At 55.6% G+C, this 57,671-nt stretch carries 46 protein-coding genes and 1 pseudogene (2 of these 47 running past the window's edge); 39 read left to right on the forward strand and 8 right to left on the reverse strand.

Going from position 1 to position 57,671, the window contains the following annotated elements:
- From DW089_RS05115 to DW089_RS05170, 12 genes are all read left to right on the forward strand, one after another.
- Positions 1–4,308: the 3' portion of a translocation/assembly module TamB domain-containing protein gene (locus DW089_RS05115; protein ID WP_105326960.1), read on the forward strand. The gene continues 24 nt to the left of window position 1, outside the view; 4,308 of the gene's 4,332 nt are visible here — the last part of the coding sequence; its start codon lies beyond the left edge, outside the window; it ends in the stop codon at positions 4,306–4,308.
- A gap of 173 nt (positions 4,309–4,481) precedes the next feature.
- Positions 4,482–6,716 (forward strand): outer membrane protein assembly factor, encoded by a 2,235-nt coding sequence (locus DW089_RS05120; protein WP_105326961.1) that lies wholly within the window; start codon positions 4,482–4,484, stop codon positions 6,714–6,716.
- A 35-nt stretch (positions 6,717–6,751) separates the two neighbouring features.
- Complete coding sequence (locus DW089_RS05125) at positions 6,752–7,225, forward strand: OmpH family outer membrane protein (RefSeq protein ID WP_105326962.1); 474 nt, start codon at positions 6,752–6,754, stop codon at positions 7,223–7,225.
- A 29-nt stretch (positions 7,226–7,254) separates the two neighbouring features.
- Positions 7,255–8,187, forward strand: a complete 933-nt coding sequence (locus tag DW089_RS05130) for an outer membrane chaperone Skp (protein WP_118286883.1) — start codon at positions 7,255–7,257, stop codon at positions 8,185–8,187.
- 48 nt (positions 8,188–8,235) lie between these two features.
- Positions 8,236–8,607: an OmpH family outer membrane protein gene (locus DW089_RS05135; RefSeq protein WP_233547559.1), complete on the forward strand. Its 372-nt coding sequence runs from the start codon at positions 8,236–8,238 to the stop codon at positions 8,605–8,607.
- Between the two features lie 68 nt (positions 8,608–8,675).
- A complete protein-coding gene (gene lpxD / locus DW089_RS05140; RefSeq protein ID WP_105326965.1) occupies positions 8,676–9,701 on the forward strand; it encodes a UDP-3-O-(3-hydroxymyristoyl)glucosamine N-acyltransferase in 1,026 nt (341 codons plus the stop codon).
- Between the two features lie 27 nt (positions 9,702–9,728).
- Positions 9,729–10,334 (forward strand): YjbH domain-containing protein, encoded by a 606-nt coding sequence (locus tag DW089_RS05145; protein ID WP_105326966.1) that lies wholly within the window; start codon positions 9,729–9,731, stop codon positions 10,332–10,334.
- A gap of 27 nt (positions 10,335–10,361) precedes the next feature.
- Positions 10,362–11,261, forward strand: coding sequence for a lysophospholipid acyltransferase family protein (locus DW089_RS05150; RefSeq protein ID WP_118286884.1), 900 nt, complete (start codon positions 10,362–10,364; stop codon positions 11,259–11,261).
- A gap of 9 nt (positions 11,262–11,270) precedes the next feature.
- Complete coding sequence (gene lpxC, locus DW089_RS11590; RefSeq protein WP_231086071.1) at positions 11,271–12,620, forward strand: UDP-3-O-acyl-N-acetylglucosamine deacetylase; 1,350 nt, start codon at positions 11,271–11,273, stop codon at positions 12,618–12,620.
- 15 nt (positions 12,621–12,635) lie between these two features.
- Positions 12,636–13,445, forward strand: coding sequence for an acyl-ACP--UDP-N-acetylglucosamine O-acyltransferase (gene lpxA, locus DW089_RS05160; protein ID WP_105326968.1), 810 nt, complete (start codon positions 12,636–12,638; stop codon positions 13,443–13,445).
- Between the two features lie 6 nt (positions 13,446–13,451).
- Positions 13,452–14,258 carry an LpxI family protein gene (locus DW089_RS05165; protein WP_105326969.1) on the forward strand — a complete coding sequence of 269 codons (807 nt, stop codon included), beginning with the start codon at positions 13,452–13,454 and terminating at the stop codon, positions 14,256–14,258.
- A gap of 137 nt (positions 14,259–14,395) precedes the next feature.
- Positions 14,396–15,316 carry a carbon-nitrogen hydrolase family protein gene (locus tag DW089_RS05170; RefSeq protein ID WP_118286885.1) on the forward strand — a complete coding sequence of 307 codons (921 nt, stop codon included), beginning with the start codon at positions 14,396–14,398 and terminating at the stop codon, positions 15,314–15,316.
- A gap of 94 nt (positions 15,317–15,410) precedes the next feature.
- Here the strand turns inward: DW089_RS05170 and aspT are convergent, their stop codons facing one another.
- Both aspT and DW089_RS05180 read right to left on the reverse strand, forming a co-directional pair.
- Positions 15,411–17,141: an aspartate-alanine antiporter gene (gene aspT / locus DW089_RS05175; protein WP_105326971.1), complete on the reverse strand. Its 1,731-nt coding sequence runs from the start codon at positions 17,139–17,141 to the stop codon at positions 15,411–15,413.
- Positions 17,142–17,168: 27 nt separating this feature from the next.
- Complete coding sequence (locus DW089_RS05180) at positions 17,169–18,755, reverse strand: bifunctional aspartate transaminase/aspartate 4-decarboxylase (RefSeq protein ID WP_118286886.1); 1,587 nt, start codon at positions 18,753–18,755, stop codon at positions 17,169–17,171.
- A 559-nt stretch (positions 18,756–19,314) separates the two neighbouring features.
- On the opposite strand from DW089_RS05180, the gene lpxB reads away from it, so the two are divergent.
- From lpxB to DW089_RS05280, 20 genes and pseudogenes are all read left to right on the forward strand, one after another.
- The gene (gene lpxB, locus DW089_RS05185; protein ID WP_231086067.1) at positions 19,315–20,451 is read left to right on the forward strand and encodes a lipid-A-disaccharide synthase; all 1,137 of its coding nucleotides are present in this window, start codon (positions 19,315–19,317) and stop codon (positions 20,449–20,451) included.
- Positions 20,448–22,232: an ABC transporter ATP-binding protein gene (locus DW089_RS05190; RefSeq protein ID WP_105326974.1), complete on the forward strand. Its 1,785-nt coding sequence runs from the start codon at positions 20,448–20,450 to the stop codon at positions 22,230–22,232. Before lpxB ends, DW089_RS05190 begins: the two co-directional genes overlap by 4 nt.
- 18 nt (positions 22,233–22,250) lie before the next feature.
- Entirely contained in the window at positions 22,251–24,785 is a 2,535-nt protein-coding gene (lpxK, locus tag DW089_RS05195; RefSeq protein WP_118286888.1) for a tetraacyldisaccharide 4'-kinase, read from the forward strand.
- Positions 24,782–25,567, forward strand: a complete 786-nt coding sequence (gene kdsB / locus DW089_RS05200) for a 3-deoxy-manno-octulosonate cytidylyltransferase (RefSeq protein ID WP_118286889.1) — start codon at positions 24,782–24,784, stop codon at positions 25,565–25,567. Before lpxK ends, kdsB begins: the two co-directional genes overlap by 4 nt.
- A 7-nt stretch (positions 25,568–25,574) precedes the next feature.
- On the forward strand, positions 25,575–26,396 hold the full coding sequence (kdsA, locus tag DW089_RS05205) for a 3-deoxy-8-phosphooctulonate synthase (RefSeq protein WP_118286890.1): 822 nt from the start codon (positions 25,575–25,577) through the stop codon (positions 26,394–26,396).
- Between the two features lie 5 nt (positions 26,397–26,401).
- A complete protein-coding gene (locus DW089_RS05210) occupies positions 26,402–27,367 on the forward strand; it encodes an SIS domain-containing protein (protein WP_105326978.1) in 966 nt (321 codons plus the stop codon).
- Positions 27,368–27,910 (forward strand): HAD family hydrolase, encoded by a 543-nt coding sequence (locus DW089_RS05215; protein WP_118286891.1) that lies wholly within the window; start codon positions 27,368–27,370, stop codon positions 27,908–27,910.
- Positions 27,910–28,779 (forward strand): lysophospholipid acyltransferase family protein, encoded by an 870-nt coding sequence (locus tag DW089_RS05220; protein ID WP_118286892.1) that lies wholly within the window; start codon positions 27,910–27,912, stop codon positions 28,777–28,779. Before DW089_RS05215 ends, DW089_RS05220 begins: the two co-directional genes overlap by 1 nt.
- Positions 28,780–28,793: 14 nt before the next feature.
- Positions 28,794–29,342 carry an LPS export ABC transporter periplasmic protein LptC gene (gene lptC / locus DW089_RS05225; RefSeq protein ID WP_105326981.1) on the forward strand — a complete coding sequence of 183 codons (549 nt, stop codon included), beginning with the start codon at positions 28,794–28,796 and terminating at the stop codon, positions 29,340–29,342.
- Complete coding sequence (locus DW089_RS05230; RefSeq protein WP_199614582.1) at positions 29,342–30,193, forward strand: LptA/OstA family protein; 852 nt, start codon at positions 29,342–29,344, stop codon at positions 30,191–30,193. Before lptC ends, DW089_RS05230 begins: the two co-directional genes overlap by 1 nt.
- Before the next feature lie 12 nt (positions 30,194–30,205).
- Positions 30,206–30,925 (forward strand): LPS export ABC transporter ATP-binding protein, encoded by a 720-nt coding sequence (gene lptB / locus DW089_RS05235; RefSeq protein ID WP_105326982.1) that lies wholly within the window; start codon positions 30,206–30,208, stop codon positions 30,923–30,925.
- 10 nt (positions 30,926–30,935) lie between these two features.
- Positions 30,936–32,027 (forward strand): LptF/LptG family permease, encoded by a 1,092-nt coding sequence (locus DW089_RS05240; protein ID WP_118286893.1) that lies wholly within the window; start codon positions 30,936–30,938, stop codon positions 32,025–32,027.
- Between the two features lie 369 nt (positions 32,028–32,396).
- The gene (locus tag DW089_RS05245; protein ID WP_118286894.1) at positions 32,397–33,590 is read left to right on the forward strand and encodes a DUF3084 domain-containing protein; all 1,194 of its coding nucleotides are present in this window, start codon (positions 32,397–32,399) and stop codon (positions 33,588–33,590) included.
- Positions 33,590–34,012, forward strand: coding sequence for a pre-16S rRNA-processing nuclease YqgF (locus tag DW089_RS05250; RefSeq protein WP_118286895.1), 423 nt, complete (start codon positions 33,590–33,592; stop codon positions 34,010–34,012). The genes DW089_RS05245 and DW089_RS05250 overlap by 1 nt, the downstream gene beginning before the upstream one ends.
- Before the next feature lie 283 nt (positions 34,013–34,295).
- Entirely contained in the window at positions 34,296–35,552 is a 1,257-nt protein-coding gene (locus tag DW089_RS05255) for an S-layer homology domain-containing protein (protein WP_118286896.1), read from the forward strand.
- 309 nt (positions 35,553–35,861) lie between these two features.
- Positions 35,862–37,137 (forward strand): annotated as a pseudogene (locus tag DW089_RS05260) (S-layer homology domain-containing protein).
- A 326-nt stretch (positions 37,138–37,463) separates the two neighbouring features.
- Positions 37,464–38,735, forward strand: a complete 1,272-nt coding sequence (locus tag DW089_RS05265; RefSeq protein WP_118286897.1) for an S-layer homology domain-containing protein — start codon at positions 37,464–37,466, stop codon at positions 38,733–38,735.
- Between the two features lie 240 nt (positions 38,736–38,975).
- Complete coding sequence (locus DW089_RS05270; protein WP_118286898.1) at positions 38,976–40,526, forward strand: M20/M25/M40 family metallo-hydrolase; 1,551 nt, start codon at positions 38,976–38,978, stop codon at positions 40,524–40,526.
- 261 nt (positions 40,527–40,787) lie between these two features.
- Positions 40,788–41,840, forward strand: a complete 1,053-nt coding sequence (locus tag DW089_RS05275) for a hypothetical protein (protein ID WP_118286899.1) — start codon at positions 40,788–40,790, stop codon at positions 41,838–41,840.
- Positions 41,841–42,162: 322 nt separating this feature from the next.
- Positions 42,163–43,410, forward strand: a complete 1,248-nt coding sequence (locus DW089_RS05280; protein WP_105326990.1) for an S-layer homology domain-containing protein — start codon at positions 42,163–42,165, stop codon at positions 43,408–43,410.
- Between the two features lie 308 nt (positions 43,411–43,718).
- Here the strand turns inward: DW089_RS05280 and DW089_RS05285 are convergent, their stop codons facing one another.
- Complete coding sequence (locus DW089_RS05285) at positions 43,719–44,792, reverse strand: low specificity L-threonine aldolase (RefSeq protein ID WP_118286900.1); 1,074 nt, start codon at positions 44,790–44,792, stop codon at positions 43,719–43,721.
- A 192-nt stretch (positions 44,793–44,984) separates the two neighbouring features.
- Here DW089_RS05285 and DW089_RS05290 point away from each other — a divergent pair, with 192 nt between their 5' ends.
- The 4 genes from DW089_RS05290 to DW089_RS05305 all read left to right on the forward strand — a co-directional run bounded on the left by DW089_RS05290 (position 44,985) and on the right by DW089_RS05305 (position 47,893).
- On the forward strand, positions 44,985–45,872 hold the full coding sequence (locus DW089_RS05290; protein WP_105326992.1) for a LysR family transcriptional regulator: 888 nt from the start codon (positions 44,985–44,987) through the stop codon (positions 45,870–45,872).
- Positions 45,873–46,108: 236 nt separating this feature from the next.
- A complete protein-coding gene (locus DW089_RS05295; protein WP_105326993.1) occupies positions 46,109–46,426 on the forward strand; it encodes a helix-turn-helix transcriptional regulator in 318 nt (105 codons plus the stop codon).
- Positions 46,423–47,469, forward strand: a complete 1,047-nt coding sequence (gene arsB / locus DW089_RS05300; RefSeq protein ID WP_118286901.1) for an ACR3 family arsenite efflux transporter — start codon at positions 46,423–46,425, stop codon at positions 47,467–47,469. Before DW089_RS05295 ends, arsB begins: the two co-directional genes overlap by 4 nt.
- Entirely contained in the window at positions 47,462–47,893 is a 432-nt protein-coding gene (locus DW089_RS05305; RefSeq protein ID WP_118286902.1) for an arsenate reductase ArsC, read from the forward strand. Before arsB ends, DW089_RS05305 begins: the two co-directional genes overlap by 8 nt.
- A gap of 81 nt (positions 47,894–47,974) precedes the next feature.
- Here DW089_RS05305 and DW089_RS05310 read toward each other — a convergent pair whose 3' ends face one another.
- Complete coding sequence (locus DW089_RS05310; RefSeq protein ID WP_105327440.1) at positions 47,975–48,841, reverse strand: aldo/keto reductase; 867 nt, start codon at positions 48,839–48,841, stop codon at positions 47,975–47,977.
- Positions 48,842–49,165: 324 nt separating this feature from the next.
- Here DW089_RS05310 and DW089_RS05315 point away from each other — a divergent pair, with 324 nt between their 5' ends.
- Positions 49,166–51,637, forward strand: coding sequence for an excinuclease ABC subunit UvrA (locus DW089_RS05315; protein ID WP_118286903.1), 2,472 nt, complete (start codon positions 49,166–49,168; stop codon positions 51,635–51,637).
- Positions 51,638–51,693: 56 nt separating this feature from the next.
- Here the strand turns inward: DW089_RS05315 and DW089_RS05320 are convergent, their stop codons facing one another.
- Entirely contained in the window at positions 51,694–52,338 is a 645-nt protein-coding gene (locus DW089_RS05320; RefSeq protein WP_105326997.1) for a CoA pyrophosphatase, read from the reverse strand.
- 309 nt (positions 52,339–52,647) lie between these two features.
- On the opposite strand from DW089_RS05320, the gene DW089_RS05325 reads away from it, so the two are divergent.
- The gene (locus DW089_RS05325) at positions 52,648–53,583 is read left to right on the forward strand and encodes a cation diffusion facilitator family transporter (protein WP_105326998.1); all 936 of its coding nucleotides are present in this window, start codon (positions 52,648–52,650) and stop codon (positions 53,581–53,583) included.
- A gap of 62 nt (positions 53,584–53,645) precedes the next feature.
- On the opposite strand, the gene DW089_RS05330 is transcribed toward DW089_RS05325, so the two are convergent.
- Both DW089_RS05330 and DW089_RS05335 read right to left on the reverse strand, forming a co-directional pair.
- Entirely contained in the window at positions 53,646–54,920 is a 1,275-nt protein-coding gene (locus DW089_RS05330) for a type II and III secretion system protein (RefSeq protein WP_118286904.1), read from the reverse strand.
- Entirely contained in the window at positions 54,917–55,456 is a 540-nt protein-coding gene (locus DW089_RS05335; protein WP_118286905.1) for a hypothetical protein, read from the reverse strand. The genes DW089_RS05330 and DW089_RS05335 overlap by 4 nt, the downstream gene beginning before the upstream one ends.
- A gap of 131 nt (positions 55,457–55,587) precedes the next feature.
- Here DW089_RS05335 and DW089_RS05340 point away from each other — a divergent pair, with 131 nt between their 5' ends.
- Positions 55,588–56,850: a GspE/PulE family protein gene (locus DW089_RS05340; protein WP_118286906.1), complete on the forward strand. Its 1,263-nt coding sequence runs from the start codon at positions 55,588–55,590 to the stop codon at positions 56,848–56,850.
- Here DW089_RS05340 and DW089_RS05345 read toward each other — a convergent pair.
- Positions 56,827–57,671, reverse strand: the 3' portion of a protein-coding gene (locus tag DW089_RS05345) for a LysR family transcriptional regulator (RefSeq protein ID WP_118286907.1). 43 nt of this gene lie beyond the right edge of the window; 845 of the gene's 888 nt are visible here — the last part of the coding sequence; its start codon lies off the right edge, out of view; the stop codon is at positions 56,827–56,829. The genes DW089_RS05340 and DW089_RS05345 overlap by 24 nt on opposite strands.

The raw sequence follows: 57,671 nt of genomic DNA on the forward strand, positions 1-57,671 counted from the left end.
CTGCTCGTCTGTGCTGTGATCCTGCTTGGCGTATATCTGTTTCTGTGGAAACTGATCCTTCCCGCAGGACTGAACCGGGCAATCCCGTTTGTGGAGCAGACTGCTGCCGAATATATCAACGGACAATTGCAAATGAGCACGGTGGAAGTCAGTCCGGACCTGGCCTTTACCGTTAAAGATGTGGAACTGCGTACCACCCAGGGGGACCTGGTGGCCCAGATTCCGGCTCTGAAGCTGGAGCTGAATCCCTTTAAGCTGCTGGGAGGCAGCGGGGCCGTGGGAACCATTACCCATATTACCCTGGAACGGCCCCGGCTGCTCCTGGTCCAAAACGACCAGGAAGAATGGAACGTGGCAGGCTTATTAAAGCCCAGCCAGTCTTCCAGTACGGACTTTAAGGGCAAGGTAGCCATCCGGGATGGGGAACTTTCCGTGCAGATGCCCTATGGACAGTGGACCATGGGCGTGGAGGGCGAAGTGGACCCGGCCCGGAATCCGGTGTTTGGTATTCAGATGGCCCTTACCAAGGAGGACCAGACCATCCAGGTCACCGGCACCATCGATACGGACCGGCACGGCCAGATTACCATGGAAACAGGTCTGCTGCGGCTGGATGATTTCCGCAGCCTGGCGGCTCACCTGCTGCCCCTTACCGGGCTGAAAGGCCAGGTAACGGATACGTCCATTACCTGGACGGGCACTGAGGACGGCAATCATTTGTCCGGGAAGAGTACCCTGGGACAGGTGCAGGCTACCTATACCTATAACGATATCCCCCTGGACCTGACGGCCAGCGGCGATGTAGCTTTTGAAGACCTGAAGCTGACAGCCTCCGACCTGGATGCCACGGTAAACGGCCAGAAAGCCCATCTCCAGGGTTCTGTGGACCTGTCGGATATGGATAATCCCAAGGCCCAGCGCCTGACCGTGCAGGTAAGGCAATTGGATCTGTCCGCCCTGCCGGTGGAAGTGCCGGCCCAGGGCCTTGTAAATGCGGAGATTACCCTGAACGGGGACAAGGATAACCTGCTGGGAGACGGGGTGCTTACCAGTGACGCCCTGACCGTACAGGGCTATACCCTGACCCAGCTCCGGTTGCCCCTGTCCATTCAGGGCCAGAGAATAGAAGTAAACGGTGCGTCCGCAGAAGTGGGCGGCGGCAGGGCGGTGATTCATGCGTCCTACGACTGGAAGGAGCAGAGCGGCATTGGTTCCTTTGAAGCCCAGCAGATTGACCTCAGCAGTTTTGTGCCCCGGGCTGGAAGCCTGGGCCTGAACGGTACCCTGTACGCCCAGGGCAGCTACAACGACGGCACCCTGAAGCTGGAGACCGTAAGCAGTGACCTGGCCCTCCAGTGGAACGAGCTTTCCCTGAACCAGCTGGCGGTGGATGCCCTGATTACCGGCAGCGATGTTGCGGTAACCCGGCTGTCCGGCTATACGGCTGAAGGGGGCGCCCTGGCAGGTACCGGTTCCTATATAGGCGAGGCTCTGAAAGCGGATTTGTACCTTACGGATATTCCTATTACCCCGCTGCTGCGGCTGGCGGGCCAGGAAGGCAGCGGCAAGCTGTCCACCCACCTGACGGCTTCCGGCACTGCGGCCAACCCCTCGGTATTTGGCGCCTTCTCTTTGAAGGACGCAGAACTTATGGGCCTGAAAATCCAGGAAGTCCATGGGGCCCTGAACTGGGCGGACCAGAAATTGTCCTTCCATAAGGTGGAAGCTCTCATGGACCAGGGTACCCATGTGCTGGACGGTTCCCTGGACCTGAAACCGGAAGATCCGGTAGTGGATGCCACCTTGACTACCACCGGCATTCGGCTGGAACCCCTGGCGGCCCTGGCCAAAGCGCCCATTGCCATTACCGGCAACCTGACCAATACCATTACCGTCCAGGGACCCTTGTCCAACCCCAAATTCCACGGCCATGTCCATGCCTACGACGGGTCTGTGAACAAGTTCCTGGTGGATGAAGTGGACGGGGACTATACCTACGACGGCGTGGTCCTGAACTTGCAGAACTTTAAGCTCCAGGCGCTGTCCTGTACTGCTGCCTTTGCAGGGACCGTGACTCGGGACGGGGTGCTGAATCTGGGCCTGGATGCCCGGAACCTCAATCTCCTGCGGCTGCCCTGGTTTAAGGACGAGGTGAGCCTGTCAGGCCTGGTGAACTTCAGCGGCAGCATTACCGGCCGCTACACCAATCCCCAGTTCCAGGGGGTTCTCACCTCTAACTCGGTTTTCATCAATAACGTGGAATTTACCGGCCTTGCCCTGTCCTTCCAAAGCCAGGGCGGCCATGTGAATTCCCTGCAAGGTACCTTCCAGCAAAAGACCGGCGGGGACTATTCCCTGAAGGCCTATTTCGATTTTGACCAGCGGCTGATCCAGTGGACGGCAGATGTGGAGCGGGGCAATGTGCGGAGCCTGCTGCAAATGGGCGGCCTGAATCTGGACATTGACGGCTACCTGTCCGGCCGGATTGAACTGAATCCCAAAGGCCGGGGTACCGGCATGACCATCAAGGGCAAGGTGGAAGACGGCAAGGTCCGGGGCGTACCCTTTAGCGCTGCGGACTTTGATATCTACACCCTCCACGGCAACTGGCAGATTCGCAAGCTTCAGGCCACAGAAGCCCAGGGCGGCATTCTGGCGGCCCAGGGCAATGTGGACCTGCGCAAGAAGACCGTTGACCTGGAACTGGCCACCAACGCCGCCAGCGCCAAATTGTTAACGGTGGCCTTTGCCAATAATCCCCCGGACGTTACCGGCAAAATGAACATCGCCGCCCAGGTAAAGGGCCCGCTGGATAACCCCAAGGGCAACTTCTCCCTGGAACTGGACGGAGGCAGCGTCAACGGCGTGGCCTTTGACAGCCTGTACGGCATGGTTACCCTCCGGGACCAGATGTTCAGCCTGGAACAGTTCCTGATTCAGCGGGATGTGTACAAGGTCAGTGCCTACGGTACCTTCCCCATGGACCTTTTGCGGGCCCCGAAGGACCGGAAGAACCCCCATGCCCAGATGAATCTGGATGTCCATTTGGATAACGGCAACCTGGCCATCCTGCCCACCCTGACCAAATACGTGGATTGGGCGGAAGGCCCTACCAGCGGCAACGTGGCCATTACCGGCACCTTGGAAAACTATGCGGTAAATGGCTCCATCGATATGGATAATGGCACGGTGAAGCTGAAACGCATCAACAGCACCCTGGACAATATGAAATTCCATGCCCAGTTTGCCGGCAACACCATTACCCTGAAGGAATTTTCTACCACCGTGGGCAAGAACGGCAGCATTACCGCGTCCGGCTCCTACCAGCTCCACGATACCTCCGGCAAGCCCTATCAGCTGACGGCTGTGGTCAAGGACGTAGAGCCCGACTCCTCCCTGATTCGGGGGAAAATCAACGGGAACCTGACCGTGGAGCAAAAGAACGCCATGCCCTTTGTGACCGCGGACTTCAAGCTGGAGGAAATCTACCTGGGCATCAGCTCCATTCCGGACCTGTCCGGCGGCGGCTCCAACCTGGGCCTGGATGTGACCGTGGATCTGGGGGACGACCTGCACCTGTACAACGCTTCCTTCTTTGATATCCATGCCAGAGGCAAGATCCACGCCACCGGCACCACGGAAAATCCCTATATGAATGGCAGCAGCATCACGGTGAACAAGGGCAGCACCCTGAAATACCTGGGAACGCCCTTTAGAATCGGCTTTGGGCAGTTGACCTGGCCCATGCCCGGCACCTTTATCCCGGTATTGGATCTCACTGCCTTTACCCGGCTTGGCCAGTACAACATCTTGGCCAAGGCCAGCGGCCCCCTGAGCCTGGATGACCTGCAAATTCATCTGTCCAGTGACCCGCCCCAGAACGAGGATACCCTGAAGCGTTTCCTGACCCTGAAGACGGATAACGCGGACCTGACCAACGCAGATGTCCAGAGCCTGGTAGATGCGGGCTTGCAGCTCACCTATCTGGCCGACGTGGAAGACGCCATTAAGGACGCTTTGGGCCTGGATGAACTGCGGATTTACAGCGGCAACCTTCAGACCGGCATCGGCTTCAGCCTGGATGCCCAGCGGGCCAATGAAACCAACCTCCAGGACCGCCGGGAGTACAACGTGCTGGTAAGCAAGTACTTCGGTAACAAACTGAAGGTGGGCTACACCACCCGGTTTGACGGGGAAGAATACAATACCTTTGCGGAATACTACATTGCCAAGAAGGTAAACCTGAGCTTCTCGGTGAACCAGGATCAGGAACATTGGTATGGCGTACAGTACCATACCCGGTTCTAAAGCCCGGTGTCACACTCAAAAAAAGAAAAATTTACAAAATAGTCCCGGAGAAAACAGCGAGTTCTGTTCTCCGGGACTGGAAATATCTACCGATAAAATGTATAATTAACTGGATATGTAACCTGGGCGTATGGTAGCTATAGATTGCCAAGCACCTATTTAGGGGGTAAGTTATGAAGAATCATGTTAACTGGCGGCAGTTGTCCATTGCAGTTCTGGCTTCACTGGCACTGACCACACCAGCATATGCTGCACAGGAGTCCCATGGCTCCGTCATCGATCTGACCGGCCATAAGACCGTAACCAAAACTGACCAGGAAGTGGGAAAAATTGAAATCGGCACGGCCGAGGAAACTCAGTCCCAACAGCCGGACGCTGGGCAGCAGGCACAGAATTCGCAATCCCAAACGGGCACAACCGATACCCAAAAGGCTGCGGACGAAGATGCACCCCGTTACCGGGAAGTACGCCGCAATGGCGTAACCTACATTGAAAAAGTAGGCAAGGAAAAACTGGAAAAGGAACGGCAGCAGCAGGAAGCGGACCAGGAGCAGGAACAGGCCCGGGCCACCCAGCAAAAGGAAATTGAGGAAGCCCAGAACAAGCAGCTTCCCGGCCGCAGCATCCTGCAGCAGTCCGTATTGTCCGACTACGACATCAACAGCCAGGAAAGCCGCTATGATGCCCTGGCCAAAGCCTCCGACCCGTACGTGGGCCAAACGGTGACCAAGGTAACCTTTACTGGCAACACCCACGAGGACGCTTCCAAGCTCACCGATGTGCTGAAAATGCCCGCCGGCACCAAGTTTACCAAGGAAGCCCTCCAGGACGATGTCCGGGCCATTTACGAAACCGGCTGGTTCTATGATGTGAAGCCGGTGTTCACCAAAGTGCCGGAAGGGGTACAGATTGCGTACCAGGTCCAGGAAAATCCTGTGCTTCAGGACCTGGAAATTGAAGGCAATACAAAAATCTCCACGGGAGATATCAAAAAGGCTCTGAACCTGCCCATCGGCCAGGTATTAAACTCCCGGGACGTAAGTATTGGCGCCCGGAAGGTGGAAAGCCTCTACAGCGAACAGGGCTACATTCTGGCCAAGGTCAGCGATGTGCGGATGCTGGATAACGGCACTCTGATTGTGCAGGTCAGCGAAGGCGTTATTGAAGACTACCGGGTGAAGGGCAACACCAAGACCAAGGATTACGTCATCATCCGGGAAATGCGCATGAAGAAGGGTGAACCCTTCAATGCCAAACTGGCGCGCCGGAGCATGCAGAAGATCTACAACCTGGGCTACTTTGAAGACGTGAACATCCGCCTGAACCCGGGCCAGATGCCCAACACCGTATCCGTGGAAATCTCTGTGGTGGAGACCAGCACCGGTACCTTCGGCATCGGCGCCGGCTACAGTGATGCCGACGGCTTCCTGGGCATGGTCAGCATCGGCGACAAGAACTTCCTGGGCATCGGCGACAGCGTCAACGCCCGTTGGGAATTCGGCGGCGACTCCGAAACCAAGTCCAACTTCGAAGTTTCCTACGTGAAACCCTGGATCGACGACAAGGAAACCACCGCTGGCCTGACGTTCTACAACATGACCAACGAATACATCGATTACAACCGGGACGGCAACGAAATCGCCCGTTACTACAAGAAACGCATTGGCGAAGAATTGTTCTTCAGCCGGGTAACCGATAACGAATTCATCACCAACATGATCACCCTGAAAAACCGGGACGACAAGTACAAGGGCCCGGTGGATGGGTATGACAACCACCAGTACTTCGAAGGCATCGATGATGGCGTAAGCCAGGGCGAATCCGTAGCTGAAGCCAGAAGAAAACGGAACTTCGGCAGCACCCGGAGCATTACCCTGTCCCGGATTCTGGATACCCGTGACAACATCTACGATCCCAGAGAAGGCAAGCGTACGTCCTACTCTGTGGAAGTGGCCAACTTCGGCGGAGACTTCAACTTTGAGAAGTACCAGGCCGACTACCGCTACTACTACCGGATGGGCAAGGATTACGTCTGGGCCCTGAACCTGGGCGCCGGCTACGCCAACGGGGATATGCCCCTGTCCCAGCGCTTTGCGGTGGGCGGCAGCGATATCCTGCGCGGCTACAAGGATGACCAGTTCAAGGGCAACAGCATGCTGAAGGGCTCCCTGGAATTCCGGTATCCCATCATCAAGAAGGTACAGGGCGTGTTCTTCACGGATACGGCGTATGCCTGGAGCAAGGATTACGATGAAACTGATTTCGACCTGAGCGATATGAAGCACTCCATTGGTTTGGGCCTGCGGATCAACTCCCCGTTAGGACCCATCAAACTGGACTACGGCTATCGTTTGGATGGAGATAATAGAGGCGGCCGCTTCCACTTCAGCTTTGGCGGTACGTTCTAACAAATTTGCAGCAATAAGGAAGCAGGGATAGGAAAATGATGGAATTGGCCAATAAGAAAACCGTGAAATTGATTTCACTGGTAATTGCAGCCATTATGGTTGTCGGTGTATTTGTCCTGGCCGTACAGGGTCACCTGGGCGGGGACACGGGCACCTTGAACTCCGCCATTGGCAAGATCAACTACAACCAGGTGATGTCCGCCGTACCCGGCATTGATGATGCCCAGCGGCAGATGCAGCAGGCAATGCAGGACAGCCAAAAGGAGTTTCAGGAAAAGAGTAAGGATATGAGTGATGCCGACAAGCAGAAACTCCAGCAGGAAACCCAGGAAAAGCTCCAAGCCAAGGAGAAGGAACTGGTAGAACCTCTGAAAAAGAAAGCGGATGATGCCATCCTGGCTGTAGGCAAGACCAAAGGCCTGACCGTCATCGTCAACGAAGGCGCAGTGGTGTACGGCGGCGTAGATGTTACCGCCGATGTACAGGCTGAGCTGAAAAAGGGTAAATAATCCCACCCCGAAGATAGGAGGAATGTCTCATGCGCCGGCTGATCGGTCTATTGCTGACAGGGCTTCTGCTTTTGGGCGGCTGTGGCTTTTCCCAGGCAAAACTGCCCTGGGAGCAGGAAAAACCCCGCTTTGCGGTGGTGGACTGGGATAAACTGGTCCAGCAGCATCCCAAGTACAAAGAATGGAAGCATCAGCAGGAAACGCTGGAGACAGCCAAATGGCTGCGGCAGCGGCAGATGGAAAATGGCCGCCAGCAGCTGGAACTCCTGGGGAAAATGAAGAACATCAAGAATCTGGGAGCCGACCAGTTCAAGCGGGCCCAGATTTCTGCCAAAATGGCGGAAAAGCAGTCCCAGGAAAACGACCTGCTCCGAAAAAAGCGGGAAGCCCTGGAGACGGAGGCAGAAGCCCAGGTAAAGCAGGACCGGGAGGCTGTGGAAGAAAAATACCGCATTCCCCTGTTCAACCTGCGACTGAAGCTGGGCAGCATCAAGATGACCGAGGAAGCCCAGAAGGCGGTCCTCCAGGAACAGGATGAACTGCTGGCCAAACGCCAGAAGGATCTGGACGAAGTGAATGCCAAGAAGGAAGCCTGGCTGCAGCAGAAGCTGGGGGCGGACATTGCCGCTTCCCAGGCCCGGCTTCAGGCTTACGCCAAAGAGCTGGCGGACCAGGTAATCCAGGAACAAACCGGTTTCAAACTGGGACCCAAGGGCCTTGCGGCCTCTCCTGGGAAAGAGCAGCTGGACAAGCTGCTGGCCTCCATGGACAAACAGATCCAAAAGCAGAAAAGCGATGAACAGGCACTCAAGGACGATATCGACAGCGACATCCTCAGCGCCATCAAGAAAATCAACCTGACCCGGAAATACACGCTGATTTTCCGGAACCCTCGGGCCAATATCAGCGCCGATGATATTACCGACCAGGTCAGCAGTGAAGTACAAAAAATAGTTCAGTAAGAGGGATGGAAAAATATGAAAAAAATCTTTGTTCTGTGTATGCTCGTTATGGCACTCTTTTCTTTCGGCTGCGGCCGGAACGCCCAATTTGGCGTGGTGGATATGAACAAGGTCCAGCAGGAAAGCCAGGTATTCAAGGATGCAACGGCTGATCTCCAGTCCAAAGGCAAAGCCATGGAAGATGAGCTGAACCAGGAAACCGCCGGCAAGAGCCAGGAAGAAGTCCAGAAGATTGTTCAAGACAAGAGCGCCAAGATGCAGGCTCTTCAGGCAGATGCCCAGAACAAGGTTAAGAGCAGCTTTGACGCCGCTGCTGCAACGGTTGCCAAAGAAAAGAACCTGAGCGCCATTCTGGTTAAGGAAGCCGTGCCTCAGGGCGGGGTGGACGTTACCGACGACATCATCAAAGCCATGAAATAATGCTTTTGTAAGGGCGGACCTGGGTTCGCCCTTTTTCCCGTACCATCACAAAACGAAAGGAAATTGATATGGAAAAAACTTTACAGGAATTGGCTGACGCACTGGAGGGGAAAATTCTGCAGGGAGACCCGCAGCTGGTGATTCAGGGAGTCAATGGGCTGGAAGAAGCCCAGGCCAACCAGATTTCTTTCGCTGTTCCGCCGTATTTGGAAGTAGCAGGCAAATCCCATGCAGGGGCCATTATGATCCCCGCAGGAGCCCAATTTGAAGGTTCTCAGGCCATTATCGCCGTGGAGAATCCCCGGGCCTGCTTTGCCCGGCTGCTGGCCCTGTTCCGGCCCCCTGAAGAAGTGAAGGGCGGCATCAGCCAATACGCCTTCATCCATCCTTCTGCCCGGGTGGGCAAGAATGTGGCCGTACTGCCCTTTGCCTACGTGGCTGAGGATGCGGAAATCGGCGACAACACGGTCATCTACCCCCATGTATACGTAGGGCGGCACGTGAAAATCGGCAGTGACTGCACCCTGTATTCCAACGTTACCGTCCGGGAAAACTGCGTGCTGGGGAATCGGGTAATCCTTCAGGCAGGTGCTGTTATCGGCGGGGACGGCTTCGGCTACATTACCGCTGACGGCAAGCACACCAAGGTCCTCCAAACCGGCAACGTAGTGGTAGGAGACGACGTGGAAATCGGCTGCAACACCTGTATTGACCGGGCTACCGTGGACAGCACGGTCATTGGCAAGGGAACCAAAATCGACAACCTGGTCCATGTGGGCCACAACGATATTATCGGTGAAAACTGTATCCTGGTAGCCCATGTGGGGATTTCCGGCAGCGTCACCGTAGGCAACAACACCACCTTCGGGGGGCAGGCCGCTACCGCCGGCCATTTGAAGATTGGCAGCAACTGCACCTTTGCCGGCCGCACCGGGATTATTTCCGATGTGCCTGACAACGTGATTTGGGCAGGCTTCCCGGCCCAGCCCCACGTGGAATGGCTGCGGGAACAGGCCCAGGTCCGGAAGCTGGGCGACCTGATGAAAAAGGTCCGCCGGCTGGAAAAGACCGTGAAGGAACTGGAAAAGAAATAACGGAAACTGTGATAGGAGGCAAGCATCATGAAAAAACAATTTTGGCTGACCCTTTGTCTGGGGCTGGCGCTTTTGCCCGCTAGTGCCCAGGCCAAAACCCTGACGGATGGTACTTCCGGGATCATCAACGCCCCCAGCGGGTATGTTCGGCTGCCCGGCCATGTATCCGCCGGTTTGGATTGGACCAAGGATGCCAAGACCGTCCGGGGCAACGTAGCCCTGCCTTTAGGCTTGGAAGTGGCTGGCAGCCACGTAAACCCCAAGCACGGGGATACATACAACACCGTCAGCGCCAAGTGGCAGGTTCTCCGGGAAACTCCGGTAACCCCCGCTATCGCCATTGGCGTCCAGGATATCAGCGACCAGAAGGACCGCCGGGGCTATATTGCTGCCAGCAAGGCCCTGCCTGCGGACTTTAAGATTCACGCCGGCATCGGCACGGACCAGTATAAACATGGTTTCGCAGCCCTGGAAAAAGACGTGCACCTTTTGGGCTACAACGTGACCCTGATGGGAGAATACGACGGCAGCCACTTCAACTACGGTGCCGCCGTGCCCGTAACCCGGTTCTTGCAGGCGGAAGTGGGCGTGCGCACCCATCACCTGTACGGGGGCGTCAACCTGACGTTCTAATTATCGTTTGAATGAGGAGGGACCTGGATGGCTGCCTATAAACTCATGCAGTTTATCAGCTGGCTGGTCTGTCACCAGCCCCACTGCCTGAACCGGGCGCTGGCCTGGCTTTTGGGGCACCTGGGCTGGTATGTGGTGCCCAAATGGCGCCGCTATATGGCAAAGGAAAATATCAAGGACTGCCTGGGGGTGGGGGACGCAGAGGCGGAAGCCATCGCCAAGGAAAGCGTTACCCGCTTTGGCCGGATGCTGATTGAGGTGCTGCGGTACCCGCTGCTGACCAAGGACAACTTCCGGAATATTGTCCATTTTGAAGGCCTGGAAAATCTGGAAAAGGCCTATGCGGAAAACAAGGGCATCTGCATGGCTACGGCCCACTATGGAAACTGGGAAATGCTGGGGGCTTCCATGGCCCTTTTGGGTTATCCCATCCTGTCCATTACCCGCAAGCAGAACAACGGGGCCATGGACCGGTTCATCAACGACTACCGGCGCATGGTGGGACAGCACGTGACCTATAACCATGGGGGCAACAGTATGCTGGCCATTGGCCGCTACCTGAAGGAGAAACACCTGGTGGGTATTTTGTACGACCAGGATTCGGCCCACACCGGGGAGCATCTGCTGTTTTTTGGGAAACCTTCCCGGGTTCCCGACGGCGCTGCCCACCTGTCCCGAATCTTTGGGGCGCCCATTGTGCCCCTGTTTATGCATAACAACCCGGACGGGACGCTGACAGCGCGGATATATCCGGCGCTGCATACTCCCAAGACCGCTGACCGGGATGCAGATGTTAGTGGTATAATGAAAGAATTGATGGTCATCGCCGAGCGGGAAATCAAACTGGACCCAGCCATGTGGTTCTGGGTTCATGACCGCTGGAAGGATGGCCGGAAGCGGTACGAAAAATATATGAAAGGCGTGTGATGGATGACCGTGGAAAAACAACATACCCTGAAGCAGGCGGTATCCTGCGACGGCATTGGGCTCCACTCTGGAAAAATGGTGGTGATGACCCTCTTGCCGGCACCGGCGGATACGGGCATTGTCTTTATTCGGACGGATATGGAAGGACGGCCCCAAGTCCATGCTGTGGCTTCTAATATTACGGCAACCACCCGGGCCACTACCCTCAGTGAGAATGGCGCCAGCGTAACCACCATTGAACACGTGATGGCTGCTTTTGCCATTTTGAAGGTGGACAACTGCTACGTGGAAATGTCTTCTGCCGAGCCCCCTGTAGGCGACGGCTCTGCCCAGTCCTTTATCGATCAGATTCAGTCCGTGGGCCTGGCGGAGCAGGCTGCAGAACGTCAGGTGTACCATGTGAACCGGTCCTTTTCCTACTACGATGGGGACCGTTCCATTGTGATCCTGCCCTACGAAGGTTACCGGGTTACCTTTACTTCCATCAATCCCCATCCCCTGCTGGGGACCCAGGTGTTTGACGTGGAAGACAAAGGGGACAACCTGCTTAAAGAAATTGCCTCAGCCCGTACAGTGGCTTTTGAGGACGAAATTGCCCAGCTGCAAAAAATGGGCCTGGGCCTGGGCGGCAACCTGGACAACGTGGTGGTATTCGGCAAGGACAAGATCCTGTCCGTACCCCGTTTTCCGGATGAACTGATCCGCCACAAGATTCTGGATGTCATCGGTGACCTGTATTTGCTGGGCCCCATTCATGCCCATATCATCTGCATGAAATCCGGTCATGCCTTGAATGACCATATTTCCCGGCAGATTGATGAATACAGACGCGTCCATGAGCATCACCATGAATACCACCACGAAGCCCCCGAGGCTTCCGGTATGAATACAAGCGAGAACGCGGTAAGGAGCAAGGACATGATTACATTAGATATTCAGGAAATCCAAAAAATTCTGCCTCATCGGTATCCCATGCTGCTGGTCGACCGGATCATTGAGCTGGAACCCATGAAGAGAGCCGTTGGCATCAAAAACATCACCATGAATGAACCCCAATTTATCGGGCACTTCCCTGGCAAACCCATTATGCCCGGGGTGCTGCTCATCGAAGCCATGGCCCAGGTAGGCGGCGTAACCCTGCTGTATCCTGAAGAAAACCGGGGCAAGATTGCCGTCTTTGGCAAAATTGATAAAGTGCGTTTCCGCCGTCCCATTAAACCCGGGGACCAGCTGGTAACCACGGCCATCATTACGAAAATCAAAGGAAATATGGGTATCGCCCACTGCGAAGGAACGGTGGACGGCGAGCCGGCGTGCGAAGGGGACTTCTTCTTTGCCCTGGCCGAGAATAAACAATAAAGGTGGAGTGAAAAAATGACAGCAGATTCTACAATGATACATGAGACCGCCATCATTGCACCGGGTGCTGAGATTGGCCCCAATGTCAAAATCGGCCCGTACTCTGTAATTGGGGAACATGTCAAGATTGGCGAAGGTACGGTGATTCATCCCCATGTGGTTGTTACCGGACGGACGATCGTTGGCAAGAATTGCGAATTCTTCCAGGGCGCCAGTGTCGGTGAAGTGCCCCAGGACCTGAAGTACAAGGGTGAAGACACCACCACCATCATTGGTGACCATGTAACCATCCGCGAATGCGCCACCGTCCATCGGGCTGTAGGCGAAGGCAACGAAACCCGCATCGGCAACAACGTACTGATGATGGCCTATACCCATGTGGCCCATAACTGCATTGTGGGCAACAACGTGATCATGAGCAACGTAGCAACTCTGGCCGGCCACGTAATCGTGGAAGACCGGGCAGTTATCGGCGGGCTCACTGCCGTGCACCAGTTCACCAAAATCGGCCGCAACGCCATGTGCGGCGGTATGAGCCGGATTTCCCAGGACGTGCCTCCCTTTGTGATTGTAGCCGGCAACCCCGCTTACGTAGCAGGGCTCAACAGCGTAGGTATTTCCCGGGCTGGGATTTCCCTGGAAGTCCGGAAAGAACTGAAAAAAGCCTATAAGATTCTCTACAAGAGAGGCCTGTCCCTGCCGGAAGCCATTGAAACCATGGAACAGGAACTGAACAGCTACGAAGAAGTGGAACATTTCATGCGCTTCCTGCGCACGGTAGAAAGAGGCATTTGCCGTTCTTCTTCCCGGGGTCTGCGGGAGTAAAAAGGCATGGATAAAATCTTAGGCGTACTGGCCGGTGTAGGCCACCTGCCGGTGGATGTGGTCCGGGGCGCCAAAAAGGAAGGGTACCGGACCGTGGTGATTGCCCTGGTGCCCGGCACCCATGAAGACCTGCCCAAAGAAGCAGATGCGTTCTACGCCATCAACATCGGCAAGGTAGGGAAAATCTTTAAGACCCTCCAGCAGGAAAAGGTGGCCCAGGTCACCATGATCGGCAAGGTCACCAAGGAAATCCTCTACTCCGGGGGCGTCCTGGTGCCCGACTGGCAGGCGGTGAAACTGCTGATGTCCCTGCCGGACCGCCACGACGATACCATCATGAATGCCCTGGTAAAGAAGCTGGAAGACCTGAACATCCACGTTATGGACCAGACCCTGTTTCTCCAGGACCTGATGCCCAAGGCCGGTGTGCTCAGTAAACGCAAACCCACCCAGGAAGAATGGGCGGACATGGAATACGGCTTTGACATGGCTAAGAAAATCGGCGGCCTGGACATTGGCCAAACCGTAGTGGTAAAGAACAAAGCCATTTTGGCCGTGGAAGCCATTGAAGGCACCGATGCCTGCATCCTCCGGGGCGGCAAGCTGGGCAAAAAGGCCATTGTGGCCAAAACCGCCAAGCCGGCCCAGGATAACCGGTTCGATATGCCGGGGGTGGGCGTGCGGACCATTGAATCCATGATTGAATCCGGCTGTGCCGGGATTGTCATGGAAGCAGGCCGGACCCTTTTGGTAGAACGGGAAAAAGCCCTGAAACTGGCAGACGACCACAACATTACCGTGGTAGCCAAATAAAGCATTGCATAAAACAGAAGGGTCATGGCTGCGGCCATGGCTCTTTTTTGCTTAATTTGGAACAGAAATTCGACTGTCTTTCTAGGATATTCTGTGGTACAATAGCCCTAATCTAATATACCATGGGAGGGTATGCTGTGAAGGAACTTGAAACCATCTGTAAAATTGCTTTGATTCAGGCCACCCCGGTGATGTTTGACAAAACCGCAGGCCTCAAAAAGGCCCTTCAGCTCATTGATACCTGTGCCGCCAAGGGGGCCAAGCTCATTGTCTTTCCGGAACTTTTTATCCCGGGCTATCCCTTTGGGCTGACCTTTGGCTTCCGGGTAGGCAGCCGCAGCGAAAAGGGCCGGGAAGACTGGAAAACCTACTACGACAATTCCCTGCTGTCTGACGGACCGGAAATGCAGGAAATTATCGACCGGGCGAAAAAATATGGGGTGTACCTGAGCCTAGGCTATTCGGAAAAGGACGCCGTAACCGGTACCCTGTACAATTCCAATTTGATGATTGCTCCGGATGGCCAGGCCCTGAACCACCGGAAAATCAAACCCACCGGCAGCGAGCGGGTGGTGTGGGGGGACGGAAACCAGGATTACTTCCCCGTTACGGAAACTCCCTGGGGCCCCATGGGGAATTTGATCTGCTGGGAAAGCTACATGCCCTTGGCCCGGGTGGCCCTGTACCAGCAGGGCATCAGCCTGTACATTTCCCCCAATACCAACGACAACCCGGAATGGCAGGATACCATCCGGCACATTGCCCTTGAAGGCCGTTGCTACTTTATCAATGCGGACATGGTCTTTGGCCGGAAGGATTACCCCCAAACGGTCAGCGGGGAAGCGGAAATTGCGGCTCTGCCGGACCTGGTGTGCCGGGGCGGCAGCTGCATCATTGACCCCTACGGCCACCCGGTAACGGAAGTCCTGTGGGACAAGGAAGGCATTTTGTACGCCGATTTGGATATGCAGCAGGTACCTGCCAGCCGGATGGAATTTGACCCCTGCGGTCACTATTCCCGGCCGGATCTGCTCCAATTGACCGTGAAAAAAGGATAAATCGCAGAAACAAAAGGACGCCCGTCCTCTTACCTTGGCCAAAGCTGGCTGGGGCAGGAGGGCAGGCGTCCTTTTTAGGGAGTTCGCCTAAGGCTTATTTCAGAAGAGCCACAATCAGGGGTCCCATCACCGTCAGGAGAATGTTCCCAGCGGCATAGGCCGGTGTGTAGCTTAACGCAAAGACACTGGAGTTGGTTTCTTCCACCAGGCCGTTTAAGCCGGCCGTAATGGTACCAGCCCCGGTTAAGGAGCCGCAGATATCTACGGGGTCCATATGAAGCACGTATTTGCCGAAGAACACGCTGATAAAATGGGGCACAAGGGAAATTACCGCGCCTACAAGCAGCACGGACACGCCCATGGATTTCAGGGCTGACAGGAAGTCCGCCCCGGCGGACAGGCCCACAATGGCGATGAAAAGGTTCAGGCCCACGCTCTTCAGGAACCACCGGGTAGCTGCCGGCAGCAGCCCCTTATTCTGGTGCTTGCTCTGGTACCAGCCAAAGAACAGGCCGGCAAACAGGGCACCGCCGCCGGAACCCAGGGTAATGGGAACCCTGGCAATATTAATGGAAATGGCCCCAATCAAAAGCCCCACCACAATACCCAGGGACAGGAAGCTGACATCTGTATCGTCCCCGGTATCCTTGGCGTAGCCCAGCTGCTTCTGGACCTGGGCCACCATCTTGGGCGGGCCCGCCAGCACCAGCTGGTCGCCTACCGCAAAGGGAGTGCCCTCCGGCAGGGGAGAACCGTTCCGGGTGGCGGAAACGGTGTAGATGCCCAGTACCGTCAGGTTCTTCAGTACCTCCTGGGAGAAGCCCTGGGTAAGGAAAATGGTCTTTTTAACCAGGGGCAGGGACAGGCTTTGGGCGTCCAGGATTTCCTGGGCCCCGGATTTCTCCACGTCCACCATGGAGGCCAGGGAACCCATAAAGGTCACCCGGTCGCCGCTTTGCAGCACCGTGTCCCCTTTGGGGGGAACTTCCTGGCCGCCGCGGATGAGCTTTTCCACGGTCAGGGTGTTGTTATGATGGGCTTCCAGGTCTGCCACGGTCTTGCCCACAAAGTTGGTCTTGTCGTCCACCACAAAAGCCCGGGCCTTGATCAGGCTGACGGTCTGGTCGCCGGCGCTGGCTTCCTTATAATGGATGGCTTCAATTTTCTGTTTGGTGGCTTCTTTCAGGTTGACCCCGCACAGGGCCGGCACAATATTCCGGATGAAGATGATGACTCCGGCGGTGCCAAACACGTAGGTCAGGGCGTAGGCCACGGCCATGTTGCTTTGGGCCTGGGCCAGCTGGGTGCCGGACAGCACTTCCTTCAGGGAAGAATCCGCAGTGCCCAGGACCGCCGACTGGGTCAGGGCTCCGGCGATGATGCCGGCAGCTTCCCCAGCCTCAATGTGCAGCATAGAGCAGACAATATAGGCTGTGGCAAAGGCCACCACCGCAAAGAATACGGAGAAGATGATAATCTTCACCCCGGAACTTTTCAGGCTGTTGAAGAAGGAAGGCCCCACCTCGTAGCCAATGGAGAAAATGAACAGGCTGAAGAAGATGGTCTTCACCAGGCCGGAAATCTCAAACCGGCCGTAGGAGGCCAGGGCCAGGCTGATTAACAGGCCGGCCAGCAGGGTGCCTACCGTGGCGCCCACGTTAAAGGAGCCGATTTTGATTTTCCCCACCCAATAGCCGATGGCCAGGCAGAGGAAAATCACAATGGCGGCGTTGCCTAGCAGGTAATGTCCCACATCTCCCGGGAGTACCGCAGCTGCGTGCCGGGTAAACTCCAGGGCCTCCTGGGACCAGAAAGTCAATGTCATAGTAACCGCTTCCTTTCCAGGCAGAACTTATTTCTGCTTGAGATATTCCTTGTGGTATTCCTCCAGCAGGTCCAGAATCCGGCGGCCAATCTTGGCGTAGGCTTCATCAGGCAGGTTGGCCTGGGATACCCGCAGGGTGCCGGAGGGCGCATCAAAGCCCAAGCCTTCCATGAGGACTACCCCTTCTTCTTCGGACAGCCGCATCAGGAAGTCGATCTGTTCGTAGTTCTTTTCCAGATATTCCCGGAAGGGCTTGTCGTATTTCAGTTCGGCAATCCGGTAAATATCCAAAATGGTGTAGTACTTGGCGTTGGTGGGAGTGTCATCTTCCGGCACGCCCAGGGTCTTGTACAGGGTATGGTAGCGGTTTGCCACCAGCTTGTCCGCTTCCGTAAAGTACGGGTCCGGGTCCTTGGCCAGCAGGTGGGTCAGGGCGAACAGCCCCATTTGGATCTGCTGGGGCGTGCTGAGCCCGCTGGTGTGGTACAGGCCGATGGAACGGCTGTCTGCGTTGATCCGGTCCAGCATGGCCATTTTCCGGGGCTCCAGGGTGACAATGGAGTAGTCGGAATCCAGGGTTTTCTTGGTGTCCTCCGGCAGTTTGGCCAACAGGTCATCGTACACGTTTACGTCATGGGCAGCAATGAGCCCCAGCCGCCAGCCGGTGCAGCCAAACAGTTTGGAGAAGGAGTATACCAGGAGGGTATTGTAGGGAGCCACCCCGTAGACGGAGGTAAAGTCCTTGACGAAGGTGCCGTACACGTCGTCGGTGATGACAATCAAATCCTTCCGCTGGTCCGTAATGGTCTTGAACCGTTCCAGGGATTCCTTGCCCAAGGCGTGGGAGCCCGGGTTGGAAGGGTTCACCAGGAAGAAGGCCTTGATGGACGGATCCAGCAGCTTGTTCATTTCCTCATCGGGGATTTCCCACAGATTGTCTTCCGTGGAGGTCACATTGATTTCCGCCAGCTCAAAATTGGTCAGCCGGGGAATCTGGATATAGGGGGTGAAGATGGGCATGTTGATGGCAATCTTGTCCCCTTCCTTTAAGAGTCCGTTATGCTTTAAGGAATCGAAGATATAGACAATGGCTGCCGTGCCGCCTTCCACCGGGAATACCTTGGTGTGCTGGGCAAGGCCCGTGCCCGGGTACAGGGCTTTTTCCAAATAGGCGTTCAGTACCTTTTCCGTATTTACCAGGCAGCGGCTGGGCACCGGGTAGTTGTTGCCCACAGCCCCGTTGGCAAATTCCAGGATTACTTCCTGCCGGTCCAGTTTCAGGGTATCCGCCATATAATCCACGGAAGCCTTGATGAAGTTGTTGACGTCATCGTCTTCCCGGAAAAATTCCTGGAACCGGGTGATAATGCCGTCCCCTTCAATATAGCCGGCCAGATTCCCGTTGTGGATGGTCCGTTCCGATTCCACTACGCCAAATTCCACCCATTTGCCAAAGGCGAGGCGTCCCAAGGCATTGATCCAGTTGGGGTTGCCCCGGCCTGCGTTCAAAAACGTCTTATGCTTTTCGTTGCCCTGTGCCAATTTCAGCATTTTGCTGCTGACTTCAAAAGCGCCTAAAGTTTCCATTTCCCGTTCGTATGCCTTGGTAATCATGTGCATCGACCTCCCATAATGATATTGTATTGATAACATCATCTTACACCTGGAAAGTTGTAAAAACAATAATAACTATTGATTTGTTCACAGAAAAAATTGACTTTACGAAGGATAAAATGTGCGAGAAATGAAGAATTATGTGAAGATAAAAAAACTATATATAAGCTAAAGTACAATAGTGATGAATATATCCCGATTTTTCCCGAAATAAGCGGGATTCAGCATTATTAAAAGTGATGATGTCTTGACAGCAAACGTGCCTTAAGACGATTTGGGGAAAGAAAACAATTATTCTGGGAGGGGAAAAATTCTTCAGAATTAACGCAGCGAAAATTTTTCGGCTGTCGGAAAAGAAGGGGACGGTTACCCTGGCAATGGATTTTGCTCCCAAGGGCACGAACTCCCCAGGCGCCCTTGTTGTACCTATGAAAAAAACGCAGGAAATCCGACCATTTGGCCCAATTTTGATATTTTATGGAAATATTTGGAATGGGTCGCCCGGATGTGCTAAAATATAATGTACACTTATGTTCGAAACGAGAGAGGAGAAAACAGGGTGACGCGAATCTTCATATCAGCCGGAGAAGCCTCCGGAGATCTTCACGCGGCGGCACTGACCCGGGCCATCCTGGCCCAGGACCCCACGGCCCAGGTATTTGGCATGGGCGGGGCTGCGCTGCGGGAAGCCGGCGGCGAAGTGCTGTTTGACTATAAGGATTACAGTGTGATGGGGTTTGTAGAAGTAGTGAAGCAGCTGCCCCGGCTTTTTGCACTGAAAAATGCCTTCAAAAAAGCCATGGAAGAACGGAAGCCGGACGTGTTTGTAACGGTGGATTACCCGGACTTCAATATGCGGGTGGCCAAGGTGGCCAAAAGCCTGGGCATTCCCGTATTTTCCTACATCCCCCCGTCGGCCTGGGCCTGGCGCCGCAGCCGGGCCAAAATGGTGGCTGGGCTAGCCACCCGGGTGGCCTGCATCTATCCTTTTGCCTATGACGTGTATAAGGCAGCCGGAGCCCCGGTGGAGTTCGTAGGAAATCCCCTGGTGGATATTGTAAAGCCGGTGCTGACCCCGGAAGAACGGAACCGGAAAATCGGCAAGCGGGAAGGGCACCCGGTGGTGCTGCTGCTGCCGGGCTCCCGGGTAAAGGAAATTACCGGGGTGCTTCCAGTGATGCTGAAGGCGCTGTCACTGATCCAAAAGGCCAGGCCGGAGGTGGACTTCATCCTCCAGAAAGCCCCTTCTATTGATACGGAGCTGCTGGAGAGCATCCTCAGGACTTCCCCCGTGCCTGTCCGGCTGGTGGAGGGAGATGGCTACGACGTGATGAAAGCCTCGGACGCCGCTCTTGCCACCAGCGGTACCGTGACCCTGGAATGTGCCCTGTGCGGCCTGCCCAGCGTCATCTGCTACCGGGCCAGTGCCCTGAGCATAGCCATTGCCCGGCACCTGGTTTATGTGAAATACATCGGCCTGCCCAACATCCTGGCAGGCAAGGAAATCCTGCCGGAACTGATCCAAGAAAAACTGACACCGGAAAACATGGCTTCCTCCGTACTGGCGTTTCTTGACCCAGTGGAAGGAAAGACCGTACGCGGGGAGCTGGCCCAAGCCGTTTCCAAGCTGGGCCGGCCAGGTGCCGTAGCGCGCACCGCCGCCTTGATATTACAGACAGCTAAGGAGAACTCATGAACCTGTACTTTCGTATTATCCAATTTATCAGACCCTATATTCCCCGGCTGATTGCCGCGGGCTTCTGTACCATTATGACGGCAGCGGCCAACCTGTACGTGCCCTGGATTGTCCGGGACGTTATCGATAAGGTCTTCTCTGACAAGAACAGCGGCCTATTGAACCTGATTGCCGTGGGCATCATCGTCATTTTCTTTGCCAGAGGGATATTCTATTACGGCCAGAGCTACCTGATGAACTACGTAGGCGAAAGCATCGTCATCGACGTGCGCAGCAAGGTGTTCCGCAAGCTCATGGAACTGGATACCCGCTTCTATGACCGGAACAAACTGGGCACCATCATGAGCTACGTCACCAACGACGTGCAGGCCCTTCAGGCAGCCATGGTGGACAACAGCATCGAAATCATCACCGAAACCAGCGTGCTCATCGGCTCCATCTGTGCCATGGTATACCTGGACTGGAAGCTGACGGTCTTTACCTTCTGCACATTCCCGGTGGTACTGTTCTTTATGGACTTCTTCGGCAAGAAAATCCGTCAGTCCGGCCGCCGGATTCAGCAGGCCACGGCGGATATCACCAGCGTGCTCCAGGAAACCCTGTCCTCAACCCGGGTGGTCAAATCCTTCGTCCGGGAGCCCTACGAAATTGAGCGGTTTGACCGGCAGAACCGGGTAAACTTCTACGCCAACATGAAAAGCGCCAAGCTCATGGGTACCCTGTCCCCTGTCATCGAATTCATTGCCGCCCTGGGCGTAACGGCCATCATCTGGTTTGGCGGGCGCAGCGTAATCAACGACGAGATTTCCGCTGGTTCCCTGATTGCCTTCCTGGTGTACGCCATCAACATTTCCAACCCCATCAAGCGGATTGCCCGGGTACTGGGCAATATCCAGCGGGCCCTGGCTGCTGCGGAACGGGTTTTCGGCGTCTTGGACCTGGAAGAAAAAATTCCGGAAAAACCCGATGCCATTGCCCTGCCTCCGGTAAAGGGCTATGTGGAATTTAAGGATGTATCCTTTGAATACAATCCCGGCGAACCCATCCTGAAACATTTGAACTTTAATGTGGAACCCGGTCAGGCAGTGGCCCTGGTAGGCCCCTCCGGTGCCGGCAAATCCACCATCGCCAACCTGGTGCCCCGGTTCTACGATGTGACCGGTGGCAGCATCAGCATTGACGGCCACGATATCCGGGACGTTACCGTTGCTTCCCTCCGGGAGCAGGTAGGTATTGTGCCCCAGGAAACCAACCTGTTCAATGACACCGTCTACAACAACATCCTCTACGGACGGCTGGATGCCACCCGGGAAGAAGTCATTGCCGCTGCCAAGGCAGCCAATGCAGATGAATTCATCGTCCAGCTGCCTCAGGGTTACGAAACCCATCTGGGCGACCGGGGCGTGAACATTTCCGGCGGTCAGCGCCAGCGCATTTCCATCGCCCGGGCCATCTTGAAGAACCCCCGGATTTTGATTTTGGACGAAGCCACCTCCGCCCTGGATACGGAAAGCGAACGGGTGGTACAGGAGGCCCTGGACCGGCTGATGGTAGGCAGAACTTCCTTCGTCATTGCCCACCGGCTGTCCACCATCCAAAACGCCAGCAAGATTCTGGTACTGGATAAGGGCGTCATTGTGGAAGAAGGCACCCACAGCCAGCTGATGGCTCTCCATGGCCTGTATGCCCACCTCCACGATATTCAATTCAAAGAAAAAAAGGTAGTGAAAAAAGGCGCAGCCCAGCAATCCCATGAAACGGACGAGGACGCGGAAGACTAACGAAAACGAGGTCAGAGGATGTATTATTTGTATAATTTCTTGGCGACAGTATTATTTATCATCGTAATCCTGCCGTACTTTACCTGGCGGTATTTCCGGGAAAAAGGCTTTCCCCGCCGCTTCCGGCAAAGCATCGGCCTGATTCGGGATGACGAGATTGCCGCCGTAGCCCATAAAAACTGTATCTGGATCCACGGGGCTTCCGTGGGCGAAATCGTAGCTACCAGCCCGCTGGTGAAAGAAATTCGCAAGGCCATGCCCGACGCCAAAATCCTGGTGTCCGCCGTGACCACCGGGGGCTACAACATGGCCCACCAGATTATTCCGGAAGCCGATGCCATCATCTACTTCCCCCTGGATCTGCCCTTTGTGTCCGAATCCTTTGTAAAACGCATTATGCCCCGGATTTTCATGCCGGTGGAAACGGAACTGTGGCCCAACTTCCTGCGGGCCGTGAAGCTCCGCCGGATTCCTGTGATGATGGTCAACGGCCGGATTTCCGACAAGTCCGTCAAAAGCTACCGGTACCTGTTTGGCATTTTGGCCGACATGATGGGCAGCGTTACCCGTTTCTGTATGCAGTCTTCCATTGATGCCGAGTACATCGAGCACCTGGGGGCTGAAAAACGCCGGATTTTTGTCACCGGCAACACCAAGTTCGACCAGACCTATGCGGAGGTGACTCCTGAGGATCTGGCCCAGTATAAGGAAGAACTGGGACTGGGCAGCGATTACCCTGTGATTGTAGCCGGCAGCACCCATCCGACCGAAGAAGAAACCCTCTTTAAGAGTTTTCAGGATATCCAAAAGGAATTCCCCCACGCCCGGCTGATTGTGGCGCCCCGGAAACCCGGCCGTATCCATGAGATTGCCCAGCTGGCCCAAAAGTACGGCTTGAAGCTGGGGCTCCGTTCCAAACTGAAGGAATTGCCGGCCGGCAGCCGCCCGGCCTACGATGTGGTGCTCATTGACACCATTGGGGAACTGGGCCGGATCTACGCCGTAGGAGATGCCGTATTTGTAGGCGGCAGCCTGATCCAGCATGGGGGCCACAACGTTTTGGAACCGGCAGCCCATGCCAAACCCATCATTGTAGGGCCCAGCATGTCCAACTTCAAGGATTCCTTTGCCCTGCTCAGCAAGGTAGGAGCCTGCGTCCAGATTAACAACGGGGAAGAAATGACCCAAATGTTCCTGAAAATCTTTAAGGACGATGCCCTGCGCAAGAAGATGGGGGAGGCCTCCCTCCAGGTTATCCGGGAAAACCGCGGCGCTGCCGTGCGTACCATTGGCTACCTGAAGGAGCTGCTGAGCCTGACTGCTACCGAGAGCATGGTGAACAACCATTATAAAATCAATACCCGCAACATCAACGATGAAATCAGTCCCCGGATGCGTCCCGGCGACGCCGTAACCCAGTACCTGATCCAGCTGTCCCATGGCGAGGACAGCGGTATCCTGGACTGGTGCGTGCTGGCCTTCCTCCGGGTCCTGTCCGTTCTATACGAAGCCGGGGTACGGCTGAAGCTGGGGCTCTATAGCCTGGGTGCCCTGCCCAAGACCCATTTGGACTGCTGCGTGATTTCCATCGGCAACATTACCGTAGGCGGCACCGGCAAGACCCCTACCGCCCAGAAAGTGGCCCTGATGATTCAGCAGATGGGCTACCGGGTGGTGATTTTGAACCGGGGCTACCGTTCCCATTGGGAAGAAAAGATTGGCGTGGTTTCGGACGGCAAGAAGATTTACATGACCGCCTACGAAGCCGGCGACGAAGCCTTCCTGATGGCCAAGCAGCTGCCCGGCATTCCCGTGGTCATCGGCAAGGAACGTTCCATTACCGGCCAGTTTGCCGTGGAGAAGTTCCGGGCCGAGGTCATCATCTTGGATGACGGCTACCAGCATTGGCAGCTGTACCGGGATCTGGACGTGGTGCTGGTGGATACCCTGAATATGTTTGGCAACGGCAGCATCCTGCCTAGGGGAACCCTGCGGGAACCCCTGGCCAATCTCAGCCGGGCCGGCCTGTTCCTGCTCACCAAATGCGACCAGAGTTCCCCTATTTCCCGGGCAACCCTGTGCGATACCCTGCACAAATACGCCCCCAAGGCGCCCATTGTGGAAAGCATTCACAAACCCTGCGACTATATTGAAATCGCAGATTGGTACAAAAACGACATGAGTAAGGCCCTGCCTCTCGAAGCCCTCCGGGGACAGCACGTAATGGTGTTTTCCGCCATCGGCAACCCGTCCTCCTTTGAGCAGACCATGACCGGCGAAGGCCTGAACATTGTAGAAGCCATCCGTTACCCCGACCATCACGACTACGGCATGGTGGAAATGCAGTACATCATGGACAAGGCCATCAGCCGGGGCGTCAAGGCACTCATTACCACCGGCAAAGATGCCGTTAAAATTCCTACGGAGTTTATCTACCTCCATCGGGATGTACCTCTGTACATCTTGGATATGGAAATTCAAATTACCAGCGGTGAGGAAGCTTTTGTAGATACCATCAAAGCCGCCATCAAAAAGGAGAAACAAGTAAAATGAAAGTTTTATGTGTAATCCCAGCTCGTTTCGGTTCCACCCGTCTTCCCGGCAAGCCTCTGGCTATGATGGCTGGCAAGACCGTGATTCAAAGAGTGTATGAGCAGGCTGCCCTGGCCCGGATTCCGGATCAGGTGGTGGTAGCTACCGACGACCAGCGCATTGCTGATGCAGTAGAACAATTTGGCGGCACGGCCGTTATGACCTCCCAGGACCATCCCAGCGGTACTGACCGGCTGGCCGAAGTAGCCCTGAGCTACGAAGACGTGGACGTGATTGTCAATGTCCAGGGGGACGAACCCATGATTCCGCCCCAGGTCATCGATGATCTGGCCCAGGCTTTTGCCGACAACGACGGCCTGGAAATGGCTACCATCAAGACAGAAATGCAGCCCGAGGATTTCCAGAACCCCAACGCCGTCAAAGTCGTTACCGACGAGAACGGCTATGCCCTGTATTTCTCCCGGAGCCTGATTCCTTATCCCCGGCATGACCTGCCGGAAGTCAAGGTGTACAAGCACGTAGGCATTTACGCCTACCGCCGGGATTTCCTGCTGAAATTTGCTGCTCTTTTGCCCACCCCCCTGGAACGGGTGGAAGGACTGGAACAGCTGCGGGCCCTGGAAAATGACGTAAAGATTAAGGTGCTGACCTCTGATTTCCAAGGGGTGGGCATTGATACGCCGGAAGACCTGCACAAGGCCAACGAAATTTTCACCCAGCTGGAAGCCGAAAAGGCCAAGGCTGCGGAAGAAGCCGCCAAGGCGGAAGAAGGAAAGGAGTAACCCATCCATGGAAAGCGTAACGATTGGATCCTATAAAGTGGGCCAGGGTCAGCCCCTGCTGATTATGGCCGGCCCCTGCGTGCTGGAAGGCTACGAACGGAGCCTGGCCATCGGCAAACGGGCCAAGGCCATTTGCGAAAAACTGGGCCTGCCCTATGTATTCAAGGCTTCCTACGATAAAGCCAACCGGTCCAGCCTGAATTCCTTCCGGGGACCCGGCCTTGAGGAGGGCCTGAAAATCCTGGCCCAAATCAAGAAAGACCTGAACGTACCGGTCATCAGTGACGTCCACGAAACCTGGCAGGTGGAAAAAGCCGCCGAAGTGCTGGACATCATTCAGATTCCGGCCTTCCTGTGCCGGCAGACGGACCTTTTGGTAGAAGCCGCTCACAGCGGCCGGGTAGTCAACGTGAAAAAGGGCCAGTTCCTGGCTCCCTGGGATATGCAGAACGTGGTCAATAAGATTACGGGCAGCGGCTGCAAGCAGTTAATGCTTACGGAACGGGGCGTCAGCTTCGGCTACAACACCCTAGTAACGGATATGCGGTCCCTGCCCATCATGCGGGAAATGGGCTTTCCGGTAATTATGGACGTGACCCACAGCGTGCAGATTCCTGGCGGCAAGGGCACTTCTTCCGGCGGCCAGAGCAAGTTTGCTCCCCATATGGCCCGGGCAGCGGCTGCCGTCGGCGTGGACGGCCTGTTCCTGGAAGTCCACGACAACCCGGCAGAAGCTCTGTCCGACGGACCCAACATGATTGCCCTGGATGACCTGGAACAGGTCCTTCAGGACGCCAAAACCATTGACCAGATTGGACGCAGGGAGTGAGCAAAATGCTGGAGAAAGCCAAAGAAACGTTGAAAATCGAAGCCGCTTCCATTCTGGAGCTGCTGCCCCGGGTGGATGAACATTTTCAGGCTGCCCTGGAAATGATTCTTCACTGCAAGGGCCGGATTATTGTGACCGGCATGGGCAAATCCGGCATTATCGGCCGCAAGATTGCGGCCACCCTGGCTAGCACCGGCACCCCCGCCTTCTATCTGCACCCGGCGGAAGGCATCCACGGGGACCTGGGCATGGTCACCCAAAACGATGTGATCCTGGCCCTGTCCAACAGCGGGGAAACCGGGGAAGTGCTGAATATCCTTCCGTCCCTGCGGCGGATTGGGGCGCACATCATCTCCATGGTGGGCAATCCTGATTCCACCCTGGCCAAGAACTCCGATATTGTGCTGAATGTAGGCGTGCAGAAGGAAGCCTGCCCCCTGGGTCTGGCTCCCACCAGCAGCACCACGGCAGCCCTGGCTTTTGGGGATGCCCTGGCCATGGAACTTTTGAGCGCCCGGCATTTTACCCCCAACCAGTTTGCCATCTTCCATCCCGGTGGCAGTCTGGGCCGGAAGCTGCTGCTGACGGTGGCCGACATTATGCATAAGGAACAGGAAAATCCCATGGTGCCTGCGGACATGAGCGTCAAAGATGCCCTGTTTGTGATTACCGACAAGGGCGTAGGCGCCGTTTCCGTAGTGGACGACCAGCATCACCTGCTGGGCCTTGTGACCGATGGAGATATCCGCCGGGGTCTGGCCCGGAGTCTGGATTTCCTGAACCGGCCCGTAGCCGAGATGATGACCGCCCATCCCACCACCATTGCCCCCAACAAGCTGGCGGCAGAAGCCCTGCACATTATGGAAGCCAACAAACCCCGGCCCATTACGGTGCTGCCGGTGGTGGATGAGGAGCACCGGGTAGTAGGTCTGGTGCATATTACCGACTTGGTACATCAAGGAGTGGTATAAATGATTACAGAAGAGGAATTGGCCAAGATTCGTCTTTTGGCCCTGGATGTGGACGGGGTTCTCACCGATGGCAGCATTATCATTGGCCAGAAGGGGGAACTGAGCAAGCACTTTGACGCCCGGGACGGACTGGGCATCAGCCTGGCCCTGCGCCACGGCATTTACGTAGCGCTGATTACCGGCCGTCACAGCGAAATTGTCCTGCACCGGGCCATGGAACTGGGCATCGGTTCCGTCTATGAAAACGTGGTTTACAAAGGGCAGGTGCTGGAACAGGCCGCCCGGGAACTGAACGTGAATATGGAGGAAACCGCCTTTATGGGGGATGATCTGAACGACCTTCCGGCCTTTAGCCGGGCCGCCGTTACTTTTGCCCCTGCAAATGCCGCCCTGGAAGTCCGGGAGCGGGCCAAGTACGTAACCACCCAGCCCGGGGGCCACGGAGCCGTCCGGGAAGTGATTGAACGGATCCTCAAGGCCAAGGGCCTGTGGAAGCAGATTGTAGACAGCTATGAAGTCAAAGGACAGGGAGATAAACAGTAATGCTTTATGCTGTATTAAAAGGAATGAGTCAGTTCCTTTCCGTTCTGCCCTACAAATTCGTAGTGCGGCTGGGAAGGAATTGTGGTAAACTATATTGGTATATCGCCAAAAAACAGCGCCTCAGGGCGGAAGCCACCATTCAGGAACGGATGGGAGTTTCGTCCCGGGACGCCCATGCTATTATCCACCGCCTGTTTTTGAACCTGGGCATGACCGCCATGGAGATTCTCTACATGCCGGCCCTGAACAAGGAAAATATCCGGGGCCTGGTCTCCTTTGACCGGCCCGGAGTTCTGTGGGAAGCCCTGGCCAAAAAGCACGGGGTGGTGATGCTGGCCTGCCATATGGACAATTGGGAATGGTTGGGCGCTGCCCTGGCCCTGAACGGCTTTCCTTTAAGCGCCGTGGAAAAACCCCAGCCCAATCCGGTGTACAGCGATTTTATGAATGAACTGCGCCGAGGCGTGGGCCAGGAGATTTTTGCCCGGGGAACCAACGAGATTCTGGGCTGTGCCCGGGCCATGAAAAAGGGCCGGATGCTGGGGCTCATTGCCGACCAGGACGGGGGCTACAACGGGATTTTCGTGCCCTTCTTTGGGAAGATGGCCTCTACCCCAGAAGGCCCTGCATACTTTGCCCGGAAGTTCAAGGCTCCGGTGGTGCCGATTTTCATCGTGCGCAAACCCAGCGGCTATGGCCACCAGGTAATTGTGAAAGACCCCATTTATTACGAAGACACCGGCAATCGGGAAAAGGATGATTACCGGATTACCTTACAGATGACCCAGGAAGTAGAAAAAATCATCCGGCAGTATCCGGACAACTGGATCTGGTTCCAGCACCGCTGGAATACTCCCTGGCAGGGTTAGGAAAGGAAGCCGCCATGCGCGAACACAAACGTACCATACTCATCATCCTAGGAGCCGTACTGCTTATGGGCGGCGTGATTGCCTGGCTGCTGAGCAGCAAGCCCACCACTGGCAAACAGCAAGCGGCCCCTCCGGAAACCCTCCAGGAGGTCAACGGCTCCACCATCACCGAAAACAAGGATGGCAAGAAAGTCTGGGAACTGACGGTGGAATCCATGAGCTACAACAAGACCACCCAGGTGGACAGCATGAAGGGCATCAAAGGCACGTTCTACGATAAGGACGGCAAGACCATGACCGTCACCGCTGACGAAGGGGAAGTCCGGCTGGATACGAAAAATGTTGTCCTGACCAAGAACCCCAAAGGGTCCACCTCCGACGGCGGCACCGTAACTGCGGACAAGATTACCTGGGTGAACCAGGACCAGACCGTGGTGGCAGAAGGCAATGCCCGCTTGACCAAGGGTGATACCGTTGCCACCGGGGAAAAGGCCACCTTCGATGTGCCCATGAACCATGCCACCCTGGAAAAGAATGCCAACGTACAGAAGGGGGAATTCTGATGCTGAAAATAAAGAAAACGGCTCTTTTGGGCGTACTGGCAGGCCTTCTGTCCGTAAGCACCGCCTGTTTTGCAGCTTCGTCCGTAGCCGGCGACCAGGTCCAGTACGATTTCCGTACCGGCCAGGCCATAGCCAGCGGCAATGTGAAGCTGCGTAATGACGACGGTACCGCCACCGCCCAGGAAGCAGACTACAATACGAAAACCGGCGAAGGCAAACTGACGGGCTCGGTGGTTGCCGACCAAAAGGATGCCCATCTGACCAGCTCCACGCTGATTATTGAGCGCCAGGGCCATTACCTGTCCGCCATTGGCAACGCCGTACTGAAAAAAGAAGACAAGACCCTGCGGGCCAACCAGGTAAACTACGATTCCGACGCCCAATTTGCGGAAACCGTGGGACCCTGGGCCCAGCTGACCATGGATGACGGCTCCAGCCTGGATTCGTCTACCATGCGCTACAATATGCAGACCGGCATTGCCAACGCAGAAGGCAATGTGCGGCTGATCAGCCCTCCCCGGGAACTGACTGCCCGGGCGGACCGTGCCGTGTACAACACCAAGGCAGATGACGGCACCATCCAATTGTTCGGCCATGCTACGGCCACCCAAAAGGATGATACGGTCAGCGGGGATACCCTGACCATCAAAGGCGCCGGCGGCAAGATTGCCATGGGCGAGGGCAACGTGAAGATGGTTGTCATGCCCCAAAACAGCCAGCCGGCTGCTCCGGCTCCGGAACCGTTGTTCTCCATTGCCGGAGATACCCCGGAACCCCAGAAAATCTATAAATACTTCAATTGGCCCGGATCCCCTATGGAAGTAGGGAGTATGGACACTGATTTGGCATAAAGGGAGTAAAGAGTGAAGATACGCGCAGCAAATTTGATAAAAGAATACGGCGGCCGCCGGGTTGTCAACGATGTCAGCCTGGAAGTGGAGCAGGGGAGCATTGTGGGCCTGTTGGGTCCCAATGGTGCCGGGAAAACCACCACCTTCTATATGATTGTGGGCCTGGAGCATCCTGACACCGGCCATGTGTACCTGGACGACCAGGACGTGACCCACCTGCCCATGTACAAACGGGCCCTGGAAGGCATCGGCTATCTGCCCCAGGAAGCTTCTATTTTCCGGAAGCTCACCGTGGAGCAGAACCTGCTGGCCATTTTGGAGCAGGTGGAGCCCTCCCAGGAAAAACGCCAGGCCAAAATGGAATCCCTGATTGAGGAATTCCGCATTGGCCATATCCGGAAAAGTCTGGGCAGTGCCCTGTCCGGCGGCGAGCGGCGGCGGGTGGAAATTGCCCGGGCCCTGGCTACGGATCCGGCTTTTATTTTGCTGGACGAACCCTTTGCCGGCATCGACCCCCTGGCGGTGGCAGACATTCAGGTGATGGTAGCCCATTTGGCCCAGCGGGGCATCGGCGTACTGATTACCGACCATAACGTGCGGGAAACCCTGAGCATCGTCAACAAGGCGTACATTTTAAGCGAAGGCCAGATTCTGGTTTCCGGTACCAGCCAAGAGGTAGCAGAAAACCCCATTGCCCGGGAACATTATCTGGGCGAGAATTTCAGGATGTGAGGCAAGGCCTATGCGGATATTAGACAAGTACATTTTAAAACAGATGCTGCAGCCCTTTTTCTTCGGGGTTGCTGCTTTTTCCACCATTTTCGTGGCCAGTTCCTTCCTGTTTCGGGTAACCCAGTACATTACCCAGTACGGAGCCTCCTACGGCTCCCTGTTTAGGCTGTTTCTGTGCCTGATGCCGGAAGTCATCAACTACACCTTCCCCATGTCCATGCTGCTGGCTTCCCTGCTGACCATGGGTCAGCTGTCCGGCAACAGTGAAATTACGGCTATGCGCAGCGGCGGCCTCAGCTTCCGCCGGATTGCCGCCCCCATCCTGGCAGCCGGCTTCATTGTCAGCCTGTTTTCCGTGGTGTGGGCCGAAAAGGTGGTTCCGCCCTCCAAGACGGAATACGAACGGATTGTCAACCAGGAAATCAAGCGGGACACCAAGCCCCGGACCCAGGACCACGTGCTGATTAAGCAGGTGTCCAAGGGCCAGCTGGTGCGCCTGACCTATGCCCGGACCTTTGACGAAAAGGCCGGCATGATGAAGGACATCACCATTGAGGATTGGGATAAGGGCAACGTGGTCCGGATCCAAAAGACCCCGGCAGCCAAATGGATTGACGGTGCCTGGATTATGGAAAACGGCACGATTACCGACCTGACCGGCAAAGACGGCGTCACCCGCACCATGAATTTTGACAAGCAGGTGCTGCCCATTACCGAAACGCCCAAGACCATCACTTTGGACCAGAAAGACCCGGATGAAATGACCATTGGGGAACTGAAGATGTACATTGGCATTCTCCAGCGCCAGTACATGCCCACCAGCAAGTACGTCATGGAAATGTACAGCCGGTTTACCGTGCCCCTGGCCAGCTTCTTCTTTGCCCTGATTGGGGTGCCCCTGGGCATGCAGTCCCAGCGTACCGGCGCTTCCATGGGCCTGGGCTTCTCCGTAGTGATTATTTTCGTCTATTATTCCATCATGACCTTTATGACCGGCCTGGGTCAGGGCGGCGTGATTCCGCCACTCCTGGCGGCCATCGTGCCCAACCTGCTCTGCGGGGTCTGCGGGTGCTGGATGATCTGGAAGAAAGACAATTTATAACTTTAGAAACAAAACCTGTGACGTGATGCCAAATACCTTGCGAACGGAAAGCAGTTCGCAAGGTATTTGGCATTTTTCACATTTATCCTCTACACTCCGCAGACCGCACCAACTAATACGAGTTTTCTGCAGCAAAAATTTGCCCACGGGCAAATTTTCCGTGGTTGCTTCTCAAAACCCGGCATCAGTACTAGCCCCTGCCGACCGCACTGATATTAAAAACGAACCACTGAGAGGGGATACCCGGCATCACATCACTTCAGGTCCCTTGATCGCACAATCCCATTGAAGTTCAACTACGTGTTCCTGGGGACGGTTTATGATATAATAATTATCGAATGCATAAAAACAGAAAGGGGAGGGAGCAGTATGCTGGGCATCACGTTGATCCTGGTGCTTGCCCTGATGGGCGGACTCATTGCCTATTTGGGAGATAAACTGGGGAGTAAAATCGGCAAAAAAAGACTGCGGTTATTCGGTCTGCGCCCTCACGATACCTCGGTGGTCATGACCATTGCCAGCGGTATTTTGGTTGCCGCCCTGACCATGACGGTACTGACCATCAGTTCCAAGGAGGTGCGCACGGCCCTCTTTGGCATGAAACAAATCCGGGCGGAACTGGCCAGCCTGACCGCCAGCCGGGATAAGGCCAACGCCGAACTGTCGGCCCAAAGCGCCCAGATTAAGGAACTGGATACGAAAATTGCCGAAGCCACTGCTGCAGCGGACGAGGCCCGCCGGCAAAAGGCCCAGGCAGAGGCCCAAATGGCCCAGGCCCAGCAGGACCTGAGCCAGATGCAGGAGCAGTACAATGAGGCCAGTGAGCGGTTGAAAACCGCAGAACAGCAGGTGGCCCAGGCAGAAGCAGCCCGGGATCAGCTCCAGCAGGATGTGAAGGACCTGGAAGACGCCACCAAACGGCTGCGGCAGGGTCTGGTAGCCATCCGGGAAGGCAACGTAGCCTTCCGGTCCGGGGAAATCCTGTACTCCGGGGTCCTCAAGGGCGGAGATGGCCCAGAAGCTACAAAATTGGCTTTAGAGAAGTTTTTAGGGGAGGCCAATACCCAAGTGGCAGGCCGTATTGGAGTCCAGCCAGAAACCCAGGTTATTTGGCTCAGCCGGGAGGCCGTGGACAGTGCCGCCAGTACTCTTTCCCAGCATAAGGGGAATATGTATGTGCGCCTTTGTGCTGCCGGCAATATTCTTTCCGGCGAAATGGTGGTCAGCCGGCTGGAAATGGTAGGGGACAAAGTGGTGTATCCGGAAGGGACCCTGATTCTTACCCAGGCCATTACCGTAAAGCCCTACAGCAGTGAAGCAGACCTGGCTCTGATGGCCTTCCTGAAGGATGTGAACCGCACGGCCCAGGCCGACGGCGTGATTCCCAACCCCATTACCGGGGACGTAGGCGCCATTACCAGCACGGAGCTGTCGGAAGCCAGCGAGAAGATTTCCCGGCTGGGCGGCCGGGTTTCCATTACGGCCAAAGCCCGCCAGGACATTACGGTGGCAGGTCCGGTTCTCTTGGATCTGGATGTAAAAAGTATAGGAGCAGACCAATAATGAGTGGAAAAAAAGCATATTTAGGCATTGACCCCGGTCGGGATAAGACCGGGGCCGCCCTGGTTTTAGATGACGGCACCCTGGTGCGGCAGGCAATCCTGCCCACCCAGGGCTTTTTTGACGCTTTGGAGGGCTTTCTGGCAGGGACCCAGCCCGCCGCCTGCATCATGGGCGACGGCACCACCTCGGAGACCATGCGCCAGCAGGTAAAGACCCATTTTCCCCAGCTGCCCCTGGTGGTGATTGATGAATATAATTCAACCCAAGAGGCCAAGGAGCTGTACAAAGAGCTGCACCCAGCCAAGGGGCTGGGACGGCTGGTGCCCCGGGCACTTAGAAGTACACCGTCCGCAATAGATGGACTGGCAGCGGCGGTATTGGTAAAACGGTATCTTTGTGGCAAAAGTATGTCAAGTTCATGAAAATTTAACCAAATGGTCACAAATTGACTCATTAGTCATGACATAAAGCTAGACATACTGTGACTTTTTTGTGGAAAAACACCTATTCTTTTGACTTATTTTCTTCTGCGTGCTACACTAAAAGCGTGAAGAAATTCACCATTGGTCCTCCTGGGGAGCAGCGGCTGGATGCTTTGCAATGTACACGTAGAGGAAACAAGGATACTCGCCACGTAGGGATTGCGGAGAAACCGGAAGCCTAACCTTTGGGGTGGATACATTGACACAAAGGGAGATTTTAATCATGAAAAAAACGTTAGTTTTTGCAATGGCTATGGCTCTAGGCGTAAGCGCTACTGCTTTCGCAGCCAACCCGTTCTCCGATGTTCCCGCAGGCCACTGGGCTTACGGCGCAGTTGCCAAACTGGCTGCTGCTGGTATTGTTGACGGCTATCCTGATGGCACCTTCAAAGGCGATCATCTGATGACCCGTTATGAAATGGCTCAAATCGTAGCCAAGGCTCTGGCCAAAGGCGCTATCGGCGCTGATGACAGACTGGTCAGCGAATTCGCTGACGAACTGGACAACCTGGGTGTTCGGGTTGCCAAACTGGAAAAGAACGCTGACAACGTAAAGATTACCGGCAACGTTCGTCTGAGCTACGCTGACAACAGCGGTGCCGTAGGCAGCAAAGCTGCTGACGATGCTCGGCTGCGTACCCGTCTGTTCCTGACTGGTGAAGTCAACGACAACTGGCATTACGTATCCATGCTGGAAAACAACCAACATTTTGCTGGCGACCATGAATCCGGGGATGACGACACGGACTTCCAGCGCGCTTACCTGACCGGCAACATCGGTGTGGTCAACCTGACTGGCGGTCGTTTCCAAGGCTACTATGGCGATGGCAACATCTACGATAGCCGTATCGATGGTGTAAACGCCAACGTAAAGATGGGCCAAGCTTACTTGGGCGCTACCTATGGTAAGATGGCTAACCCCTCCGACTACAGCTGGACTGCTGATGACGACAAGGATGAAGCAGTTGCTGACACCTTTGTACAAGCTACCTTGGGCGGCGATATCGGCAAACTGAATCTGGAAGCCCAATACCTGAAAGCCAACGATGTTAACACCGCTTGGATGACTGGCGATGACACCATTTGGACCGCTGCTGCTACCTACAACACCGGCGACTTCAAACTGGGCGCTATGTACCTGAAAGGCGACAACGACTACGTTGATGATAAAAACGGCGACGATGATGGCTGGGTAGCAACCCTGGGCTACAAGGGTGCACAAGCCAGCAAACCTGGTTCTTGGGGCCTGTTCGCTAAATACTACGATCAGGGCGGCGCAACCTACATCAACCACACCATGAACGGCGTATACAACAAGTTCAGCGCTGACGGCTTCAAAGGTTATCAGGTTGGCGGCAACGTAACCCTGGCCAAGAACATGGTTGCTGAAGTGCAGTACTATGATCTGAAAGGCAAAGGCGGCGACACCGACGGACAACACGCACGTACCCTGTGGTCTCAGATGGTTGTAACCTTCTAATTTCACAAACACTTCAAGACGATTCCCCTTGTGGGAGTCGTCTTTTTTTGTTATAGCTATTGGATTGGAGTGCTTAGAATACAATGTTCATTAAAAAATACTCAATTATGAAATAATTACATACAAGTATTGAAAAAATGAAAAATAATATGGTAATATAGTGTCATGACATAGAGTTGTCATAAAACCAACCGATTCCCTTATAAGGGCGGACCCTGGATGGACCAGAGGAAACAAGGTGACTCGCGGCACACCTCCAGAGAAAGCTTTTAACGGGGAATTTCCATGAATTCCTAAGGAGGAGTACACATGAAAAAGTCTTTGGTTTTTGCTATGGCAATGGCTCTGGGCGTAAGCGCTACTGCTTTTGCTGCTAACCCCTTCTCTGATGTTCCGGCTGGCTCTTGGGCCTACGGCGCTGTAGCCAAACTGGCTGCTGCTGGCATTGTTGACGGCTATCCTGACGGCACCTTCAAAGGTGATCGCACCATGACCCGTTATGAAATGGCACAAATCGTTGCCAAAGCTCTGGCTAAAGGCGCTATCGGCGCTGATGACAGACTGGTCAGCGAATTCGCTGACGAGCTGGACAACCTGGGCGTTCGCGTTGCCAAACTGGAAAAGAACGCTGACATGGTAAAAATTACCGGTCAAGTCCGTATCAGCAACGAACACACCACCGGTGACCTGGGCAAATATGACAATTCTCGGCTGCGTACCCGTCTGTTCTTCACTGGCGAAGTGAACGACAACTGGCACTATGTGTCCATGATTGAAAACAACCAATACTTCGATGGCGGGAACGAATCCGGCAACGATGACGCAGACTTCCAGCGTGCTTACCTGACCGGTAACCTGGGTGTGGTAAACATCACCGCTGGCCGTTACAGCGGTTACTATGGTGATGGCAACATCTATGATACCCGTGTGGATGCGGTAAATGCCAACGTAAAGATGGGTCAGGCTTACCTGGGTGCTACCTACGGTAAAATGGCCAATGCTTCCACCTATTCCTGGACTGCCAAACCTGCTGCTGATTCTGGTTTTGTGGATGGTACTCACAAGGGCGTTGGCGATAAATTCGTACAAGCTACCTTGGGCGGCAATATTGGCAAACTGAACCTGGAAGCCCAATACCTGAAAGCCAATGACCTGAACCTGGACTGGATGACCGGTGATGACACCATCTGGACCGCTGCTGCTACCTACAATACTGGCGACTTCCAGCTGGGTGGTATGTACCTGAAAGGTGACAACGATTCCTGTTGACAAAGCGGACGGCGATGATGACGGCTACGTAATCACCCTGGGCTTCAAAGGTGCTAAAGCTTCCAAACCTGGTTCTTGGGGCCTGTACGGCAAGTACTATGACCAAGGCGCAGCCACCTATATCCAGCACACCATGAGTGGTGAATACGGTGAATTTGGTGCTTCCGGCTTTAAAGGCTACATGGTGGGCGGCAACCTGGCTCTGGCCAAGAACATGGTGACCACCGTTGAATTCTACGACCTGAAGGGCAAAGGCGGCACCGACGAAGGCAAGCATGTACGGACTCTGTGGTCTCAAATGGTTGTAACGTTCTAAGCAAGTTTACAAAAAGTTTTCAAAGACGATTCCCTTTGGGGAATCGCCTTTTTTTGTGCCTTTTGCCTAGGCAGAATGCGGGTTTGCAATTTATTTAACATCACAGCTAATTTTTCTCACATTTGCGATTACTCATATTAGTGGTTGCATGGTGCAAAATAGTTGTGTTAAAATAGGCACGTGACAAAAGGTTGTCACAAAACCAAATACGATTCCTAGTGGCAGCGGACCATGGATAGACCAGAGGAAACAAGGATACTCGCGGTACAGATCGGTGGAAAGCTTCCAGGACGGAATCCTCTCTGATTTCCTAAGGAGGAATTCACATGAAAAAGTCTCTGGTTTTTGCAATGGCAATGGCTCTGGGCGTAAGCGCTACCGCTTTTGCTGCTAACCCCTTCTCCGATGTACCCGCTGGCTCTTGGGCCTACGGCGCTGTAGCCAAACTGGCTGCTGCTGGTATTGTTGACGGCTATCCTGATGGCACCTTCAAAGGTGAACGCACCATGACCCGTTATGAAATGGCTCAAATCGTTGCCAAAGCTCTGGCTAAAGGCGCTATCGGCGCTGATGACAGACTGGTTAGCGAATTCGCTGACGAACTGGACAACCTGGGCGTTCGCGTAGCCAAACTGGAAAAGAACGCTGACATGGTAAAGATTACCGGTAACGTTCGTCTGAGCGATGCTCGTACCACTGGCGATTACGGTAAATCCGATACTTCTAAACTGCGTACCCGTCTGTTCTTCACCGGCGAAGTAAACGACAACTGGCATTACGTTGCTATGTTGGAAAACAACCAAGTATTCAATGGCGAAAACGAATCCGGTGATGATGACACCGATTTCCAACGTGCTTACCTGACCGGTAACATCGGCGTTGTAAACCTGACCGGCGGCCGTTTCCAAGGCTACTACGGCGATGGCAACATCTACGATACTCGGCAAGATGCTGTTAACGCTAACGTAAAGATGGGCAAAGCTTACCTGGGCGCTACCTATGGTAAAATGGCTAATTCTTCCACCTATTCTTGGTCCAAACTGCCTGATCCGAACAAACGTAACTGGGTAGATGCTACTCATGAAGGCGTTGCTGACACCTTTGTACAAGCTACCTTGGGCGGCGATATCGGCAAACTGAATCTGGAAGCCCAATACCTGAAAGCCAACGATGTTAACACCGCTTGGATGACTGGCGATGACACCATTTGGACCGCTGCTGCTACCTACAACACCGGCGACTTCAAACTGGGCGCTATGTACCTGAAAGGCGACAACGACTACGTTGACGATAAAGATGGCGATGACGACGGCTACGTTGTAACCCTGGGCTACAAAGGTGCTTCCGCTGCTAAAGCTGGTTCTTGGGGCCTGTACGGCAAGTACTATGACCAAGGCGTTGCTACCTACATCGCTCATACCATGAACGGTGCATACGATAAGTTTGATGCTAACGGTTTCAAAGGCTATATGGTCGGCGGCAACCTGACCCTGGCTAAGAACATGGTAGCTACTGTTGAATGGTATGACCTGAAGAGCAAAGGCGACAGCGACAAACACGCTCGTACCCTGTGGTCTCAAATGGTTGTTACGTTCTAATTCCTTTAGAACTGTTAAGAAGACGATTTCCTCGGAAATCGTCTTCTTTTTTTATCTTGTTTAATCTCAAACGAATACTTTTAGAAGCCAGTGCCTGTAAAGCCTTGCTTTGTACCAACTGCTACAGTGCGGATAAATATACAAGAAAATGCATGAAAAACCTGTACAATACTGCCCAGGCTGTGTATACTGGAAGACAGTTATTTTCCTAACTCAATTTGTCCGAAAGGGGAATGTGCAATGGTAGAGAAAGAACGGGTGCTTACCCTCCTCCGGGAGCTGATGGCCATAGAAAGTGAAACGGGAACGGCAAAAGAAGCCGCGGCAGAACAATATCTGACTGAGGTAATTGGCAAAATGGGGCATGGCGTCCAGCTCCATACCTTTCCGGTACCGGAGGATGCCCAGGGCTGGGCGGTAATCTGCGGCCTGCTGCCAGGGAAAAAGCCGGATACGGTAATTTTTCTGAACCACCACGATGTGGTCAGTACGGAAATCTATGGCGCACTGCGGCCTTTGGCCTGTACGCCGGATCAGCTGCTCCAGGGCCTTTTGGCAACGGAAACGGATCCTGCCGTCCTGGCGGACCTCCAAAGTGGGGAATGGCTGCCCGGCCGGGGCTCCGCCGATATGAAGGGCGGGGCAGCGGCCCAGCTGGCTGTGCTGGAAGCCTATGCCAAGCAGGGCGGGGGAGACGTTGGCCTTCTCTTTGTGTCCCTCCCCGATGAGGAAGCCTATTCCGCAGGGATGCGTGCGGCACTGCCGGCTCTCCGGCAGCTTCAGCAGCAATTTGGCCTGAAATACCGGGCGGCCATCAACTGCGAACCCGATGAAAAGGAAGCTGGTAAACTGGTGGCTTTTACCGGGTCCGTGGGCAAGCTGCTGCCGGTAGTGCTGGTCCAGGGCAAGTCCGTTCATGTGGGCTCCTACCGCCAGGGGGTGAACCCCTTGGGGGTGATGGCCCGGATCATTGCCGCTACCGAAGGAAACCCGGCCCTGGCCGATACCTGGGAAGGGGAAAGCACGCCGCCCCCTGCCTGGGTGTACCTGAGAGACCGGAAGGAAGTGTACGACGTGTCCACGCCCCAAAGGGTGATGGCCTGTGCCAATTTCCTGACGTATACCAAGACTCCGGAAGACCTGCTGGCCCTTTTAACGGAAACTGCACAGCAGGCTGCCCAGGAAGCCCTGGCCCAGGTGAACAACGGCCTTTCCATGGAAGTGCTCACCAGTGCCCAGCTGCTGGAACGGGCCCAAAACTTGCCGGGCTTTTCTGCCTTTTACGAAAAGCTGCTGGCGGACAGTTTTGCCAAGCTGCAGCAGGGAAAGTCCAGCTATGCCCAGGAAACCATTGCTGTTTTGGAAGCCGTTTTGGACTTTACGGGCTTTACCCAGCCCCTGGTGCTGCTCAGTTTTGCTCCTCCCTATTACCCGGCGGCCAACAGCAAGACCGTGGCCAAGGAGGACTTTGCCGGACTTTGTAAAACCCTCACCCAGCTGACGCCCCTGCGCTTTGACCCTTACTTTAATGGGGTGTCCGATTGCAGCTACTGCTGCGTAGATCCTACACTGGACGGGAAGGTCCTGGCAAAGAATATGCCCCTGTGGGGGAAGGCCTATTCCTTTGATTTTCCGGCCATTGCCCAGCTGCAGATTCCCTTTTTGCTGCTGGGGCCCTGGGGTGTGGATCTCCACCAGCGCACCGAGCGGGTGAATGTGGAAAGCGTTTCTGTTACCCTGCCCCAGCTGCTGGAGAGGGTTTTGGCCTATATGGCAGAGACGGCTGAATAAAAGGCAGTAAAACGTAAAACTCCTGCAATAAAAAGATTCATATCTTGCATAAGTCGCTTTAAAACGCACATAGGTGTTAGTAAAACATACCTATGTGCGCTATTCATGTACAAAATTATAGAAATTATGCAGAAATAAATTTAATGTGAAAATTATTGTCATAATATGCTACAATACAGTTAGGACATGATTTTGTCACATTTATAGAACAGCTTCTGCTGCCAGGAGTGCGTATCAGGAAACTTGAAGGGGGAATGGGTCATGAAGAAGCAAAGCGTTCTTACTATGGTTTTGGCATTGGGCATCAGTTCCAATGCCTATGCAGTGAACCCATTTTCCGATGTGCCTAAAGGTTCCTGGGCCTATGGCGCTGTAGCAAAATTGGCGGCTGGCCTGGAGAGCAGAGAATCGACTGGCACCTTCCCGGGAAAGTATCCTGAGACCCGTTACGAAATGGCCCAAATCGTGGCAAAAGCATTGGCCCAAGGAACCATCGGTGCAGATAACAGGCTGGTCCGGGAATTTGCCCAGGAACTGGACCTGCTGGGCGCCCGGATGCCCCTGCCGGAACGGCCTGCTGGAAGCGGCAAAACTACCAGCAGCCTCAGGGAAGGTGCTTTGCGCCCCAACGTGGAGCAGGGCAAATTGGACGGGGAAACGGCCCCGCAGCTCCGGCCCTGGTTTTTAGGGACAGAGAACGCCAAAGTGCAGTTTGGTCAAACCTACCTGGCGGCCTTCGGCAGCAGGGCGGGGCAGCCGGTCTCTGGCTGGACCGCCCAAACAGAAGGCAAAACAGCCACAGAGGACGGCTTCACCGGCGCTGCCTTGGGCGGCACCCTTGGCAGCCTGAGCCTGGAGGCCCAGTACCTGAAAGCTTCGCCCCAGACTGCCCCCTGGGTTCCAGAAGAAGATACCCTTTGGACAGCAGGCGCCGCCTATCACTTTGGGCCTGTGAGCGTGGGCGGAATGTATCTGAAAGGCGGCAGCGATTCCGCAGCTGAACCTGGCGCTAGTGACGAGGGCTACGTCATCAACCTGCGCTACAAAGGCGCAGAGGCGGCCAAAACCGGCAGTTGGGGCCTTTTTGGCAATTACTACGACCAGGGCGGCACTGCCTATCTTTCCCGTACCCTGAATGGAGCCTACAGCGCCTTTGAGCCCCAGGGCTTTACCGGCTATATGGTGGGCGGCAATTTGACCCTGGCCAAGAATATGGTGGCCCAGGTGGAATATTATGATCTCCAAGGGAAGGGCAACGGCCAGGAAGGCCAGCATGCCCGGACCCTGTGGTCGCAAATGGTGGTCACTTTCTAAATAGGTAAAAGGAGCTATCGTTCGGAATAGCTCCTTTTTGTTATGCAGAAAAGTAATTTAAAAAACAAAAACAATTAATAAAAAGCATAAAGTGGATGAACTGTAGCTTTTTATACAATTTTTAGAGGTTACTTCGCCTAAAAGTACCGCAAAATCAAAAAAATAGCTAAAAAATTGTCCGGAAATTTCTTTCTGTGATAGAATTGAAAAAGACAAATTTCTGTCAAACTTTGGCTTTGCAGCTGCCGGACCGAACAGAGGAAACAAGGCGACTCGCGGGAGGAAGGGCAATGCAGGCCAAACCATTCAAGGAGGAATTCCCATGAAAAAATCCCTGGTATTTGCCATGGCCATGGCTCTGGGCGTAAGCGCCACTGCCTTTGCGGCCAACCCCTTCTCCGATGTGCCCGCAGGCTCCTGGGCCTACGGCGCTGTAGCCAAACTGGCAGCTGCTGGTATTGTTGACGGCTACCCTGATGGCACCTTCAAAGGTGAACGCACCATGACCCGTTATGAAATGGCCCAAATCGTGGCCAAGGCCCTGGCCAAAGGCGCTATCGGCGCTGATGACAGACTGGTCAGCGAATTCGCTGACGAACTGGACAATCTGGGCGTGCGCGTAGCCAAACTGGAACGCAATGCGGACAATGTGAAGATTACCGGTAACGTTCGTCTGAGCAACGTTCATACCACTGGTGATTACGGTAAATCCGATGCCACCAAACTGCGTACCCGTCTGTTCTTCACCGGCGATGTAAATGACAACTGGAACTACGTTGCTATGATTGAAAACAACCAAGTATTTGATGGTCAAAACGAATCCGGCAATGATGACACCGATTTCCAACGGGCTTATCTCACCGGCAACATCGGTGTAGTCAACGTAACTGCCGGCCGTTACGACACCTACTACAGCGACGGCAACGTGTACGATGACCGGGTAGATGCAGTAAACGCCAAAGTGAAATTTGGCCAAACCTACCTGGCTGCTACCTACGGCAAAATGGGCAACGCTTCCACCTATTCCTGGTCCACTGACGGCACCAGACAGGGCGTAGGCGACAAATTCGTCCAAGCTACTCTGGGCGGGGACATCGGCAAATTGAACCTGGAAGCTGCCTACCTGAAAGCCGACGACATCAACACCACCTGGATGACCGGTGATGACAAGATCTGGACGGCTGCAGCCAACTATAACTTTGGGGATGCCAGCCTGGGTGCTATGTACCTGAAGGGCGACAATGACTCCGTGGATAAGGCCAACGGCGATGATGACGGCTACGTCATCAGCCTGAACTACAAAGGCGCAGAAGCTGCCAAACCCGGCACCTGGGGCCTGTTTGCCAAATACTACGACCAAGGCGGCGCAACCTACATTGCCCACACCATGGATGGCGCTTACGATGTCTTCGATGCCAACGGCTTCAAAGGCTATCAAGTAGGCGGCAACCTGACCCTGGCCAAGAACATGGTAGCCCAAGTGGAATACTATGATCTGAAGAGCAAAGGCGGCACCTATGACGGACAACACGCCCGCACCCTGTGGTCTCAAATGGTAGTAACCTTCTAAGCAGCACTTCTCAGCTGCTAAGCTGAAACAAAAGACGAAGAACGGGAATCCTTCTGAAAAGGAGGAAACCGGTTCTTCGTCTTTTTTGTGTGAGAGGCAGGACCAAGAAATTTAACATGCTGGTAACATGCTTTTTGCATTGGAAAAGAGCCGGTAAGTCGGGAGAAGCCGCATGAAAGCTGGAAAATCTAACATGCTGGTAACATGCTTTTTGCGTTGGAACAGAATCAGTAAGTCTGGAGAAGCCGCATGAAAGCTGGATAATCTAACATGCTGGTAATTTGCTTTTCCCTACAATACAAAAGCCGTCAGCGATTTTGCTGGCGGCTTTGTGTTACCCTGTCCTTAATTACCTGGCACAGTTTGTCCGTGTCTTCCTGGGTGGTGGCCCAGCTGGTGCAGAAGCGGATGATGGAGTGGGACCCATCATATTTTTCGCCGAAGTTGTACACGGCGTATTGGCCCAGTTTTTCCATTTTCCCATTGTCAATGATGAAGAAAATCTGGTTGGTGGGGGAATCAAAGACTAGTTCATACCCAGCGTCCACCAGAGCTTTCTTGATTTGCCGGGCATAGGTGATGGCGCTTTCCCCAATATGCAGGTACAGGTCGTCCTTCAGCAGCTCGTCAAATTGGATGCCCAGTACCCGGCCCTTGGCCAGGAGTGCACCGTCCTGCTTGATGATGGTGAAGAAATGGGGAATCAGGTCCGGATTGGGGAGGACAATGGCTTCGCCCAGCAGGGCGCCGCATTTGGTGCCGCCAATGTAGAATACGTCGCACAGTCGGCCCAGGTCTGCCAGGGTCACGTCATTTTCCGGGCAGGCCAAGGCGTAGGCCAGACGGGCTCCGTCCACAAACAGGGGAATGTGGTGTTCCCGGCATACCTGGCTGATGGCCTCTAATTCTTCCAGGGAGTACAGCACGCCAAATTCGTTGGGGTGGGACAGGTAGACCATCCCCGGCATCACCATATGGTCCCGGTTGCCGTCCTGCTCGTAGTCCGCCAGGCACAGGGCAACTCCGGCGGCGGAAATTTTCCCTTCTTCAGAGGGAATGGCCAGGACTTTGTGGCCGCCTGCCTCAATGGCACCGGCTTCGTGTACGCTGACGTGGCCGCTGTCAGCAGAAATGACGCCCTGGTAGGGCCGGAGTACAGCACCAATTACGGCTGCATTGGCCTGGGTGCCGCCGCTGACAAAATGGATGGCTGCGCTAGGGGTGCCGCAGGCCTTCCGGATTCGCTCCCGGGCAGACTCACAGATTGCGTCCGTGCCGTAGCCCGGGGTTTTCAGCAGATTGGTATCCAGCAGCCGCTGCAGGATGGCCGGATGGGCCCCTTCCTGGTAATCGCTGGCAAAATACAGTTTTTGGTTTTCCATATTATCTCCTCGTTTCTTGACAGGCTTAGGGTCAAATTAATTTTATTGTACTCCAGGCAGGGAGCGGGAGCAAGCCGGAAAACAGCTCCAGGAAAGGCTTCTGGTATACCGTTGGTTTACATTTCCCTTTTCAGGCTGTAGAATGGGAAAGAATAGGGGAGTCTGTTTGAATCTGCCGAAGGGGGAACTGCCATGAACTTGCTCCAACTCCAATACTTTGTGGAAGTCTGCCGGGAAGGAAACTTCACCCGGGCAGCTGTCAATATTCACGTCACCCAGCCCACCCTGACCAAAGCCATCAAGGAACTGGAAAAGGAATTTCAGGTATCCCTGCTGTACCGGGGCAAAGGGGGCGTCATGCCCACCCCGCCGGGGCAGGATCTCCTGCGCATGGCCAAACCGGTGCTCCAGGACGTGGACCATATCCAGCGGGTCATGGAAAGCTATGGCTCCAGCCAGCAGGTGCTGCGGCTGGGAACCACCTTTATGACCAACGCTTCCTGCTTTCCTGATTTTTACCAAAGCCTCCACGCCCGCTTTCCGGAAATCGACGTGGAAGTCACCTCCGAACTGGTGCCCAGCCTGCTGCAAAAGCTGGAAGACCGGCAAATCAACCTGCTGCTGGTGCCCTATACCCCGGAGAATAACCACTTCCCGTACTTTCTCTGGTGCCGCCGGCGCTTCCTGTTTGTGGTGCCGGAAAACCATCCCCTGGCCCAGCGGAAAACCGTGGGCTTTCGGGACATTTGCCATGAACCGCTGATTTCCTACTTTGGGGACCAATTCCTGATGCGCCAGGGCCTGCCGGAAAAACTCCAGAGGGCTGGCGGAGAGCTGAAGATTGTCCACCGCTGCAACCAGATTCAGGTCATGCAGCAGCTGATCCAAAAAGGCATGGGCTGCGGCTTTATGATGGAAGACTCCTTTACCCAGGGCGGCGGGGTAGTGGGTATCCCTATGGAAGACGAATTCACCGTGGACGTGTACGCCATGTGGAACAAGGACTTCGAAAAGATTTTCCTGTTCAAGGACGTGGTTCAATACCTGAAACAACAGGCCGAGAAAAACCTGGCCCAATAGCCATAAAAAATAACCGGACGCTTCCTGTGGGGAGAGTCCGGTATTTTTGATAAAATCATGTATAGATATAAGATATAATTGATGGACGGAATACCACAGCGGGTGGTTTCCTGCAATCTGCACTATTGCAAAATAATCATATTGACAAATATCGATTTGATACCTACAATGTATTTATCATATTGATAATAATCGATGGGACGCTGCCGCAGCCCATTGGGAAAAGAGGTATTACGATGAATGCAATAGATGCAGCGCTGGTGTGCAAAGCCTTGGGTGACAGTCATCGGATGCAGATTGTCCAGCTTTTGACTCAGGGGGAATTGTGCGCCTGCAATTTGTTGGAACATTTTCAGATTGCCCAGCCCACCTTGTCCCACCATATGAAGGTGCTGACGGAATGTGCCTTGGTCCAAAGCCGGAAAGAGTGGAAGAACACCTATTATTCCCTGAACTGCGATACCCTGCTGGCCTTTCGCAGTTTTATTGACTCTCTCCAATGTGGGGAGGCCTGTTATCGCAGGGCGGAACCCTGTCAGGAGGTGCAGCCATGACCCAGGCAAAACCCGGTATTTCTTCTTTCCAAAGTCATCTCAGCTGGTGGGTGCTGGGCTGTATGGTGATTGGCGTAGCCCTAGGCACCGCGGTCCCGGCGCTGCCGGAGGCTTTGGGCAAGCTTCAGCTGGCGGGCATTTCCCTGCCCATTGCAGTGCTGATTTGGGTCATGATTTATCCCATGATGATAAAAGTGGATTTTAACAGCATCCGGGCTATCGGCGAGAATCCCAGAGGTCTTTTTGTGACCTGGGTGGTGAACTGGCTGATTAAACCCTTTACCATGTACGGCTTTAGCTGCCTGTTCCTTTATGGGCTGTTTCGCATCTGGATTGCCCCGGATCTGGCTACCCAATATTTAGCGGGAATGGTGCTTCTGGGAGCCGCTCCCTGTACGGCCATGGTCTTTGTCTGGAGCACCCTGACCCACGGAAATCCGGCCTACACCGTGGTGCAGGTTGCCACCAATGACCTGATTATCCTGGTGGCCTTTGTGCCTATTGTTTCCTTTCTGTTGGGCGTTTCCCAGGTATTTGTGCCGTACAGTACCCTGTTTGTGAGCATCTTCCTTTTTGTGGTGATTCCCCTGGTTTTTGGCGTGGCCACCCGGGCCTATGTTACCCGCCGTTACGGGCAGCAGTATCTGGAAGAAACGTTTCTGCCCAAATTTGACGGCATTACCACCCTGGGCCTTTTGCTGACGCTGGTGCTGATTTTCAGCTCCCAGGCTGGGGTGATTTTGGCAAACCCCGTCCATATTGTACTTCTAGCAGTTCCTTTGGTGGTGCAGACCCTGTTTATCTTCGGGCTGGCCTATGCCCTCTGTTGGTTTTTGCGGCTTCCTTTTGCTATTGCTGCTCCCGCCGGTATGATTGGAGCCTCCAACTTTTTTGAACTGGCAGTGGCAGTGGCGGTGGCTCTCTTTGGCACCACCAGTCCGGCTGCTTTGGCTACTACCGTGGGTGTACTGACAGAAGTGCCTGTCATGCTGCTTTTGGTGCGTTTTGCCAATGCTACGAAAGGGTGGTTCTCCCATGACTAAGCCAGTGATTGCCTTTGTATGTGTCCATAATGCCTGCCGCAGCCAGTTGGCGGAAGCCCTGGCAAGGAAACTGGCGGGGGACGTATGGACCAGCTGCTCGGCAGGAACCCAGCCCGCCAAAGAAATCGATCCGGAAGCCTGCCACCTTTTGGCCAAGCTGTACCAGATTGATATGAAGGCCCAAGGCCAGTATTGCAAAACCTTGGACCAGCTGCCGCCCCTGGATGGGGTGGTGACCATGGGCTGCGGCGTCCAGTGCCCAGCCCTGCCGGCCCGCTGGCGTGAAGATTGGGGTTTGGAAGACCCCACCGGCAAAGGAGAGGAAGCCTATCGCCAGACCCTGGAACGCCTAATAAAGAAAATCCAAGCTTTGAAAGTGCGGCTGGAAGCGGAAAAGCAAAAAGAATTGAACGGCAAAGCCTAACAGAAAAGCTTATAGCAACAAATCCCCCGGTGCGCATCGCAGCGGGGGATTCTTTAGTTTGGAGGACAGCTTCTCTCCAGTTTATAAGCTGGTTACTACCGGGTTGTTCAGATAATCGTACACCCGCCGTACTTCCTTGACGTTCCGGGTGTCTAGCATTTGGGGCCGGCCCAGGTCCAGGCTGGCAATCTGCTGCATTTCTGCGTCCGTCAGGGCAAAGTCCCAGATGGCCAGGTTCTGCTCCATCCGTTCCTTATGGACGGATTTGGGGATAATCACCACGCCCCGCTGTACGTTCCAGCGCAGGATGACCTGGGCAGTAGTTTTGCCGTGGGCCTCGGCAATGGCGGAGAGCACCGGGTTGGTGAACATACCGTTCATGCCTTCGGCAAAGGGCGCCCAGGCCTCCGGCTGCACGCCGTATTCCTTGAGCAGGGCCAGTTCGTCAGCCCGCTGGTAGAAGGGATGCAGTTCCAGCTGGTTCACCGCCGGCACAATATCTGTATTGAAGCACAGGTCCACCAGCCGGTCGGGCAGGAAGTTGCAGACGCCGATGGCCCGGATTCGTCCGGCCTGATAGAGCTCCGTCATGGCCCGCCAGGACCCGTAGTAATCCGCCAGGGGCATATGGATCAGGTACAGGTCCAGGTAATCCGTCCCCAGTTTCTTACAGGACCGGTCAAAGGCTTCCTTGGTCTTTTCGTAGCCCATTTCCTGCATATAGGCCTTGGTGGTCAGGAAAAGTTCCTGCCTGGGAACGCCGCTTTCCTTGATGGCGGCGCCCACCGCTTCCTCATTCTGGTAGCTGCTGGCTGTGTCCAGCAGCCGGTAGCCCAAGTTTAGGGCGTCCTTCACCGCCTGCTTGCACTGTTCCAGGTCCGTGACCTGGAACACCCCAAAGCCTTCCTGGGGCATTTTTACACCATTATTTAGCGTTACAAAAGGGATAGTCATAAAAGCATAGCTCCTTTCCTTGCAAACCTGCAATTGCTTGCTGATTATACCTTAACACTAAAGTCCAGTTGAATGTCAAGAGCTGGAAGAAAGTGAAATTATGAATTCCAATTGGCTAAAAACCATGCGTTTTTTGTTATGCCAGATCCCAGGCAGCGGCAGGCTTTCCGCCGTCATTTGTCCTGGCTGGCCTTTGCCGCTATAATAAAAGCAGTGACCGTCCAGCAGACGGCCCGGGGTCAGCACCCCTAAACGCAATAAACCTGGTGCGGCCCAGCTATTCTCTGCGAGGTGATTTTCTTGTCTTCCTCTCCTAAAATGATTCAGGTCCGGGGCGCCCGGGTCCATAATCTGAAAAATATCAATGTGGATATTCCTTTACACAAAATTGTGGGTATTGCCGGGGTGTCCGGTTCGGGGAAATCCTCCCTGGCACTGGGCATCCTCTATGCCGAAGGCTCTCGACGGTACCTGGAGTCCCTGTCCACCTATACCCGGCGGCGAATGACCCAGGCCCAGCGGGCAGATGTGGACGAGGTGCGCTACGTGCCGGCCGCCCTGGCCCTCCACCAGCGGCCTGGGGTGCCGGGTATCCGCAGTACCTTTGGCACCCTCAGTGAGCTGTCCAACAGCCTGCGGCTGATATTCTCCCGGCTGGCCAGCCACCGCTGCCCCAACGGCCATTATGTGCCGCCCTCCCTGGCGGTAGCCGCCATGCAGGAAATTACCTGCCCGGAGTGCGGCGCCAAATTCTACGGGCCAGGGGCCGAAGATCTGGCCTTTAACAGCCGGGGCGCCTGTCCCACCTGCGGCGGTACGGGCATCGTGCGGACGGTGAACCAGGCCTCCCTGGTGCCCGACGAGAACCTGACCATCGACCAGGGGGCCGTGGTGGTGTGGGGGACCCTGATGTGGTCCCTGATGAAGGAGGTGTGCCGGGAAATGGGGGTGCGTACGGACGTGCCCTTTAAGGACCTGACGCCAAAAGAAAAATGGGTCGTTTACCACGGCCCGGCGGAGAAAAAGCACATTCTCTACATCAACCCCAAAACTCAGCAGAGCACCGAGCTGGATTTTACCTATTACAACGCCAACTATACCGTGGAAAATGCCCTGGCCAAGGTCAAGGATGAAAAGGGCATGAAGCGGCTGGAGCGGTTCCTGAAGGAAGGGGTCTGCCCGGACTGCCACGGCTCCCGGATGTCGGAAGCTACCCGGGCGCCCCGGCTCCGGGGGATTGGCCTGGACCAGGCTTCCCAAATGACCCTGGACGACCTGGTGGTCTGGGTCCGGGGAGTGCCCGCTTCCCTGCCGGAAGAAATGCGCCCCATGGCCCAAAGCATCTGCGAAGCCTTTTTGGACACGGCCAAACGGCTGAGGGACCTGGGGCTGGGGTACCTGTCCCTGGACCGGGCTTCCGGCACACTGTCCACCGGGGAGCGGCAGCGGGTCCAATTGGCCCGGGCCGTGCGGAACCGGACCACCGGGGTACTGTACGTGCTGGACGAGCCCTCCATTGGGCTCCATCCCTATAACCTCCAGGGGCTCACGGCGGTGCTGGACGACCTGGTGGCGGACGGCAACTCGGTGGTACTTGTGGACCACGATACCCAGGTTCTTTGCCACAGCCAGTATCTGCTGGAAATGGGACCGGGGTCCGGGGCTGACGGCGGAAAGCTGGTAGCCCAGGGCACAGTGGCGGAGCTGGAGCAGAATCCCCAGTCCCTGATTGGCCCCTACCTGCAAAAGGAGGAAAAGCCCCACCTGCTGCCCCCGGGACTGCCCCAAAAAGAACTGTTTGCCAAGGGAACCCTGCACCTGGCAACGGACCAGCTTCACACGGTGCAGCCCCTGGACGTCAAGCTGCCGCTAGGGCGCCTCACGGTGGTCACCGGGGTTTCCGGCTCCGGGAAGACCACCCTGGTACTGGAGAGCCTGATTCCTGCCCTGAAGGCTGCGATAGAAGGCACGCCCCTTCCGGCCCACGTGAAAAGCGTGGAAGCCCCGGGCATCTCCCAGGTGAAGCTCATCGATGCCACCCCCATCGGCATCAACGTCCGCTCCACCGTGGCCACCTACGCCGGGATTCACGACGAGCTGCGGAAGGTGTACGCCCGCACCGAGGACGCCAAAGCCCTGGGGTACAAGGCCGGGGACTTTTCCTATAATACCGGCAAACTCCGCTGCCCTACCTGCGACGGCACCGGGCAAATCTCCCTGGACGTGCAGTTTCTGCCGGACGTGGACATTCCCTGTCCGGACTGCCGGGGCTCCCGCTACAGCAAGGAGGCCCACGCCATCCATCGGAAGGCCAAGGACGGGCATAGCTACAGTTTGCCGGAGCTGATGAATATGAGCGTGGACCAGGCCCTCCTTGCCTGCAAGGGACTCAGCCTGCTCCAGCGCCGGCTTCAGGTGCTCCACGACCTGGGCCTGGGGTATTTGACCCTGGGCGAAGAAACTCCCGGTCTTTCCGGAGGCGAAGCCCAGCGGCTGAAACTGGCCAGCGAAATGGGCAGGGGCCAGGGGGATACGGTCTTTGTGTTTGACGAGCCCACCATAGGCCTCCACCCCAAGGACGTGGAAACCCTGCTGGGGGTATTCCATCAGCTCCTTGACCTGGGAGCCACGGTGCTGGTCATCGAGCACGACCTGGACGTGATTCGTGCCGCAGACTACCTGGTGGATATGGGGCCCGGCGGCGGCAAGGCTGGCGGCCGGATTGTGGCCCAGGGCACGCCCCAGGAAATCCGCAGCTGCCTGGACAGCGTAACGGGACGCTTTATCTGAACGCAAAAAAAGATGTTTCTCTGCACCCGCAGAAAAACATCTTTTTTTTATCAAGCTCAGGCCAAGCCTTTTTCCCTGACCAGCTGCAAAAAGTTGTGCAGGACTCTGGCGGTAATGCCCCAGATCATCTTGTCCTTCCAGGGATAGAAGTACACTGTGTAGTCAAACTGGGGCTTCCAGCCCGGCTTGACCGGTGCCACCAGGCCCTCTGGGAAATCGTCTTCCCGGTGGGTACCAATCTGGATGGTGCCCGTTTCCGGGGTCATGGCCAGCAGGTCCTTCAGGGGAACGGCAAATACCTCGCCCACCTCCTCAGGGTCCACGGTCAGCTCCTGGCCTTCCTGGAGAATCCCTGCAAAGGGGAAAATCAGGGGACCCATGGGGCCGTAGAAATAGGGCAGGGGGCCCAGCACCTGGACGGAGGAACGGGGAATCCCCAGTTCTTCTTCCGTTTCCCGGAGCGCCGTATAGAGCAGGGTGGGGTCGCTGTCCTCCCGGTGGCCGCCAGGAAAGCAGATATCCCCGGGCTGCCAGGTCATGGTGGAAGCCCGCACCTCAAAAAGAATCTCCCAGCCCTCCTGCCCCCAGCGCAGGGGAAGAAGCACGGCGGATTCCCAAATCTTCAGGGTCCGGTCTGCTTTCAGGCCCTGGTCCGTCCAAAGGGCTGCCAGCTGCTGCCGCCCCGTTGTTTCGTTTGTCATAGTGATGTATCCTCCCGGGGAAATCCCCGCTGTTATGCCTTGCTATTTTGTCCCGCCCAAAGGCAGGAAGCACTTCTTTCTAGTGTACAATATTTCACGGCTGGCGGCAATATCCCCCTGGGCAGCTTCCTTTATGGTTATGATTTTCTAACTTACAGCCGCTACGCTTACCCCTTCCCAACTTTCTTGACAATGGCCCGGGCTGGCCTTAGACTAGTAACTAAGTAGAAGAATATCGCCAGCACTTGTGGGGCCAGCCGTTCCTCAGGTGTTCTTTTTTTACTGAAATTTAGATTCCAGGTGGTTATTATGAGTAATCCTACCCAAAGCAGCAGCGATGTTGCCATGCACGTTTCCTATGTGAGCATTGTCATCAACCTGATGCTCAGCACCTTTAAATTCCTGGCCGGGATTTTTGGCCATTCCGCCGCCATGATTTCCGATGCCATCCACTCCGCTTCCGATGTGTTCAGTACCATCATCGTGATTTTCGGGGTGGTGCTGTCCAGCCGGGCCTCCGATGAGGACCACCAGTACGGCCACGAAAAGCAGGAGTACATTGCCACCCTGTTCCTGGCCTTTATCCTGCTGTTCACCGGCCTGGGCATTGGCTACGAAGGCGTGACCACCATTATCCATAAAACCTATGTGAACCGGGAAGCCCCGGCCTTTATTGCCCTGGCCGCTGCCGTGATTTCCATTGTCACCAAGGAAGCCATGTTCTGGTACACCAAGCACGCCGCAGACGAAATCCACTCCGGTGCCCTGATGGCCGATGCCTGGCACCACCGCAGCGACGCCCTGTCCTCCATTGGTTCCTTTATCGGTATCTTTGGGGCCCGGATGGGGTATCCCATTATGGATCCCCTGGCCTCCATTGTCATTTGCCTGATGATTATCTACGCGTCTGTGGGCATATTCCACGATGCCTCCGACAAGCTGGTGGACCACGCCTGCAACGAAGAAACCATTCAGGATATGCGCAACCATGTCATGGACCAGCCCGGAGTCCGGGGCATTGACTCCATCAGAACCCGCCTTTTCGGCGCCAAATTCTACGTGGACATTGATATTACCGCCGACGGGAACCTGAGCCTGTTCAAGGCCCACCATATCGCCGACGAGGTCCACGATACCATCGAGCAAAACTTCCCGGAAGTCAAGCACTGCATGGTTCACGTATCCCCCGATCCCCATATCCCCTGCAAGGAAGATATCTGGGACCACCGGCCGGACGATAAATAGGAAACACAGGCAAACAGCCGTTCCCCACTCACAGGAGAGTGGAGGACGGCTGTTGTTGTCTATTAGGGCTGGGCTGCCGGGTCCTCCCCCTGGGGCAAAGCTGCGGGGGCAGAGGAGGCTGGCTGGTGTCCTGCCCGGGCTTCCTGTTCGGCTGGCCCATAAATGCTGGGGGAATGGCCGGACTCTGTGATGTAGGGCGTCAGCAGCATACAGACTTCTGTCTTGCTTTTGCTCCGGGAGCGGAACTTGAAGAATTCGCCTAAAAGCGGCAGCTTGGACAACAGGGGCACGCTTTCCAGCCGCCGCTGCTCCTGCTCGCTGATGAGGCCGCCAATCACCAGGGTTTCCTTTTCCCGCATACGCACGTGGGTGTCTGCGGTGCGGCTGGTAATCCGGTAGTTCTTCAGCTCGGCAATCAGGGTGGGGGTGCTGACTTCCGTATGGACCTGGGCGGTAATCAGCCCGTCCTGGCTGAGAATGGGAGTGTAGGACAGCCGGATGCCGGCGTCCACGTATTCCGTGGTGGTGCTGGTGGTGGAATTGGTAACCTTTTCCGTGACGACGGGAATATGGTCGCCGATAAAGATGCTGGCTTCCTTGCCCGGCAGGGTAATAATTCGGGGCGTAGCCAGAATTTTGGCCTTCCCCTCCTGGCACAGGGCGGACAGCACAGCCTGGAACTGGGTGGAATAGCCGTGGCCCAGATGGATGCGCCCGGCGTAGGTTTCCTGGCTGCCGCTGTCCTCCGTTTGGTCGGTACTTTTCGTGGGCAGGGGACCCCAGTTCCATTGCAGCCCCAGCTCCCGGGAAGCGTCTTCGTCCAGGGAGAGAATCCGGGCTTCCAGGGTAATCTGCCGGGTGGGGCGGTCCAGGGTTTCCAAAGCCTTGGCCAGTTGCCGGTCCTGGGCCGGGTCGCCGCCAAATAGCAGGGTGTTGGTGATGCTGTCGTAGGATAGGGGGCCAGTAAACAGGGGCCTTAGGGTTTCCGCCGTTTCCTTGGCTGGAATGTATTCCAAAGGGTGCAGGGACAGGCTGCCAAAGCGCTGCTTGAACCGCTCCGGAGTGGACACTAGATAGACCTTTCCCTCCCGGCGGCAGCTAAGGCCGCTGCTTTGGGTAATCAGGTCCAAAGCTTCCTCAAAGGGCAGCTCGTGGAGCTCCAGGGAAATCGTCTGCCGCAGCTCCGGGTCTGTGATGATGCTTTCCCCGGACAGGGAGGCCAGGGTTTGGAGCACGTCCCGCACCGGTGCCCGGTCCACGGACAGGGAAATGGGCGGAGCGGCCAGCACCAGGCGTGGGAGCAGCAGGAAGCAAAGTGCTAAAAACAGGGCCTTCATGGCAGCACCTCCCCAAGGGCCACTTCCCCCTGGGTGGTGGTTAGGGAGCGGGAGCCGATGGCGGTAATCCTGCTGCCATTGGGAAGGGTATCCCCTTCCTGGGTGCGGAGTACCCCCTGGGCCGTGGACCACAGGGCCTGGCGCTTGCCTTGGCAGGACAGGAGCCCCAAAAGCCGGGGCCGGACGGCTGCTGGCTGGGGCGCGGCCGCAGTGCCGCTGCTGGGAATTGAAATTGCACCTGTTTTGGGGGCAGCGGTTTTGGGCACCGTCGGAGAAACGGTTACTGGATGGTTTAAGGGCCGGAACGGGTCCCGCTGGGGGGACACCCGGTTCTTTTGTACTTGTAAGGTGGAGGCTGGGAGTTGGGGCTTTGTCTGCTGGGTTTTCACTTTGGGTACCGGGGGCACGTCCGGATAGGGCAGGGGACGGCTGTATAGGTACAGGGAAAGTGCCGTGCAGCCCAGCAGCAGGGGAAATACCAGGTGGACGGGACGGATTTGGGGCAGGGAATAGGTGGAAAGAAAAGCGGTGAGCATAAGCGGTCCTCCTTGGAAAAAATGTGGCCTTCTCCCGATTATTATAAAAGAAAACCCGTTTATTTCAATAACTTTGAAACGAACGGGTTATTTGGCATAATAAAAGGGAAATCAAGCTTTAGGAGGACGCAATGGGACCATCAATTTCCACTTCACAAAGCCACTTTATTCTATTGTCTACGCACGTGCTGCCGGAAGAAACAGGCGGGGCAGCTTCTCCGGCCATTGCCCTGGCAGAAACCCTGCTGAATCAGGGCCTGGGCCTGGGGGCTAGCGATATCCATTTGGAACCGGGCAAGGACGGACTTCAGGTCCGCTGCCGGATTGACGGGGTGCTCCAATTTCTCACCCTGGTGCCCAAACATCTCCAGGAACCGCTGTTGTCCCGGTTTAAGATTATGGCGGGGCTGGATATTGGGGAAAAACGTCTGCCCCAGGATGGCAGGCTCCAGGGAGAATGGGAAGGCCGCCTGGTGGATATCCGGGTTTCCTCCCTGCCTACGCTCTACGGGGAGACCCTGGTACTCCGGCTGCTGGACCGGCAGCGGGTGCGGCTGGAATTGGGCGCCCTGGGCTTTCCCCAGCACAATCTGGCCCAGTTGCGCCAGGCCGTACTGCAGCCCCATGGGCTGATTCTGGTTACCGGGCCTACGGGCAGCGGCAAATCCACTACGCTGTACGCTCTCCTCAGCACCCTGGACCGCCAGGGGAAAAATATCATTACCGTGGAAGACCCGGTGGAGTACCAGCTGGACGGCATCAGCCAGGTGGCGGTGAACCGGAAGGTGGGCTTGGATTTTGCCCGCTCTTTGCGCACCATTTTGCGCCAGGATCCGGACATTATCATGTTGGGGGAAATCCGGGACCGGGAAACGGCCGCCATGAGCATCCAAGCGGCCCTGACCGGACATTTGGTGTTCAGCACTCTGCACACCAATACGGCAGCAGGAGCGGTGACCCGGCTGCTGGATATGGGGGTGGAGCCCTATCTGTTGGCGGCTGCTTTGCAGGCAGCTGCTGCCCAGCAGTTGGTGCGGGTGCTCTGTCCCCATTGCAAAAAACAACTGCCCCAGGCAGCTGGCTGGGAGCGCAGCTATCTGGGGGTCTCGGAGCAGGTGCCTCTCTATACGGCGGTGGGCTGTCCCCATTGCCGGCATACGGGCTACCAGGGGCGGCTGGCTCTCCAGGAAGTCCTGCTGCTGGATGAAGGTCTGCGCCGGCAAATCCTTCAGGGGGCCGGAGAACAGCAGCTGGAACAGGCGGCCTGCGCCGCCGGTATGACCACCCTGTGGGAAGATGGCCGGCAGAAGGTGCTCCAGGGGATTACCTCCCCGGAGGAGCTGCTCCGGGTGCTGGGACCCCGGCCGGGCTTAGCTGCTGGCCAGGGCCTTTAGCTCGGAACAGATGGCCCGGTGCTCCGCAGAAAAAATGCTGTTGCGCACCCAGATAAAGTCAAAATCGTGTTCCATGGAAAAATCCTGCAAATGGAGCTGGTGGCAGCTGCCCTGGGCCAGCTCCTTTTCTACGGCAATCCGGTACAGGAAGGTGATGCCGCAGTCCTGGCACATCAGCCCAATAATGGTATGCATATTGCCCACCTGGATATAGTGGGCGAAATCGCTGATGGTCAGGTCTTGCAGGGCCAGGTTCCGCTCCAGGATGTTCCGGGTACCGGAGCCGGGCTCCCGGACAATCAGCCGTTCGCAGAGCAGATCCCGCAGCCGCCGGGGTTCCCGGGCAAACTGGTGGGAGGCGGCGCACACTGGCACAAAGGCTTCCGTACTGTAGGGCATATGGTCAAATTGGTTGGCGGGATAGTATCCCTCCACCAGGGCAAAGTCCAGCTGGCCCTGTTCCAGCAGCTCCAGCAGTTCCTTGGTGTTGCCAAAAACCACTTTGATATTTTTTTCCGGGTGGCGCTTGCAGTAGGCGGCCAGGGGCTGGGTCACGGCGTATTCTCCAATGGTCATGGTGACCCCGAAAAACAGCTGCTGGGAGGGGGCCTCCGCTGTCTGCATCCGGCGGCGCACCTCGGCCTCATCGTTGCGCATGACGGAAACTGCCGACCGCAGGACCTTTCCGGCCGGGGTCAGGCGCAGCCGGCGGCCGTCGTGGATAAACAGGGGCATTCCGTACTGTTTTTCCAAAAACCGGATATGCTGGGATACAGCGGGCTGGGTCAGGTTCAGCTGCTCGGCGGCCCGGGTAAAATTCA

Origin of the sequence: Acidaminococcus sp. AM05-11 (assembly GCF_003472805.1) — a bacterium.
Lineage (GTDB): Bacteria > Bacillota > Negativicutes > Acidaminococcales > Acidaminococcaceae > Acidaminococcus > Acidaminococcus hominis.

Bases quoted from the DNA above. Each gene is read 5' to 3' on its own strand.
- DW089_RS05120 (WP_105326961.1), top strand. From the start codon at position 4,482: ATGAAGAATCATGTTAACTGGCGGCAGTTGTCCATTGCAGTTCTGGCT.
- DW089_RS05125 (WP_105326962.1), top strand. From the start codon at position 6,752: ATGATGGAATTGGCCAATAAGAAAACCGTGAAATTGATTTCACTGGTA.
- DW089_RS05130 (WP_118286883.1), top strand. From the start codon at position 7,255: ATGCGCCGGCTGATCGGTCTATTGCTGACAGGGCTTCTGCTTTTGGGC.
- DW089_RS05135 (WP_233547559.1), top strand. From the start codon at position 8,236: ATGGCACTCTTTTCTTTCGGCTGCGGCCGGAACGCCCAATTTGGCGTG.
- lpxD (WP_105326965.1), top strand. From the start codon at position 8,676: ATGGAAAAAACTTTACAGGAATTGGCTGACGCACTGGAGGGGAAAATT.
- DW089_RS05145 (WP_105326966.1), top strand. From the start codon at position 9,729: ATGAAAAAACAATTTTGGCTGACCCTTTGTCTGGGGCTGGCGCTTTTG.
- DW089_RS05150 (WP_118286884.1), top strand. From the start codon at position 10,362: ATGGCTGCCTATAAACTCATGCAGTTTATCAGCTGGCTGGTCTGTCAC.
- lpxA (WP_105326968.1), top strand. From the start codon at position 12,636: ATGACAGCAGATTCTACAATGATACATGAGACCGCCATCATTGCACCG.
- DW089_RS05165 (WP_105326969.1), top strand. From the start codon at position 13,452: ATGGATAAAATCTTAGGCGTACTGGCCGGTGTAGGCCACCTGCCGGTG.
- aspT (WP_105326971.1), bottom strand. From the start codon at position 17,141: ATGACATTGACTTTCTGGTCCCAGGAGGCCCTGGAGTTTACCCGGCAC.
- DW089_RS05180 (WP_118286886.1), bottom strand. From the start codon at position 18,755: ATGATTACCAAGGCATACGAACGGGAAATGGAAACTTTAGGCGCTTTT.
- DW089_RS05190 (WP_105326974.1), top strand. From the start codon at position 20,448: ATGAACCTGTACTTTCGTATTATCCAATTTATCAGACCCTATATTCCC.
- lpxK (WP_118286888.1), top strand. From the start codon at position 22,251: ATGTATTATTTGTATAATTTCTTGGCGACAGTATTATTTATCATCGTA.
- kdsB (WP_118286889.1), top strand. From the start codon at position 24,782: ATGAAAGTTTTATGTGTAATCCCAGCTCGTTTCGGTTCCACCCGTCTT.
- kdsA (WP_118286890.1), top strand. From the start codon at position 25,575: ATGGAAAGCGTAACGATTGGATCCTATAAAGTGGGCCAGGGTCAGCCC.
- DW089_RS05210 (WP_105326978.1), top strand. From the start codon at position 26,402: ATGCTGGAGAAAGCCAAAGAAACGTTGAAAATCGAAGCCGCTTCCATT.
- DW089_RS05215 (WP_118286891.1), top strand. From the start codon at position 27,368: ATGATTACAGAAGAGGAATTGGCCAAGATTCGTCTTTTGGCCCTGGAT.
- DW089_RS05220 (WP_118286892.1), top strand. From the start codon at position 27,910: ATGCTTTATGCTGTATTAAAAGGAATGAGTCAGTTCCTTTCCGTTCTG.
- lptC (WP_105326981.1), top strand. From the start codon at position 28,794: ATGCGCGAACACAAACGTACCATACTCATCATCCTAGGAGCCGTACTG.
- DW089_RS05230 (WP_199614582.1), top strand. From the start codon at position 29,342: ATGCTGAAAATAAAGAAAACGGCTCTTTTGGGCGTACTGGCAGGCCTT.
- DW089_RS05240 (WP_118286893.1), top strand. From the start codon at position 30,936: ATGCGGATATTAGACAAGTACATTTTAAAACAGATGCTGCAGCCCTTT.
- DW089_RS05245 (WP_118286894.1), top strand. From the start codon at position 32,397: ATGCTGGGCATCACGTTGATCCTGGTGCTTGCCCTGATGGGCGGACTC.
- DW089_RS05250 (WP_118286895.1), top strand. From the start codon at position 33,590: ATGAGTGGAAAAAAAGCATATTTAGGCATTGACCCCGGTCGGGATAAG.
- DW089_RS05255 (WP_118286896.1), top strand. From the start codon at position 34,296: ATGAAAAAAACGTTAGTTTTTGCAATGGCTATGGCTCTAGGCGTAAGC.
- DW089_RS05265 (WP_118286897.1), top strand. From the start codon at position 37,464: ATGAAAAAGTCTCTGGTTTTTGCAATGGCAATGGCTCTGGGCGTAAGC.
- DW089_RS05270 (WP_118286898.1), top strand. From the start codon at position 38,976: ATGGTAGAGAAAGAACGGGTGCTTACCCTCCTCCGGGAGCTGATGGCC.
- DW089_RS05275 (WP_118286899.1), top strand. From the start codon at position 40,788: ATGAAGAAGCAAAGCGTTCTTACTATGGTTTTGGCATTGGGCATCAGT.
- DW089_RS05280 (WP_105326990.1), top strand. From the start codon at position 42,163: ATGAAAAAATCCCTGGTATTTGCCATGGCCATGGCTCTGGGCGTAAGC.
- DW089_RS05285 (WP_118286900.1), bottom strand. From the start codon at position 44,792: ATGGAAAACCAAAAACTGTATTTTGCCAGCGATTACCAGGAAGGGGCC.
- DW089_RS05290 (WP_105326992.1), top strand. From the start codon at position 44,985: ATGAACTTGCTCCAACTCCAATACTTTGTGGAAGTCTGCCGGGAAGGA.
- DW089_RS05295 (WP_105326993.1), top strand. From the start codon at position 46,109: ATGAATGCAATAGATGCAGCGCTGGTGTGCAAAGCCTTGGGTGACAGT.
- arsB (WP_118286901.1), top strand. From the start codon at position 46,423: ATGACCCAGGCAAAACCCGGTATTTCTTCTTTCCAAAGTCATCTCAGC.
- DW089_RS05305 (WP_118286902.1), top strand. From the start codon at position 47,462: ATGACTAAGCCAGTGATTGCCTTTGTATGTGTCCATAATGCCTGCCGC.
- DW089_RS05315 (WP_118286903.1), top strand. From the start codon at position 49,166: ATGATTCAGGTCCGGGGCGCCCGGGTCCATAATCTGAAAAATATCAAT.
- DW089_RS05320 (WP_105326997.1), bottom strand. From the start codon at position 52,338: ATGACAAACGAAACAACGGGGCGGCAGCAGCTGGCAGCCCTTTGGACG.
- DW089_RS05325 (WP_105326998.1), top strand. From the start codon at position 52,648: ATGAGTAATCCTACCCAAAGCAGCAGCGATGTTGCCATGCACGTTTCC.
- DW089_RS05330 (WP_118286904.1), bottom strand. From the start codon at position 54,920: ATGAAGGCCCTGTTTTTAGCACTTTGCTTCCTGCTGCTCCCACGCCTG.
- DW089_RS05335 (WP_118286905.1), bottom strand. From the start codon at position 55,456: ATGCTCACCGCTTTTCTTTCCACCTATTCCCTGCCCCAAATCCGTCCC.
- DW089_RS05340 (WP_118286906.1), top strand. From the start codon at position 55,588: ATGGGACCATCAATTTCCACTTCACAAAGCCACTTTATTCTATTGTCT.